The 56,291-nt window shown below is 61.7% G+C and carries 51 protein-coding genes and 1 pseudogene (2 of these 52 only partly in view); 33 read left to right on the top strand and 19 right to left on the bottom strand.

What is annotated here, in order from left to right; genetic code table 11:
• Both AC1RTQ_RS12025 and AC1RTQ_RS12020 read left to right on the top strand, forming a co-directional pair.
• Positions 1-597 carry the 3' portion of a YebC/PmpR family DNA-binding transcriptional regulator gene (locus AC1RTQ_RS12025; RefSeq protein WP_003053809.1) on the top strand. The gene continues 108 nt to the left of window position 1, outside the view, so 597 of the gene's 705 nt are visible here — the last part of the coding sequence; its start codon lies beyond the left edge, outside the window; the stop codon is at positions 595-597.
• A gap of 130 nt (positions 598-727) precedes the next feature.
• Positions 728-2,602 carry a hypothetical protein gene (locus AC1RTQ_RS12020; protein WP_492875979.1) on the top strand — a complete coding sequence of 625 codons (1,875 nt, stop codon included), beginning with the start codon at positions 728-730 and terminating at the stop codon, positions 2,600-2,602.
• Positions 2,603-2,620: 18 nt separating this feature from the next.
• Here the strand turns inward: AC1RTQ_RS12020 and AC1RTQ_RS12015 are convergent.
• Positions 2,621-3,375, bottom strand: a pseudogene (locus tag AC1RTQ_RS12015) (hypothetical protein).
• Positions 3,376-3,667: 292 nt separating this feature from the next.
• Between AC1RTQ_RS12015 and AC1RTQ_RS12010 the strand changes: the two are divergent.
• Both AC1RTQ_RS12010 and AC1RTQ_RS12005 read left to right on the top strand, forming a co-directional pair.
• Positions 3,668-4,468 carry a MetQ/NlpA family ABC transporter substrate-binding protein gene (locus tag AC1RTQ_RS12010; RefSeq protein ID WP_492875977.1) on the top strand — a complete coding sequence of 267 codons (801 nt, stop codon included), beginning with the start codon at positions 3,668-3,670 and terminating at the stop codon, positions 4,466-4,468.
• A 4-nt stretch (positions 4,469-4,472) separates the two neighbouring features.
• Complete coding sequence (locus AC1RTQ_RS12005) at positions 4,473-5,570, top strand: DUF6817 domain-containing protein (RefSeq protein ID WP_492875975.1); 1,098 nt, start codon at positions 4,473-4,475, stop codon at positions 5,568-5,570.
• A 124-nt stretch (positions 5,571-5,694) separates the two neighbouring features.
• Here AC1RTQ_RS12005 and upp read toward each other — a convergent pair whose 3' ends face one another.
• From upp to AC1RTQ_RS11980, 5 genes are all read right to left on the bottom strand, one after another.
• A complete protein-coding gene (gene upp / locus AC1RTQ_RS12000; RefSeq protein ID WP_003053872.1) occupies positions 5,695-6,327 on the bottom strand; it encodes a uracil phosphoribosyltransferase in 633 nt (210 codons plus the stop codon).
• A gap of 111 nt (positions 6,328-6,438) precedes the next feature.
• The gene (locus AC1RTQ_RS11995) at positions 6,439-7,413 is read right to left on the bottom strand and encodes a threo-3-hydroxy-L-aspartate ammonia-lyase (protein WP_492875973.1); all 975 of its coding nucleotides are present in this window, start codon (positions 7,411-7,413) and stop codon (positions 6,439-6,441) included.
• Positions 7,414-7,595: 182 nt separating this feature from the next.
• A complete protein-coding gene (locus AC1RTQ_RS11990; RefSeq protein ID WP_492875971.1) occupies positions 7,596-8,492 on the bottom strand; it encodes an enoyl-CoA hydratase-related protein in 897 nt (298 codons plus the stop codon).
• Between the two features lie 174 nt (positions 8,493-8,666).
• A complete protein-coding gene (locus AC1RTQ_RS11985; protein ID WP_302090189.1) occupies positions 8,667-10,241 on the bottom strand; it encodes a methyl-accepting chemotaxis protein in 1,575 nt (524 codons plus the stop codon).
• A gap of 258 nt (positions 10,242-10,499) precedes the next feature.
• On the bottom strand, positions 10,500-12,035 hold the full coding sequence (locus AC1RTQ_RS11980; RefSeq protein WP_492875969.1) for a helicase HerA-like C-terminal domain-containing protein: 1,536 nt from the start codon (positions 12,033-12,035) through the stop codon (positions 10,500-10,502).
• An 80-nt stretch (positions 12,036-12,115) separates the two neighbouring features.
• Here AC1RTQ_RS11980 and AC1RTQ_RS11975 point away from each other — a divergent pair, with 80 nt between their 5' ends.
• The 10 genes from AC1RTQ_RS11975 (at position 12,116) to AC1RTQ_RS11930 (ending at position 25,091) form a co-directional block, all read left to right on the top strand.
• Positions 12,116-12,835 (top strand): YebC/PmpR family DNA-binding transcriptional regulator, encoded by a 720-nt coding sequence (locus AC1RTQ_RS11975; RefSeq protein ID WP_492875967.1) that lies wholly within the window; start codon positions 12,116-12,118, stop codon positions 12,833-12,835.
• Positions 12,832-14,124 carry a phosphoribosylamine--glycine ligase gene (gene purD, locus AC1RTQ_RS11970; protein ID WP_304352229.1) on the top strand — a complete coding sequence of 431 codons (1,293 nt, stop codon included), beginning with the start codon at positions 12,832-12,834 and terminating at the stop codon, positions 14,122-14,124. The genes AC1RTQ_RS11975 and purD overlap by 4 nt, the downstream gene beginning before the upstream one ends.
• Positions 14,124-15,077 (top strand): oxygen-dependent coproporphyrinogen oxidase, encoded by a 954-nt coding sequence (hemF, locus tag AC1RTQ_RS11965; RefSeq protein WP_492875965.1) that lies wholly within the window; start codon positions 14,124-14,126, stop codon positions 15,075-15,077. Before purD ends, hemF begins: the two co-directional genes overlap by 1 nt.
• Before the next feature lie 229 nt (positions 15,078-15,306).
• The gene (gene rsfS / locus AC1RTQ_RS11960) at positions 15,307-15,984 is read left to right on the top strand and encodes a ribosome silencing factor (protein WP_304352227.1); all 678 of its coding nucleotides are present in this window, start codon (positions 15,307-15,309) and stop codon (positions 15,982-15,984) included.
• Positions 15,985-16,452 (top strand): 23S rRNA (pseudouridine(1915)-N(3))-methyltransferase RlmH, encoded by a 468-nt coding sequence (gene rlmH / locus AC1RTQ_RS11955; protein WP_003075623.1) that lies wholly within the window; start codon positions 15,985-15,987, stop codon positions 16,450-16,452.
• Positions 16,453-16,562: 110 nt separating this feature from the next.
• Positions 16,563-17,177, top strand: coding sequence for a Maf family protein (locus AC1RTQ_RS11950; protein WP_492875962.1), 615 nt, complete (start codon positions 16,563-16,565; stop codon positions 17,175-17,177).
• Positions 17,178-17,316: 139 nt separating this feature from the next.
• Positions 17,317-18,804, top strand: a complete 1,488-nt coding sequence (gene rng / locus AC1RTQ_RS11945) for a ribonuclease G (RefSeq protein ID WP_302090196.1) — start codon at positions 17,317-17,319, stop codon at positions 18,802-18,804.
• 251 nt (positions 18,805-19,055) lie between these two features.
• On the top strand, positions 19,056-21,656 hold the full coding sequence (hsdR, locus tag AC1RTQ_RS11940) for an EcoAI/FtnUII family type I restriction enzme subunit R (protein ID WP_492875960.1): 2,601 nt from the start codon (positions 19,056-19,058) through the stop codon (positions 21,654-21,656).
• Positions 21,657-21,824: 168 nt separating this feature from the next.
• Complete coding sequence (locus tag AC1RTQ_RS11935; protein WP_492875958.1) at positions 21,825-23,312, top strand: type I restriction-modification system subunit M; 1,488 nt, start codon at positions 21,825-21,827, stop codon at positions 23,310-23,312.
• A gap of 42 nt (positions 23,313-23,354) precedes the next feature.
• Positions 23,355-25,091: a restriction endonuclease subunit S gene (locus tag AC1RTQ_RS11930; protein WP_492875956.1), complete on the top strand. Its 1,737-nt coding sequence runs from the start codon at positions 23,355-23,357 to the stop codon at positions 25,089-25,091.
• A gap of 203 nt (positions 25,092-25,294) precedes the next feature.
• Here AC1RTQ_RS11930 and AC1RTQ_RS11925 read toward each other — a convergent pair whose 3' ends face one another.
• A complete protein-coding gene (locus tag AC1RTQ_RS11925; protein ID WP_492875954.1) occupies positions 25,295-27,085 on the bottom strand; it encodes an acyl-CoA dehydrogenase in 1,791 nt (596 codons plus the stop codon).
• A gap of 484 nt (positions 27,086-27,569) precedes the next feature.
• Here AC1RTQ_RS11925 and AC1RTQ_RS11920 point away from each other — a divergent pair, with 484 nt between their 5' ends.
• The 3 genes from AC1RTQ_RS11920 (at position 27,570) to AC1RTQ_RS11910 (ending at position 29,620) form a co-directional block, all read left to right on the top strand.
• On the top strand, positions 27,570-28,550 hold the full coding sequence (locus AC1RTQ_RS11920; RefSeq protein ID WP_492875952.1) for a quinone oxidoreductase family protein: 981 nt from the start codon (positions 27,570-27,572) through the stop codon (positions 28,548-28,550).
• Between the two features lie 91 nt (positions 28,551-28,641).
• A complete protein-coding gene (locus tag AC1RTQ_RS11915; protein WP_492875950.1) occupies positions 28,642-29,298 on the top strand; it encodes a DsbA family protein in 657 nt (218 codons plus the stop codon).
• Entirely contained in the window at positions 29,267-29,620 is a 354-nt protein-coding gene (locus AC1RTQ_RS11910) for a Rieske (2Fe-2S) protein (protein ID WP_492875948.1), read from the top strand. The genes AC1RTQ_RS11915 and AC1RTQ_RS11910 overlap by 32 nt, the downstream gene beginning before the upstream one ends.
• Before the next feature lie 138 nt (positions 29,621-29,758).
• Here the strand turns inward: AC1RTQ_RS11910 and AC1RTQ_RS11905 are convergent, their stop codons facing one another.
• The 4 genes from AC1RTQ_RS11905 to AC1RTQ_RS11890 form a co-directional block, all read right to left on the bottom strand.
• Positions 29,759-30,871: a porin gene (locus tag AC1RTQ_RS11905; protein ID WP_492875946.1), complete on the bottom strand. Its 1,113-nt coding sequence runs from the start codon at positions 30,869-30,871 to the stop codon at positions 29,759-29,761.
• Positions 30,872-31,127: 256 nt separating this feature from the next.
• Entirely contained in the window at positions 31,128-32,180 is a 1,053-nt protein-coding gene (locus AC1RTQ_RS11900; protein WP_492875944.1) for a Bug family tripartite tricarboxylate transporter substrate binding protein, read from the bottom strand.
• A gap of 99 nt (positions 32,181-32,279) precedes the next feature.
• Positions 32,280-32,882 (bottom strand): RBBP9/YdeN family alpha/beta hydrolase, encoded by a 603-nt coding sequence (locus AC1RTQ_RS11895; RefSeq protein ID WP_492875942.1) that lies wholly within the window; start codon positions 32,880-32,882, stop codon positions 32,280-32,282.
• 15 nt (positions 32,883-32,897) lie between these two features.
• Positions 32,898-33,809, bottom strand: coding sequence for a TauD/TfdA dioxygenase family protein (locus AC1RTQ_RS11890; RefSeq protein ID WP_409815972.1), 912 nt, complete (start codon positions 33,807-33,809; stop codon positions 32,898-32,900).
• A 121-nt stretch (positions 33,810-33,930) separates the two neighbouring features.
• On the opposite strand from AC1RTQ_RS11890, the gene AC1RTQ_RS11885 reads away from it, so the two are divergent.
• Positions 33,931-34,953 (top strand): AraC family transcriptional regulator, encoded by a 1,023-nt coding sequence (locus AC1RTQ_RS11885; RefSeq protein WP_492875939.1) that lies wholly within the window; start codon positions 33,931-33,933, stop codon positions 34,951-34,953.
• 79 nt (positions 34,954-35,032) lie between these two features.
• Here AC1RTQ_RS11885 and AC1RTQ_RS11880 read toward each other — a convergent pair whose 3' ends face one another.
• On the bottom strand, positions 35,033-36,085 hold the full coding sequence (locus AC1RTQ_RS11880) for a Bug family tripartite tricarboxylate transporter substrate binding protein (protein ID WP_492875937.1): 1,053 nt from the start codon (positions 36,083-36,085) through the stop codon (positions 35,033-35,035).
• Between the two features lie 420 nt (positions 36,086-36,505).
• Between AC1RTQ_RS11880 and AC1RTQ_RS11875 the strand changes: the two genes are divergently transcribed.
• A complete protein-coding gene (locus AC1RTQ_RS11875) occupies positions 36,506-37,576 on the top strand; it encodes a beta-keto acid cleavage family enzyme (RefSeq protein WP_492875935.1) in 1,071 nt (356 codons plus the stop codon).
• Between the two features lie 143 nt (positions 37,577-37,719).
• Here AC1RTQ_RS11875 and AC1RTQ_RS11870 read toward each other — a convergent pair whose 3' ends face one another.
• The gene (locus tag AC1RTQ_RS11870) at positions 37,720-38,658 is read right to left on the bottom strand and encodes an MBL fold metallo-hydrolase (protein ID WP_492875933.1); all 939 of its coding nucleotides are present in this window, start codon (positions 38,656-38,658) and stop codon (positions 37,720-37,722) included.
• Positions 38,659-38,754: 96 nt separating this feature from the next.
• Here AC1RTQ_RS11870 and AC1RTQ_RS11865 point away from each other — a divergent pair, with 96 nt between their 5' ends.
• Both AC1RTQ_RS11865 and AC1RTQ_RS11860 read left to right on the top strand, forming a co-directional pair.
• A complete protein-coding gene (locus tag AC1RTQ_RS11865; RefSeq protein ID WP_492875931.1) occupies positions 38,755-39,348 on the top strand; it encodes an NUDIX domain-containing protein in 594 nt (197 codons plus the stop codon).
• 234 nt (positions 39,349-39,582) lie between these two features.
• Positions 39,583-39,891: an ArsR/SmtB family transcription factor gene (locus AC1RTQ_RS11860; RefSeq protein ID WP_003053925.1), complete on the top strand. Its 309-nt coding sequence runs from the start codon at positions 39,583-39,585 to the stop codon at positions 39,889-39,891.
• Positions 39,892-39,953: 62 nt separating this feature from the next.
• Here the strand turns inward: AC1RTQ_RS11860 and AC1RTQ_RS11855 are convergent, their stop codons facing one another.
• Positions 39,954-40,367, bottom strand: coding sequence for a DsrE family protein (locus AC1RTQ_RS11855; protein WP_492875929.1), 414 nt, complete (start codon positions 40,365-40,367; stop codon positions 39,954-39,956).
• 171 nt (positions 40,368-40,538) lie between these two features.
• On the opposite strand from AC1RTQ_RS11855, the gene AC1RTQ_RS11850 reads away from it, so the two are divergent.
• The 11 genes from AC1RTQ_RS11850 (at position 40,539) to AC1RTQ_RS11800 (ending at position 50,489) form a co-directional block, all read left to right on the top strand.
• Positions 40,539-41,543, top strand: coding sequence for an MBL fold metallo-hydrolase (locus AC1RTQ_RS11850; RefSeq protein WP_492875927.1), 1,005 nt, complete (start codon positions 40,539-40,541; stop codon positions 41,541-41,543).
• Positions 41,544-41,548: 5 nt separating this feature from the next.
• Positions 41,549-42,037: a thioredoxin domain-containing protein gene (locus AC1RTQ_RS11845; protein WP_492876131.1), complete on the top strand. Its 489-nt coding sequence runs from the start codon at positions 41,549-41,551 to the stop codon at positions 42,035-42,037.
• Between the two features lie 114 nt (positions 42,038-42,151).
• Positions 42,152-42,472, top strand: coding sequence for a c-type cytochrome (locus AC1RTQ_RS11840; RefSeq protein ID WP_492875925.1), 321 nt, complete (start codon positions 42,152-42,154; stop codon positions 42,470-42,472).
• A 55-nt stretch (positions 42,473-42,527) separates the two neighbouring features.
• Positions 42,528-43,880 carry a sulfite dehydrogenase gene (gene soxC, locus AC1RTQ_RS11835; protein WP_492875923.1) on the top strand — a complete coding sequence of 451 codons (1,353 nt, stop codon included), beginning with the start codon at positions 42,528-42,530 and terminating at the stop codon, positions 43,878-43,880.
• A complete protein-coding gene (locus AC1RTQ_RS11830) occupies positions 43,864-44,937 on the top strand; it encodes a c-type cytochrome (RefSeq protein ID WP_492875921.1) in 1,074 nt (357 codons plus the stop codon). Before soxC ends, AC1RTQ_RS11830 begins: the two co-directional genes overlap by 17 nt.
• 47 nt (positions 44,938-44,984) lie before the next feature.
• The gene (gene soxY, locus AC1RTQ_RS11825) at positions 44,985-45,440 is read left to right on the top strand and encodes a thiosulfate oxidation carrier protein SoxY (protein ID WP_302090232.1); all 456 of its coding nucleotides are present in this window, start codon (positions 44,985-44,987) and stop codon (positions 45,438-45,440) included.
• Positions 45,441-45,472: 32 nt separating this feature from the next.
• A complete protein-coding gene (gene soxZ, locus AC1RTQ_RS11820; RefSeq protein ID WP_003053938.1) occupies positions 45,473-45,784 on the top strand; it encodes a thiosulfate oxidation carrier complex protein SoxZ in 312 nt (103 codons plus the stop codon).
• A 79-nt stretch (positions 45,785-45,863) separates the two neighbouring features.
• Positions 45,864-46,673 (top strand): sulfur oxidation c-type cytochrome SoxA, encoded by an 810-nt coding sequence (soxA, locus tag AC1RTQ_RS11815; RefSeq protein WP_492875918.1) that lies wholly within the window; start codon positions 45,864-45,866, stop codon positions 46,671-46,673.
• A gap of 9 nt (positions 46,674-46,682) precedes the next feature.
• On the top strand, positions 46,683-47,336 hold the full coding sequence (gene soxX, locus AC1RTQ_RS11810; protein WP_492875916.1) for a sulfur oxidation c-type cytochrome SoxX: 654 nt from the start codon (positions 46,683-46,685) through the stop codon (positions 47,334-47,336).
• A 213-nt stretch (positions 47,337-47,549) separates the two neighbouring features.
• Positions 47,550-49,283, top strand: a complete 1,734-nt coding sequence (soxB, locus tag AC1RTQ_RS11805; protein ID WP_492875914.1) for a thiosulfohydrolase SoxB — start codon at positions 47,550-47,552, stop codon at positions 49,281-49,283.
• A gap of 96 nt (positions 49,284-49,379) precedes the next feature.
• The gene (locus AC1RTQ_RS11800) at positions 49,380-50,489 is read left to right on the top strand and encodes a YeeE/YedE family protein (RefSeq protein ID WP_492875912.1); all 1,110 of its coding nucleotides are present in this window, start codon (positions 49,380-49,382) and stop codon (positions 50,487-50,489) included.
• A gap of 116 nt (positions 50,490-50,605) precedes the next feature.
• On the opposite strand, the gene AC1RTQ_RS11795 is transcribed toward AC1RTQ_RS11800, so the two are convergent.
• The 5 genes from AC1RTQ_RS11795 to lptF are packed head-to-tail and all read right to left on the bottom strand — an operon-like array spanning position 50,606 to position 55,454.
• The gene (locus tag AC1RTQ_RS11795) at positions 50,606-51,772 is read right to left on the bottom strand and encodes a pyridoxal phosphate-dependent aminotransferase (protein WP_492875910.1); all 1,167 of its coding nucleotides are present in this window, start codon (positions 51,770-51,772) and stop codon (positions 50,606-50,608) included.
• 40 nt (positions 51,773-51,812) lie between these two features.
• The gene (locus tag AC1RTQ_RS11790) at positions 51,813-52,754 is read right to left on the bottom strand and encodes a CysB family HTH-type transcriptional regulator (RefSeq protein ID WP_302090238.1); all 942 of its coding nucleotides are present in this window, start codon (positions 52,752-52,754) and stop codon (positions 51,813-51,815) included.
• A 58-nt stretch (positions 52,755-52,812) separates the two neighbouring features.
• Positions 52,813-53,241, bottom strand: coding sequence for a sirohydrochlorin chelatase (locus AC1RTQ_RS11785; RefSeq protein WP_492875908.1), 429 nt, complete (start codon positions 53,239-53,241; stop codon positions 52,813-52,815).
• A gap of 3 nt (positions 53,242-53,244) precedes the next feature.
• Positions 53,245-54,348, bottom strand: a complete 1,104-nt coding sequence (gene lptG / locus AC1RTQ_RS11780; RefSeq protein WP_492875906.1) for an LPS export ABC transporter permease LptG — start codon at positions 54,346-54,348, stop codon at positions 53,245-53,247.
• Complete coding sequence (gene lptF / locus AC1RTQ_RS11775; protein WP_492875904.1) at positions 54,345-55,454, bottom strand: LPS export ABC transporter permease LptF; 1,110 nt, start codon at positions 55,452-55,454, stop codon at positions 54,345-54,347. The genes lptG and lptF overlap by 4 nt, the downstream gene beginning before the upstream one ends.
• A 23-nt stretch (positions 55,455-55,477) precedes the next feature.
• On the opposite strand from lptF, the gene AC1RTQ_RS11770 reads away from it, so the two are divergent.
• A protein-coding gene (locus tag AC1RTQ_RS11770; protein WP_492875902.1) for a leucyl aminopeptidase crosses the window boundary here: on the top strand, positions 55,478-56,291 show its 5' portion. 731 nt of this gene lie beyond the right edge of the window; 814 of the gene's 1,545 nt are visible here — the first part of the coding sequence; it begins with the start codon at positions 55,478-55,480; its stop codon lies beyond the right edge, outside the window.

Here is a 56,291-nt window from a genome sequence, read left to right as displayed (position 1 = left end):
GGTGACCCTGCTGCCAACTCGCGCCTGCGCATGGCGGTGGAAGCGGCCCGCAAGGCCTCCATGCCCAAGGACACGCTGGATCGCGCCATCAAGAAGGGCGCCGGCGTTGGTGCCGACGCAGTGAACTATTCCAGCGTGCTGTTTGAGGGCTATGCCCCTCATCGTGTGCCCGTGATGGTGGAATGTCTGACCGACAATCCCAATCGCACGGCTCCCAATATGCGTGTCTGCTTCCGCAAGGGCCAGATGAGCGCCGTGGCCTGGGATTTTGACCATGTGGGCATGATCGAAGGCGAGCCTGAAAACGGTGCCGACGTCGAAATGGCCGCCATCGAAGCCGGCGCTCAAGACTTCGAAGCGGGTGAAGAAGAGGGCACCACCCTGTTCATCACCGATATTGCCGATCTGGACGCCGTGAGCAAGGCTTTGCCCGCGCAAGGCATCAAGGTGCTGTCGGTCAAGCTGGGCTACAAGGCCAAGAACCCCATCAGCATGAGCAGCCTGTCTGCCGAGCAGCAGGAAGAAGTGCAGGAATTCCTGGCCGGTCTGGAAAACGACGACGATGTGCAGCATGTCTACGCAGGTCTGGTGGACTGAAGTCATCGCTGCATGGCAAAACGAGCGGCCCCGGGGTCGCTCTTTTTTTGCCCCGAGTCGCCCCCGGTCGGCGGCCCGGCAGCCGCTTTCTATACTGCAAGCCTGCTGAACTGTCTTGTGGATCGACTTCATGGTTTTTTTACCTCGCATTCCCGCGCCTGTTTCCCTGACCGCTATGGCGGTGGCCTTGTTGCTGGCGGGCCCTGCGCCACAGGCGGCCGAGCCTGAAAGGCTGACGGGGGTTGCGCGACAGGCGGATTCGCCTGCCGAACAGGATTTGCCTTTTTTCAGGCTGCGCCGTGCCGTGGTCGAGGCCGCGCAGGCCAAACGCTGGGACGATGCCATCGCCCAGTCGCGCAAGCTGCTGGACATGACGCTGCCACGCGGCAATCCTTACGAGCAGCTCGATGCCTCCGGTTTGCTCTACACCTTGCTTTATCAGCAAGGGCAGTACGCGCAGGCCGTGTTGCAGACCGACCAGATGATGGCTCTGGCCGCAGCCGAGGGCTACGACCCGGTCAGCGGTCAGATGCAGGCGCTGATACAGCGGGGCCTGACGGCCGCCATGATGGCTGGCGATCAGGAGGCATTGGCTCGCTATCTGCAGGTGCTCCGGCAGGAGTCCAAGGCTTTTGCGCCGCTGTGGCAGTGGGATGCGGAACACAAGCAACTGCACTACCAGGCCGCGCAGCTCAGCGTGCCGCTGGTGCAGGGGCGCTGGGTACTGGTCCAGCTGGAGCCGGCCAGGGATCGCAACGACTCCGCGAACCTGGAGTACGTCTATCTGAAGCCCGATGGCAGGCGCTTGCGGGTCCGCATGCGGCTCGGTTATGACGAGGGTCTTAAAGACATGGACGCTGCAGCCAGGCAGAAGTCGTTGCAGCAGGAGCATGGCATTTTTGCACGCGAGCAGATGCCAGAGCCTGGGCTGAGGCTGCCGGCCTTGCCGTTCGCCGACGCTGTGCAAAGTCAGCAGGCCAGCCGCGAGAAAAGAGAAGAGGGGAGGCCCGATATCCTGCATCTGGATTGGGGGCTGGTGCGCGGCAACTGGAAATTGAGCCTGCACGCCGAGCAAATGGACAGCGAGCGTGATAGCGCGCTGCTGCAGCTACCCCAGCTGTGGCAGGCCATGCAATGGCCCAAAGCGCCCGAGCTGCCGCCAGAGCTACCGCGCCAGGAGCGCGAGGTGGCCAGTGCCTGGCGGGTCGATGAAGACTGGTCCAGGGCCGGTCAACTGGCCCGCGCGGCCTTGGTAGATGCCCAGTTCCCCGCCGAGCTGGCGCGCCTGAATACGGTGGCTGGCATCTCGGCCTTCAAGGCCGGTCAGCAAGCCGAGGCCAGCCGCTATCTGGATCGGGCTCTGCAGGCCTGGCCCTATGTCAGCCTGTTCAGGCTGGAGTCCGAGCTGGTGGACCAGGCTCAGCAATATGGGGCCGAGCTGGCGGCGCAGCAGGGCCGCGACGCCGATGCCGCTCGACTGATGCGCCAGTACCTGCGCAATGCAGGCGGGCTGCAGAACATCTGGGTGCAGACCCAGGACCCGCAGGTGGCCGATCTGGAAAATCGGCGCACCGGCATGGTGCTGCCCATGCGTGCAGCAGGCTTTCATCTGCAAGAGCCTAAGGATTCGCAGCGCATGATGTACCGGGATCTGATGACTGGGCAACTGCTGGGTCTGACCACGGGGCTGAAGATCCCCGAGTCCGACGAGGCGCAGGAAAAGCTGCTTCGCACCGCGCTGGAAAAGCAGTTTCGCTTGAAGGCAGAGAGCTTGAAGAAGCGCAGCTTCACTGCGCAGACGCGCTCCAGGGACCGCCGGCCTGAAGGTCGCGAATGGACGTTTGAAGTGAGCCCGCAGGAGAGCAGGCCGGGCGCAGCTCCCGTCAAGCGCGTCGTCTTCTGGATCGTTGATCAGGGCGCAAGCCGAGCCATCCTGCGCGCTTCGGTGGCGAGTCCGCGCGAGCAAACCCGGGCCGAGCAGCTGGCCCAGGCGCTGAGTTGGTAGCTTTTTAGCTATTGATTCTTATTTGATAGCTGCTTTCTCAGGCTGGGTAAGGGATGCCTGCTGATTTTGCTGAAATTCATTGGCAATCAGCGCCAGCCCCTGCCGGTAGCTGGTAACGGCAAACCCCGGAAATGCCTGCTTGAACTCTCTGAAGTCAAACAGATTGTCGTGGGCTTAGCGGGGCAGCAGCTCTCGCAGCTCTGCCACGGGCTTGGAGATCAGGCCGGCTGCGCTCAGTGTCCAGTGGGGCAGCAGGCGATGGCGGGAAAACCTGCAAGAGCGGCCAAAGCTCTGGCTGGCCCAGCAGATCAGCTGCCTGTGCTGGGACGCTCATCGTCGCACGGCAGATGCCAGGTCTGGCCGTAAGCATCAGGCGTCCAGATGAGGGTGCGCAGACGGTCGTCACGCACGGGGGCCAGAGGTGTCTTGCCGGCCTTGAGCCTGTCAATTATCACGGCATGGCCACCGGTGAAATCAATGGCATCAAAGTATTGCGCGTCCACGGCATCAGGGGCGACCGTGTTGGAGAGCAGGGCCATGCGCGCTGCATCCGCCAGCCATGACTTGGCCGTGGCATCCCGGTTTGGCCATTTCAGCGAGCGCGGCTCCAGCGGCGAGTGGCCGCCCGGCGGGCTGACCAGGTGCTGCGCGTAACCCCGCCGTGCAAAGACCTCCCAGGCATGGCTGAGCTCTGGCAGCCACAGACCGCTGGGCTCCGCAGGGTCATCGTAACGGGCGACGTTGCTGAGGACGTGAAGAATGCGACGAGGCACGGGGAGTCTCCTGTGGCTCCCAACTCAAGCTTGAAGTGCAGTTCAATGTCAAGCCTGCGATGTGCTTTAAGTATTCCTGTTTTGATAGCTATCATCTCTTGATAGGTAAGGGACTGAGCTGGTTTTATTGATATTTTCCGAGCCGCGCTGTCAGCCATCCCGCTTTGTGATGGGGGAGGGCCCCAGCCTGGCTGCTGAGGTTTGCTTTATGCGTTAAGTTTCAAGCTGCTGTCCCTGAGTGTGCTCATGCTCGGCGGACCTGAGTTTCCCGGATTTGTCTTGAAAGGTGCCCATGGTGCACAAACGTTCTCTCGTAAAAGCCCTGGCGGTTGCCGCCCTTGTACCTGCCGCATTGCTGGCCCAGGCCCAGGATCTGGCTGTGACCGTTGGCGTGACAGCCGGCCCCCACGCCCAGATTGCCGAAGTGGCCAAGCAGGTTGCAGCCAGGCAGGGCCTGAAGGTCAGGCTGGTGGAGTTTGGCGATTTCATCCAGCCCAATGCGGCGCTGTCCACCGGTGATCTCGACGCCAACATCTACCAGCACCAGCCCTTCCTCGATGCCCAGAACAAGGACCGTGGCTACAAGCTGGTGCCCGTGGCCAAGGCCGTGAACCAGCAAATGGGCGTGTACTCCAAGAAGGTCAGAAAGCTGGCCGATCTCAAGAGCGGCGCGCGCGTGGGCATTCCCAACGATCCCACCAATGGCTCGCGTGCTCTGATGGTGCTGGCCAAGCAGGGATTGATCACGCTCAAGGCCGATGCCGGTGCGCGCGCCTCGGTGCTGGACATCACGGCCAACCCCAGAAAGCTCAGGTTTGTCGAGCTCGAAGCCGCCCAGTTGGCCCGTGCCCTTGATGATCTGGATGCCGCGGCCGTCAACAGCAGCTATGCCGTGGCGGCCGGCCTGTCCCCTCAGGGCGACTCGCTGGCGCTGGAAGATGTGAACACGCCTTATGTGACCGTACTCATCGTCACGCGTGCCGGTCATGAAAACAGCAAAGGCCTGCAGGCGTTTGTGAAGGCCTACCAGTCACCTGAGGTCAAGGCCTTTGTGGACAAGACCTTCAAGGGTGCTTACACCACCGCATGGTGAGCGCATGAATCAGCCCTGGAATCAACTGGATGAGGCGCTGTTCGAGCGCGCCAAGACTTTGCTGGACGAGGAATGGCTGAGCCGTGACGCCGATCTGGCGTCGCTTCTGCCCGTGGTGCTGGAGCGCGGCGTAGGCCAGGATTGGCACAAGGCCGGCACTTTTCGCCACCATCTGGCAGGCGTGGCGCGCTCTCTGGCGCTATGGCAGCAACCCAGGGAGGTGCGCCAGCTGGGTCTGCTGCACAGTGTCTACGGCAATGCCTTTGTCGATCTGGTCAAGTTCGATGCCGGCAACGAGCGCGAGCAGCTCAAGTGCCTGGTCGGAGAGCAGGCCGAGCATCTGGTCTACCTGTTTTGCACCATGAGCCGTACCCAGTTCGTGCAAAAGCTGTTGGCTGGCGAGCTGGGAGCCGACGGCAGCCTGCAGATCGAGCGCAACGGCCCCGAGCCGCGCGAGACCCTCAGGCTCACGGCCTATGAAGTGGCTGTATTCGCGATCGTCAGCATGGCCGATAGCATGGAGCAGTGGTTTAGCTGGCAGGAAGACATCTATTCGCGTTTCCCGGCCGTGGACCACAGTCGTCAGCAGGCCGTGCACTGGGCGGCGTCGCTGTGGCCCGGCCCCATGCGCCCCAGCAGCCGCATGCTCAGCCAGATCAGCGGCCTGGGCCATGCGCTGCAGCATCCTGCGCTCAAGACCCAGCTGCCGCTGCCGCCCGTGTTTGCAAGCTGCAGCCAGTTGCTGAGCGCGGGCAACGAGGCTGCGGCGGTGGCGCTGTACTGGTCGGTGATTCAGCTCGATCAGCCGCTGGTCGATCTGGACGCTGCCACCGCCACGCTGGAGCAGGCTGTGACCCTCAACCCCTGGGTGGGCGAGCCGCAGATGGTGCTGGCCCAGCTATACCTGAGCGCGGGCCGCAGCGCCGAGGCCGCTCGGGCCGCCGAGAGCGCGCTGCAATGCTTTTGCACCTGGGGCAATGCCTGGGACAAGCGCGTGCAGTGGGATGCCTGGATTGCCTGGACGCGTATCTTGCTTCAGTCGGCCCGGCAGGGCAGCTGGCCTGCGCGGCTGGACAAGCTCAACAATATGGCGCTGCGCTAGCGCTGACCAGCCGAGGCTCAGGCGTCTGTTCGCCAGGCGCTGCTGCTATAGAGCAGGTTTCAGGCAAAGAAAACCCCCGGCAGTCTGGCGGCTGCCGGGGGTTTTCGATTGAGGCAGAAGCCGCTTACTTGGTGCCGAAGATACGGTCGCCCGCATCACCCAGGCCGGGCAGGATGTAGCCATGGCTGTCCAGCTCGCGGTCCACGGCGGCGGTGTAGATGTCCACATCGGGGTGGGCGGCCTGCATGGTCTTCACGCCTTCGGGTGCGGCCAGCAGGCACATGAACTTGATGGACTTGGGCGCGCTCTTGTCCTTGAGCTGCTGCACAGCGGCCACGGCCGAGTTGCCGGTGGCCAGCATGGGGTCGACCACGATCACGTCGCGCTCGCCCATGTTTTCGGGCATCTTGTAGTAGTACTCGACGGGCTTGAGTGTCTCGGGGTCACGGTACAGGCCGATGTGGCCGATACGGGCGCCGGGCACCACGTTGAGCATGCCGTCCAGGAAGCCGTTGCCTGCACGCAGGATGGAGACCAGGGCCAGCTTCTTGCCGTCGATGACTTTGCCCGTCATTTTTTCCATGGGCGTCTCGATCTCGATGTCCTGCAGCGGGAAGTCGCGCGTCAGCTCATAGGCCATCAAGGTGGACAGCTCGCCCAGCATGCGGCGAAAGCTGTTGGTGCTGGCTTCCTTGCGGCGCATCAGCGTCAGTTTGTGCTGGACCAGAGGGTGGTCGATCAAATGCAAAGTGCTCATGTTCTTGGTCTTTGTGGTGAAGGCAAGCAGGCCCGCTTGTGGCGGGCTCGTGCTTGCAAAATTGGGATCAGTTGGATGCGGGCCGGGCCGCAACAGACGCTATTTTCGCTGTCACTCGGACAGCAGGCTGGCAAAACGCTCTAAATCCACATTGCCACCACTGATCACGATGCCCGCGCGCTTGCCCTTGAGCGGCAGACCACCGCTGATGGCGGCCGCCAGCGAGAGTGCGCCCGTGGGTTCGACCACGATTTTCATGCGCTCGGCATAAAAGCGCATGGCCTGGACCAATTGCTCGTCGTTGACGGTCAGCACCTCGTTCACGCGCTGCTGGATGATGGCAAAGGTCAGATCGCCCGGTGCCTGGGTCTGGGCGCCGTCGGCAATGGTGCGCGGCGTATCGATCTTGACGATATGGCCGGCGCGTAGCGACTGCTGCACATCGTTGCCGGCTTCCGGCTCGACCCCGATCACCTTGCATTGCGGAGCCAGGGCGTTGGCGGCCAGCAGACTGCCCGAGAGCAGACCGCCGCCGCCGAGGCAGACAAACAGATAGTCCAGGTCCGGCACTTCCTCCAGCAGTTCCTTGACGGCCGTGCCCTGGCCGGCAATCACGTCGCGGTGGTTGTAAGGCGGGATCAGCGTCATGCCGCGCTCGGTCGCCAGCTTGTCGGCGATGGCTTCGCGGTCTTCGGTGAAACGGTTGTAGGTGACGACCTGGGCGCCATAGCCGCGCGTGGCCGCCATCTTGGAGGCTGGCGCATCCTCGGGCATGACGATCAGGGCCGGCATGTCCAGCAGTTGGGCCGCCTGGGCAATGGCCTGGGCATGGTTGCCGGAGGAAAAGGCCAGGGCGCCGCCCTTGCGCTGCTCGGGCGTGAACTGGGCCAGAGCGTTATAGGCACCGCGAAACTTGAAAGCGCCTATGCGCTGCAGGTTCTCGCATTTGAAAAACAGGCGCGCACCCAGTTGTTCGTCCATGGTGCGGCTGGTCAGCACCGGCGTGCGGTGGGCTACGCCCTGCAGGCGCTGGGCAGCGGCCACGACATCGTCAAAAGTGGGCAGGGGGGCGGTGTTTGTGCTCATGGCAGGACAGGCTGAGGTGGTGACTGAACCCATGATAACGGCGCATGGTCCACTCCGGCCCGAATCGCTGCGTTGCTGCTCAGCTACATGTCGATGGCGGCCAGCGGACCATCGAGAAGATAGAGAAATACGAGAAGAAAAGGCATGCAGCCCTTTATTGCGAAGGGCTGATAGCTATTCAATCAGGAGCGATCGCCCGCTGAAGGCGGTGTCGGTGCAAACGCCTGCAGCGGCTCCAGCGGGGGGAAGTCGCCGGCGCGCTTGGCCTGCATGGCACTCACGGCCTCCATGACATGGCGGTTGCTCCAGATGCCGCTCTGCACCCAGCCCATTTGCTGCAGCGAGTCGCTCACGCTGTGGTCGCGTGCGTAATTGATCACCTGCTTGCTGCCCCAGATGGCCACGGGCGGCTTGGCCGCAATCTCGCGCGCGCAGGCGAGAGCTGCGGTGACGGCGGCTTCGGGAGTCTCATAGACAGCATTGACCAGACCGTGGCTGGCGGCCTCCTGGGCAGTCATGCGGCGGCCGGTGTAGGCCAGCTCCTTGACGATACCGAGCGGCATCAGCTTGGGCAGGCGCTGCAGGCTGCCAAGGTCGGCGGTCATGCCGATATTGATCTCCTGCACGCAGAAAAAGGACTCGGCGCTGGCATAGCGTATGCAGGCAGCGGCCACCAGATCCAGCCCTCCACCCACGCAGGCTCCCTGAATGGCGCAGATCACCGGCATGCGCAGGGCTTCAATCTTGTTGAAGGTGGACTGCAACTGGGCCAGGGTGTCGATGATGGCGGCGCGGCCCTCTGGCGTGCGGTCATTGGGCGCAAAGTCGGGGTCGGCAAAGGTCTCAAGTGCCATGCCGGCGCAGAAATGCTTGCCCGTGCTGCTGATGACCAGGGCGCGCGACTGGCCGCTGCGCTGCAGCGTATCCAGCACCAGGTCCAGCTCCTGCCAGAATCTGGGGTTCAGGGTGTTGAAGGCATCGGGGCGGTTGAGCACCAGATGGGCGATATGGTCGACCAGGTCCAGGCGAAAGCTGCTCAGACCCGCGGTCAGCAAGGTGTCGTCAGAGATATGGGGCATGCCGGCATGGTGTCTTGCGGCATCGGCCGGGCCAGTCGCACTCGCGACTGCAGACAGAAGAATCGGGTTGGGTCAAACCCGCAGTGCCAGCCGTTCCTTTCTGGGTGCAATGGAGCGGCTGGCAGAGAAGCTGGTGAAGAGCCGGATGCTGTGTTCCCGCAACTTCGACCAGGATCAGGCAGTCAGGGCTGGCGCTCTGTCCGCAGTATGGACCTTGAACACGGCCACCATGCCGGTCAGGCGCTGGGCCTGGTCGCTCAAAGAGACAGCGGCAGCCGTGGATTCTTCAACCAGGGCAGCATTTTGCTGCGTCATCTGATCCAGGTTGGTCACGGCTTGGTTGACCTGGCTGATACCGTCATGCTGCTCCATGGCCGAAGCACTGATCTCGCCAATCATGTCCGAGACCTTGCTCACGCTGCTGACGATTTCCTCCATCACGCGGCCCGCCTGGGAGACCTGGCTGGCGCCTTCCTGGGCGGCGTCCACGGAAGTGGTGATGAGCGCCTTGATCTCCTTGGCGGCCTCGGCGCTTCGGTGGGCCAGGGCGCGTACCTCGCCGGCGACCACGGCAAATCCTCTGCCTTGCTCGCCGGCACGGGCGGCCTCGACAGCCGCGTTGAGGGCCAGGATATTGGTCTGGAAGGCAATCGAGTCGATCACGCCGATGATGTCGGAGATGCGGTGTGCGCTGTCGCTGATGCGCCCCATGCTGCTGACCACGGACTGCACCACATGGCCACCGCGCTGAGCCACCTGTGCGGCATTGCCTGCCAGGTGGTTGGCCTGACGGGCAGTGTCCGAGGCCTGGGCGACGGTGGCGGTCAGCTGCTCCATGCTGGCCGCAGTTTCCTCGAGATTGGCGGCAGTCTGCTCGGTGCGTGCGGACAGGTCGTGGTTGCCAGTGGCGATTTCGGACGAGGCGGTGCTGATGGAGTGCACGCTGGTGCGTACATCGCTCACCAGGCTGCGTAGCTGGGCCGCCATGGTCGAGACCGAGCTGAGCAGGTGGCCGAACTCGTCATGGCGGTCGTTGCCGGCGGTCACCGTGAGATCGCCCTGCGCAATGGCCTGGGTCAACTCCACGGCTTCGTTCAGAGGCTGGGTGATGGAGCGGGTGAGGGCCAGCGCCAGGCCCAGAGCAGCCGTCAGCACAAGAGCCTGTACTGCCCATGAAAGCCAGATCGCTTTTTGGTGGTCTTGCTGAAGCTGAAGGCTGGCGGCGTCGCGCTGCTGCTCCTGCAGCTTCACAAAGCTCTGCAGCGAATCGACATAACGGGCAATGGCACCCAGATATTGCAGGCGGATGAAGTCGCGCATGGCTTCGATATCGCCGGTCAGCTTGATCTCTCGCGCCTGCTTGTTCAGCGCCAGAACCTCGGCGCGCACGGCTGCAATTTTTTGCAGAGCGGCCTTGTCGGCGTCGCTTTGAGCCAGTTTGATGACCTGCGCCTGCAGTGCCCCGTTGACGGCCACGCCTTCGCTGACCCGCTCGTCCATGCGCTGGGTCAGCGCCTCGTCGGTGGTCATATTGCTGGTGAGCACGCGCTCGCCCGTGGTCTCGGTCGCACCTTTCCACTGCAGGGCGAGGTTGATGCGATTGTCATAGTCGGCCAGGGTCTGCATGCCGATTTGCAGGGCCTTGGTGGACGAGTGCTGGTTCCACAGCGAGACGGCCAGCATCATGGTCAGAAGCCCGCCCAAAGTGCACCACAGCTTGGTGGATACACGCCATTGATTGAATTGCATTGGCTGAAAATTTGCAAAAGCACTGCCCGGCCGGAGCGAACTGGTGGTCTGCGGCAAGACCGGGCAGCGTGGTTAGCGTAGAGGAAGAAGCAACTGTGCCTGCAGGCAGCAGCACATGTCCAAGAGTCTGGCGGCAGGCACCAGGAGCTGGATTTATTATGTATCGACATAATGAGTGCAGCCTTGAGGATTTTCTCTGCTGCGACCATGAAAAAGGCCTGCTGACGCAGGCCCTTGGAGCGAGTGAGTGCGTTGGAATCAGCGCTTCTTGTTGCCCAGAATGCCGCCCAGCACGCCGCGCAGAATCTCCTTGCCCAGGCTGTTGCCCACGGTGCGCACCGTGGACTTGGCCATGGTCTGCACCAGACCGTCGTGCTGGCCGCCGCGCGGGCCGGTACGCCCGAACAGCAGCTCCTTGAGCCCGTCCATCATGGAGTCGGTGGCGCTGGCTTGCTGGGCTGAGCCTGCCGCTCCGGCAGCGACAGGGGCGTCGCCGGGCTTGACAGGCGTTGCGCTCGCTGTGCGGTCGCGCAATATCTCGAAGGCCGATTCGCGGTCCACGGCTTTTTCATAGACGCCAGCGACCAGGGAACCATCGATCAGGGCCTTGCGCTGTTCGGTCGTGATGGGGCCGAGCTGGCTGCCGGGCGGAATCACGAACACGCGCTCGGTCACGCTGGGGCGGCCTTTGTCGTCGAGGAAGCTGACCAGGGCCTCGCCCACGGCCAGCTCGGTGATGGCGGCGGCAATATCCAGGCCCGGGTTGGGGCGCATGGTGGAGGCGGCCGAGGCCACGGCCTTCTGGTCGCGTGGGGTGAACGCGCGCAAGGCATGCTGCACGCGGTTGCCCAGCTGCCCAAGCACGCTGTCAGGAACGTCCAGCGGGTTCTGGGTGACGAAGTACACGCCCACGCCCTTGGAGCGAACCAGGCGCACGACCAGCTCGATGCGCTCGATCAGCACCTTGGGCGCATCGTTGAACAGCAGGTGGGCCTCGTCAAAGAAAAACACCAGCTTGGGCTTCTCGGGGTCGCCGATCTCCGGCAACTGCTCGAACAGCTCGGACAGAAGCCAGAGTAAAAAAGTCGAGTACAGGCGCGGCGCGTTCATCAGCTTGTCCGCCGCCAGCACATTGATCACGCCCATGCCGTTGGCGTCGGTCTGCATCAGATCGCTGATGTCGAGCATGGGCTCGCCAAAGAACTTGTCGCCGCCTTGGCTTTCAATGCCCAGCAGTCCGCGCTGTATGGCGCCCACACTGGCCGAGCTGATGTTGCCGTACTGGGTGGTGAACTGCTTGGCGTTGTCGCCCACAAAGTTCAGCATGGCGCGCAGATCCTTGAGATCCAGCAGCAGCATGCCGTTGTCGTCGGCAATCTTGAACACCAGATTGAGCACGCCCATCTGGGTTTCGTTCAGATTCAGCATGCGGCCGATCAGCAGCGGGCCCATGTCCGAGATGGTGGCGCGCACGGGATGGCCCTGCTCGCCGAACACATCCCACAGCGTGGCGGGGCAGGCCAGGGGCTGGGGCAGGTCCAGGCCGCGATCCTTGAGCGATGCTGCCAGCTTGCCTTCGATCTTGCCGGCCTGGCTGATGCCGCTCAGATCTCCTTTGACGTCGGCCATGAAGACCGGCACGCCGATTTGCGAGAAGCTTTCGGCCAGTTTTTGTAGCGTGACGGTCTTGCCGGTGCCGGTGGCGCCGGTGATCAGGCCATGCCGATTGGCCAGTCCGGGCAGCAGGACACATTCTGTGGCAGAGTGCTGGGCAATCAAAAGGGGTGAAGCCATTTCGGGTTTCCTCTGGGGGGGCATGCAGTCAAAAGTAAAATCGCTCCCGCTAGGTTAAATCAAATATCAAAGGATTCCCTGTGGCAGGACACAGCAAATGGGCCAACATCCAGCACCGCAAGGGTCGCCAGGATGAAAAACGTGGCCGCATCTGGACGCGCATCATTCGTGAAATCATGGTTGCCGCCCGCCAAGGCGGCGGCGATCTGAGTGCCAATCCACGTCTGCGTCTGGCAGTGGACAAGGCCAAGGCCGCCAATATGCCGGCCGACAATATCAAGCGCAATATCGACAAGGCCACGGGCAACCTCGACGGCGTGACCTATGAGGAAATCCGTTACGAAGGCTATGGCATCGGCGGCGCGGCCATCATTGTGGACACAATGACGGACAATCGCGTACGTACGGTGGCCGATGTTCGCCATGCATTCAGCAAGTACGGTGGCAATATGGGCACCGAAGGCTCGGTGGCCTTCCAGTTCAAGCACGTGGGTCAGATCATGTTCGCCCCCGGCACGGACGAAGAAAAAGTCATGGAGATCGCTCTGGAGGCTGGCGCCGACGATGTGATCACCGATGACGAAGGTGGCATCGAGGTGCTGACGGCCCCCGGCGACTTTGAAGCCGTGCGTGATGTACTGCAGGCCGCCGGCTTTACCGCCGACATGGCCGAGGTGACCATGCGCCCCGAAAATACAATCGCTCTCGAAGGCGATGATGCAGTTCGCATGCAGAAGCTGCTGGACATGATTGAAGACTTGGATGACGTTCAGGACGTCTACCACAACGCAGAACTATGAAAATTCTTGTGATTGGCGGCGGTGGCCGTGAGCACGCTCTGGCGTGGAAGTTGGCCGAATCGCCCAAGGCGACCAAGGTCTATGTGGCTCCCGGTAACGGTGGCACTGCCCTGGCTGGCGGCAAGCTGGAGAACCTCAACATCACCGATGTGAAGGCTCTGCGCGAATGGGCCCAGGCCGAAAAAATTGTCGTGACCGTGGTTGGGCCCGAGGCTCCGCTGGCATCCGGCGTGGTCGATGAGTTCCGTGCCCACGGACTCAAGGTCTTTGGCCCGACCAAGGCTGCAGCGCAGCTGGAGTCCTCAAAGGCCTTCTCCAAGGACTTCATGGCGCGCCACAGTATCCCCACGGCGCAATATGAAACCTTCACCGACGCCGTCGCGGCCCACGCCTATGTGGATCGCCTGGGCGCTCCCATCGTCATCAAGGCCGACGGCCTGGCTGCCGGCAAGGGGGTGGTGGTGGCCATGTCGCTGCAGGAAGCCCACGATGCCGTGGACTTCATGCTGGTGGACAACAAGTACGGTGTCCAGCACAACGAAGGCGGTGCACGCGTCGTGATCGAGGAGTTCCTCGAAGGCGAGGAAGCCAGCTTCATCGTGCTGTGCGACGGCAAGAACGTGCTGGCGCTGGCGACCAGCCAGGATCACAAGCGTCTCAAGGATGGCGACCAGGGCCCCAATACCGGCGGCATGGGCGCTTATTCGCCTGCGCCCGTGGTGACGGCCGATGTGCATGCCCGCGCCATGCGCGAGATCATCCTGCCCACCATCCGCGGCATGGAAAAAGACGGCGTGCCCTACACCGGCTTCCTGTATGCAGGTCTGATGATCGACAAGGCCGGGCATCTCAAGACGCTGGAGTTCAACTGCCGCATGGGCGATCCGGAAACCCAGCCCATCATGATGCGTCTGAAGAGTGATCTGGTGGACGTGATGGTGGCAGCCTGCGAAGGCAAGCTGGATCAGCTGGAGCTGCAGTGGGACCGTCGTACCGCACTGGGCGTGGTCATGGCTGCCGCCGGCTACCCCGAAAACCCGCGCAAGGGCGATGTCATCACGGGGCTGCCCGCCGCAGCCGACGATGCCATGGTCTTCCATGCCGGCACCCAGCTGGGCGATGACGGACAGCCCGTGACCAGCGGTGGTCGCGTGCTGTGTGTGACCGTGCTGGCCGACAGTGTCAAGCAGGCGCAGCAGAAGGTGTATGACGTGGCACGTGGCATCCATTTCGATGGAGCCCAGTATCGCCGCGACATCGGCTTCCGCGCCGTCAAGAAAGCCGACTGATGATCCAGGCATCCTCATCTTCTGTGGCTGATCAGTTGCCTGCGGCCGAGGTGCGTGAGTACCTGATGGGTCTGCAGACCCGTATCACCGAGGCGCTGGAAGCGATCGAAGGCGAGGGTGGTGCGCGTTTTCTGGCAGACGCCTGGCACAAGGAGCCGGGCGAAAAGCTGCAAGGCAACGGCGTCACCAAGATCATGGAGGGCGGGCGCGTGTTCGAGCGCGCAGGCTGCGGTTTCTCGCATGTGCGCGGGCCGCAGCTGCCGCCTTCGGCGACACAGCACCGGCCCGAGCTGGCGGGTGCGCCGTTCGAGGCCATGGGCGTGTCGCTGGTATTTCACCCGCGCAATCCCCTGGTACCCACGGTGCACATGAATGTGCGCATGATCTCGGCCGGCCATGAGGGGCAGCCCAAGACTTGCTGGTTTGGCGGCGGCATGGATTTGACGCCAGTCTATGGCTTTGAAGAAGATGCCGTGCATTTCCATCAGGCCTGCCACGATGCGCTGGCACCATTTGGCGAGCTGCTCTACCCGCGTTTCAAGCAATGGTGTGACGAGTACTTCTTTCTCAAGCATCGCAACGAGCAGCGCGGCATCGGCGGTATCTTCTTCGATGATTTCAGTGAATTGGGTCAGCAGCAGAGCTTTGCCATGCTGCGCTCGGTGGGCGATGCCTTTCTGAAGGCCTATCTGCCCATCGTGGAGCGACGCAAGAATTTGCCTTACACCCAGCAGCAGGTGGACTTTCAGCGATACCGCCGTGGGCGCTATGTGGAGTTCAATCTGGTCTGGGACCGCGGCACGCATTTCGGCCTGCAGTCCGGCGGCCGTACCGAATCCATTTTGCTGTCCATGCCGCCCCATGCGGACTGGAGCTATCAGCGCGAGGATGCACCGGGTACCCCTGAGCGTGATTTGCTGGATAAATTCCTGATTCGCCGCGACTGGCTGTAATCAGTCTGTTTCCTTGCCGGCAGCGCATAAAGCCCTGTCAGCAAGGAAATTTTTTGAAAACTATAATTTCCATAGCTGGATGCGCGCTATCGACTGGCGCGTCAACCTTTTTCAATGCGTGAAGAGCACAGGTCTTAGGGGCCTGAACGCAGACGCTAACCCAGCCCTGATACGGGTGTGGCGCAGCACACGCTATATTGATCCCATCATTTACTGATTCCATCGCCTGATGACCACCTCCACCAAATCGGATTCCGCAGCCAAGCGCGACGTCACCAAACTCCAGCGAGCCATTGTTGACGGCCTCGAAGACGTCAAGGCCCACGACATCCAGGTGTTCAACACCGAAGCACTGTCGCCGCTGTTCGAGCGCGTGATCGTAGCCTCGGGTACTTCCAACCGCCAGACCAAGGCACTTGCCTCCAGCGTGCGTGAAGCCGTCAAGGAAGCAGGGTTTCCCGTGCCCCGCCAGGAAGGTGAGCAAAACGGTGAATGGATCATCGTGGACTGCGGCTCGGTGGTCTGCCACATCATGCAGCCGGCCATCCGCCAGTACTACCGCCTGGAAGAAATCTGGGGCGAGACACCGGTGCGCATGAAGATCGGTGCCGCCAAGCCCAAGCCCGCCGAAGTGGCCGCCAAGAAGCTGGCTGCCAAGCTGGCCGTGGAAAAGGCTGCTGCAGAAAACACCGTTGTCGCGAAAAAGCCTGCCGCCAAGAAGGCTGCGGCCAAGAAGCCTGCCACCAAAACGGCAGCCGGTGCCAAGCCTGCAGCCAAGAAGCCTGCTGCCAAGTCCGCCGCTGCCAAGACGGTCAAGACCGTGATCGTCAAGCCCAGCACGCCCCGTACTGCCAAGCCGGTTGCGGCCAAACCCGCAGCCAAGCGTGCTCCCCGCGCCAAGGCCTAAATGAAGTTGACCATCGTGGCTGTAGGCCTGCATGTGCCCGATTGGGCGCAGACGGCCTACGACGATTACGCCAAGCGCTTTCCACCCGAACTCAAGGTCGAACTCAAGGCCGTCAAGACCGAGCCGCGCGGCTCCAAGACGCTGGAGACCTTGTATGCGGCAGAGCGCAAGCGTATCGAAGCCGCCATTCCCAGAGGCACCCGCATCGTGGTCCTCGACGAGCGCGGAACCAATCTGACCACCAAGGCGCTGGCCCAGCGCCTCAAGGGCTGGCAGCTAGAGAGCGATGATGTGGCCCTGGTCATCGGCGGACCCGACGGGCTGGACCCCGAGTTCAAGGCCTCGGCACATGAGCGCATCCGTCTCTCCGACCTGACCCTGCCGCATGCCATGGTGCGCGTGCTGCTGATCGAGCAGCTCTACCGCGCCTGGTCGGTCAATGCCGGCCATCCCTACCACCGCGAATAAGCGCTTGTGATCGGACTCTGCGTGCAATTTCGCGCAGTGCGTGATACTATGATTTTGATAGCCTGTTGCGCTTTATATATGGGCGCTAGAGTCCATTTTTAATCAAAATCATGGCGCCATTTCTCTATCTTGCATCCCAAAGTCCCCGCCGTCGTCAGCTGCTGGAGCAGCTGGGCGTAGCGCATGAGTTGCTGCTGCCCAATGCAGCCGGCGATATCGCCGAGGATGCCGAGGCCATAGAGGCCGAGCTGGCCGGGGAAGATCCCCATGACTATGTGCAGCGCGTGACGGCCGGCAAGCTCGATGCGGCCGTGGCTCGCCATGCGCGGCGCGGTCTGCCGGCAGCGCCCATTCTGTGCTCAGACACCACCGTGGCACTGGGCAAGCAGATTCTGGGCAAGCCCGCCGATGCCGAAGACGCGCGACGCATCCTGCGTCTGCTCTCCGGGGCCGAACATGAGGTGCTGACCGCCGTGGCGCTGCAAAGCGGCGGGCGGCGTCTGCAGGCGCTGTCGGTGTCCACCGTGCGCTTCGCGCCCATGACCGAGGCACAGATCGATGCCTATGTGGTCACGGGCGAGCCCATGGGCAAGGCCGGTGCCTATGGCATACAGGGCAGGGCTGCCGCGCATATTGCGCAGATTCGCGGCAGCTATTCAGCCATCATGGGCCTGCCCGTTTACGAAACTGCCGAGCTTTTGCGCCAGCTGGGCTGGCCGCTCTGAATCTTTGGCGCAATCGACACTCTGTTCTTGAGGCTTGCCCAAGGGAAGGTCTGCATGGCAGCTGTCTTGCGCCAGCCATGCGCGCGTCGCACACTGGGCGCAGCAAAAGCCAAGACATATCAAGAAAGAACGACAGTCAATGCAGCAAGATATTCTGATCAACTGGTCGCCGCAGGAAACGCGGGTGGCGATTGTCGAGAATGGTGCCGTGCAGGAGCTGCACATGGAGCGCCCGCTGGAGCGGGGGCTCGTCGGCAACATCTATCTGGGCAAGGTCTCGCGCGTGCTGCCCGGCATGCAGTCCGCCTTCATCGATATCGGTCTGGAGCGTGCGGCCTTTTTGCACGTGGCCGATGTCTGGCAGCGCCAGGAAAGTGGCGAAGCCCCGATGTTCGCGCGCAAGGACCAGCCGCTGACACCCATCGAAAAGCAGGTGTTCGAAGGCCAGTCCATCATGGTGCAGGTCATCAAGGACCCCATAGGCACCAAGGGCGCGCGTCTGTCCACGCAGATCAGCATCGCTGGGCGCCTGCTGGTGTTTCTGCCGCAGGACGACCATATCGGCATCTCCCAGAAAATCCCCCAGAACGAGCGCGACGCCTTGCGGGCCCGTCTGCAGGAGCTGGTCGGCACCAAGGACGGCGGCGGGGGCGGCGGATTCATTCTGCGCACCAATGGCGAGGAATCCAGCGATGCCGAGCTGGCCGATGACATCCGCTATCTGCGCAAGACCTGGGCGCGCATCAAGGATGCCGCGCAGAAGCTGCCCGTGATGTCGGTGCTGCATCAGGACCTGAACCTGCTGCAGCGTGTGCTGCGGGATCTGGTCGGCGAGAACACCCAGAGCATCCGCATCGATTCGCGCGAGCAGTTTGCGCTGCTCAAGAGCTTTGGCCAGGAATACATGCCGGCGGCAGTGCCCAAGCTGGCGCTGTACAAGGGCGAGCGGCCGATTTTCGACCTCTACAACATTGACGAGGAAATCGCGCGTGCGCTGGGGCGGCGTGTGGATCTGAAGTCGGGCGGCTATCTGATCGTCGATCAGACCGAAGCCCTGACCACCATCGATGTCAACACGGGTGGCTATGTCGGCGCGCGCAATTTTGACGACACCATCTTCAAGACCAACCTGGAAGCGGCGCACGCCATTGCGCGTCAGTTGCGGCTGCGCAATCTGGGTGGCATCGTCATCGTGGACTTCATCGACATGGTGCGCGAGGAGCATCAGGGCGAGGTGCTCTCCGAATTCCGCCGCCAGCTGGCACGCGACCGCGTCAAGACCATGGCCGGCGGCTTCTCGCAGCTGGGCCTGCTGGAGATGACGCGCAAGCGTACTCGCGAGTCGCTGGCCCATATGCTGTGCGAGCCCTGTGCGGCCTGCTCCGGCAAGGGCAACGTCAAGACCGCGCGCAGCATCTGCTACGAGGTTCTGCGTGAAATCCTGCGCGAAGCGCGCCAGTTCAATCCCCATGAGTTCCGCATCGTGGCATCCCCCAAGGTGGTGGAGATGTTCCTCGACGAGGAAAGCCAGCATCTGGCCAGCCTCTCCGACTTCATCGGCAAGCCGATCTCCCTGCAGGCCGAGACTGCGATGGCGCAGGAGCAATATGACATTGTTCTGCTTTGAGTGAGAGTGCATTCAGCGTCATTTGATTTGGAAATCATTTTCCAAATTTAGACAATGCTCAAAGTAATTTGTTGCTCAACTTCTTCAAGCTGATTTACTTGCATTTGGCATTTATAAGTAGAAGCAGTGTGGCGAGGTTGGCGACGCCTACGGATTAAATGGAAAATTCCTGCGAATCCAGATGACCACGAGGTCCGACTGAGGGGCTGTACATCCGCGTCATAATCCCGGTGAAAAGCAATGAGGATGGCATGGACAAGAAGCAGCTTAGCGAAGCCGACATTTGTGCGAAATTCATCAGCCCGGCTGTGCTGAATGCTGGTTGGAGCGAGTTGGATCAGATCTACCGTGAGTACACCATTGCTCCAGGGCGTATTGTGGTCAGAGGGCAGAAGGCACAGCGCAATCTGCAGTCAGTTTTGCGTGCAGATTACTTGCTATGCCATCAGTATGGTCAGCCTTTGGCCGTTATTGAGGCCAAAGACAACTGCCATGCCGTTGGCGCGGGCATGCAACAAGCCGCTGAATATGCCGAGCGCATGGGGGTGCCTTTTGCATTTGCCAGCAACGGCGACGGTTTTGTATTCAGGGATGCCAGCTTGCTTTTTAACGGGCAGTTGTTGACCGACCTCCAAATGGACGAGTTCCCATCGCCTGCGCGGCTTTGGGCGCTATTTCAGCAATGGAAAGGCTGGTCAGCTGAACAGACCCGTGTGAATGGCTTCGCCTACCACCAAGGCGACAATGGCCGTGTTCCGCGTTATTACCAGTTGCACGCCATCAACCGCACGTTGGAGGCGGTAGCCGCGGGGCAAAACCGTGTCTTGCTAGTCATGGCCACAGGCACCGGCAAAACTTATACCGCCTTCCAGATCATCTGGCGCCTGCTCAAAAGCGGGGCCAAAAAGCGGGTGTTGTTCCTTGCCGACCGAAACATCCTGGTGGACCAGACCATGGTGGGTGACTTCAAGCCCTTCAAGGGGGGCATGGCCAAGCTCAGCCCCAACGCCAAGGGCATTGAGCGTGTGGATGCCAATGGAGTCACCACAGTGGATGAGCTGAAGCTGGCAGTCACCAAAGGCAAGAAAAGCACAGGTGGCAAGCAAGTCAATAAAGCCTATGAGGTGTATCTGGGCCTGTACCAGGCCGTCACCGGCAAGAGCGGTGCGGATGATGTGTACAAACAGTTCAGCCCCGACTTTTTTGACCTCATCGTCATTGACGAATGCCACCGTGGCAGCGCCAATGAAGATTCGGCATGGCGCGAGATTCTGGACTACTTCAGCAGTGCTACGCAGGTGGGGCTGACGGCTACACCCAAAGAAACCGAAGATGCCTCCAACATCAACTACTTTGGCGAGCCCGTCTACACCTACACCCTCAAGGAAGGCATTGAAGACGGCTTTCTGGCCCCGTACAAAGTCGTGCGCGTCGATCTGGATCGTGACACCTTCGGCTGGCGGCCCCCCAAGGGCATGCTGGACGACAACGGACACCCCATTGAAGACCGCATCTACAACGCGGCCGACATGAACCGCAATCTGGTGTTGGGCCTGCGCGACCGCGTGGTGGCGGGCAAAATTACCGAATACCTCAAGGGCACAGACCGCAACGCCAAAACCATTGTCTTCTGCGAAGACGTGGACCACGCCCAGCGCATGACAGCCGCGCTGGCGCAGGCCAACAAAGACATCTGCGCCAGCCGCCACAAATACGTGATGCAGATCACTGGCGACAACGAAGTGGGCAAGCGCGAGCTGGACAACTTCATCGACCCTGACAGCCCAGACCCCGTGATTGCCGTCACCAGCAAGCTGATGAGCACTGGTGTGGATGCCCAGACCTGCAAGCTCGTAGTTCTGGATCAGAACATCAAGTCCATGACGCTGTTCAAGCAAATCATTGGGCGTGGCACGCGGTTGAACGAAGAGCATGGCAAGCAGTTCTTCACGATTTTGGATTTCAAGCGCGCCACGGAGCTGTTTGCAGACAAGGACTTTGACGGTGAGCCCGTGCAGATCTACCAGCCCACGGGTGATGACGATGTGGTGCCACCACCACCGCCGCCCGCGGACGATGAAAGCACCGTGATCGACGGCGACAGCTGGTTGCCAGACGCGGATGGCGATGGCCAGGGTGACAGCAGCTCCGTGCCGACCGGCAACACCAAGGACCCGGCAGGCGTCTATGGCGACGGGACTGGTGGTAGCGCTGGCGCGGCAGGCGCCACGGACAAGCCCCGCAAATACCAGATCGGCAATCGCGTCACCGTGGCCATTGCCCGTGAGCGCGTGCAATACCTGGACGCCAACGGCAAGCTGGTCACGGAAAGCCTGCGTGACTTCACCCGCATCAACCTGGCCAAAAAATACGAATCGCTGGACGCCTTTATGCAGGCCTGGAGCAGTGCCGACCGCAAGCAAGCCTTGATCGAGGAGCTGCAGCACCATGGCGTGCTGCTTGATGTGCTGACCGAAGAGTTGTCACTGGAAAAGGGCGACGGCAGCAGCCTGCAAGGGGCTGACCCGTTCGACGTGCTGCTGCACGTCGCCTACGACCAGCCCATACTCACCCGCAGTGAACGGGCCAAACGGGCCAGGAAGAAGCTGCAGGACGATGGCATCTATGCCAAGTACGGTGAAACCGCCCGCAAGGTGCTGGACGCTTTGATCGACAAGTACGCAGACGAGGGCATTGCTGCCATTGAAAATACCGATGTGCTCAAGGTCCAGCCCTTGAGCCAGATGGGCTCGCCAGTGGAGTTGATCAAGAGCTTTGGCGGCTCCAAGCTCAATTACCAGGCTGCCATCGCCCATCTGGGCCAAGCCATCTACCAGCCAGGCCATCCATAAGCTTGCAAAATGCATAGCTGCCCACGCTTTTCTGAAAAGCGTGGGCAGCATTTTTTACACGACTTGCGCAAACGGGTTCGGGCAAGGCGACTGCCTCAGGAGGCAGCCCTTGTTGCATTCTTGTTTGCGTAAGTCCCGTTTTTGTTTAGATATCCAGAAGTTCGCAGCATGTCCAATCTGTCATCCATCATCAAATCCATCCAAGACACCATGCGCCAGGACAGCGGGGTGGATGGAGATGCCCAGCGGCTGTCCCAATTGACCTGGCTGCTGTTCTTGAAGGTGTTTGATGCCCTGGAAGAAGAGCTGGAGTTGACCCGAGACAACTACCAGAGCCCTATCCCCGAAGCACTGCGCTGGCGCAACTGGGCGGCTGACGAAGAAGGCATGACGGGCGAGGCCTTGCTGGACTTTGTGGACAACCAGCTCATCCCCACGCTCGCCAGTCTGCCCGGTAGCATTGAGCAAAACCCGCACGCCTATGTGCTGCGCAGCGTGTTCGACGACACCTACAACTACATGAAAAGCGGCCACCTGCTGCGTCAGGTCATCAACAAGCTGGCCGTCATTGACTTCAATCGCCAGGCCGAGCGCCATCAGTTCAACGACCTGTACGAAAAGCTGCTCAAAGACCTGCAGGCCGCAGGTAACGCGGGCGAGTTCTACACGCCCCGCGCCGTCACCCAGTTCATGACCGATATCGTCAACCCCCAGCTGGGCGAAACCGTCATGGACCCCGCCACCGGCACCGGCGGCTTTCTGGTCTGCGCCATCGAGCATTTGCGCCAGCAAGCCCAGACACCCGAGCAGCAAGCCCTTCTGCAAACTGCCGTGCGCGGCGTGGAAAAGAAACCGCTGCCCCATAGCCTGTGCGTCACCAACCTCATGCTGCACGGCATTGAAGTGCCCAGCCAGATCAAGAATGACAACACCTTGAGCCGCCCGCTGCGCGACTACGGCCGGGCTGACCAGGTGGACGTCATCCTCACCAACCCGCCCTTTGGCGGAACGGAAGAGCCCGGCATTGAAGACGGCTTTCCCGCTGACCTGCGCAGCCGCGAAACGGCCGATCTGTTCATGATTCTCATCATGAAGCTGCTCAAAGACGGTGGCCGCGCCGCCGTGGTGCTGCCCGACGGCTTTTTGTTTGGCGAAGGCAGCAAAAGCCGTATCAAGGAAAAGCTGCTCACCGAGTGCAATCTGCACACCATCGTGCGGCTGCCCAATGGCGTGTTCAACCCCTACACCGGCATCAAGACCAATATCCTGTTTTTCACCAAGGGCCAGCCCACGCAAGACGTCTGGTACTACGAGCACCCATACCCCGTGGGCGTGAAGAACTACAACAAAACCAAGCCGATCAACATCAAGGAGTTTGATGCCGAGAAAACTTGGTGGGGCAGCGCCGCAGACGGCTATGCCAGCCGCCAGCAAACCGAGCTGGCATGGAAGGTGAGCCTCGACACCCTGCGCGCCGCGAACTGGAACCTGGACCAGAAAAACCCCCATGTGGGCGAACAAGTCAGCCATGACCCGGATGAACTGCTGGCGCAATACACCCAGTTGCAGGCCGATGCGCAGGCACTGCGCAGCCAGTTGCAAGCCATGCTGGCTCAGTCTCTGGCCGGTGGCGGCCATGGCGCAGAAAACAATTGATAGCTGCTAGCGCTTGATAGATAAGGATTTCAAGGTCAAAACATGCTGAATACCAGTAATGACCAGCGCAAGCTGCTACCAAACTTTGATCAACTATTTGCCACCACTGCCCAGGCCCCCGGCGGCGTGGCGCGCCTGCGCGAGCTGATCTTGACTCTGGCCGTGCAAGGCAAGCTGGTGCCGCAGGATGCGAATGATGAACCTGCGAGTGAGTTGCTGAAGAAAATTCGGGCGGAAAAAGACCGGCTGATTGCGGTAGGCAAGATTAAAAGGGACAAGCCGCTGGCGGCAATTACGGAAGAGGAAAAGCCGTTTGAATTGCCGGTGGGGTGGGAGTGGGTTCGTGTCGGTAGTGCTGGTGTAACTCAAACTGGAGGAACGCCATCGACAAATAAATCTGAGAATTTCGATGGGGATTTCCCATTTATTGGGCCTGGACAGATAACACTTCAGGGAGATATTTTTTCTGCGGATAAATATATTTCTCAGATAGGGTGTTTAGAGTCTGCAATAGCAGAGCCTAATGATATTGTTATGGTTTGCATTGGCGGATCTATTGGAAAGTGCGCAGCAGTTTCAAATTCCATTGCATTCAATCAGCAGATTAATTCTATTCGTCCGATTTTTTTGATAAGTAAATTCGTGCTTTATGCAATGAGATCGTGTTATTTTAAGAATTCTGTCAAATCTGCTGCAACAGGATCTGCCACCCCTATTATTAGTAGAGGTAAATGGGATTTTATTCCCTTACCAATTCCACCCCTCGAAGAACAATCCCGCATTGTCGCCCGCGTCGAAGAACTGATGCGTCTGTGTGATGCACTGGAGGAAAAAGGCCGGCTGGAGCACACCCAGCACCAGCAACTGCTGCAAGCCTTGCTGGATAGCTTGACCCGAACCCAAAGCGCGGAAGAGCTGGCGCGCCACTGGCAGCGGCTGACGCAGCACTTTGACCTGCTCATCGACCGCCCCGAAGCCGTGGACGCGCTGGAGCAAACCATCCTCCAACTCGCAGTGCGCGGCCTGCTGGTGGAGCAGGATGTGAGCGATGAGCATGCGAGTGAGCTGCTCAAAAAGGTGCGTGCGGAAAAGGATAGGTTGATTGCAGAGGGGAAAATTAAAAAAGAAAAGCCGCTGTCTGAAATTGCCGAGAAGGAAAAGCTATTTGAATTGCCTATAGGCTGGCATACCGAAAGGCTTGGTAATCTGTTGAATATAAGTAGCGGTATAACTTTAGGAAGAAAAACAGCCCTAAACAAACCTATTGAAATACCTTATTTACGTGTGGCAAATGTTCAAAGATGGATGCTTGAATTGAATTCAATGAAAAGCATCATGATTGACGAATCTGAAGTCGATAGATATAAGCTGGTGAAAGACGATCTACTGATTACCGAAGGCGGTGATTGGGATAAGGTTGGACGCACTGCAATATGGAGTGATGAGCTGCCAGGTTGTGCGCATCAGAATCATGTGTTTAAGGCGCGTAAGGTAATACCTGAGTGGAATGTGGTTTGGTCTGAGCTTTTTTTGAATTCAGATATTGCTCGAAAATATTTCGCTTCTTCTGCGAAGCAAACAACTAATTTAGCTTCAATCAATATGACGCAGTTGAAAAACTGTCTCTTTCCAATTCCTCCATTGCCAGAACAATCCCGCATCGTCGCCCGCGTCACCGAGCTGCGCGCCCTGTGCCAGCAATTGCGCGACAAACTCACTCAAGCGCGCAGTACCCAAACCCAGCTGGCGCAGGCCTGGGTAGTGCAGGCTGCAAGGTAATCACGACTTACACAGAACGGGTTCAGGCAGGATGACGGCCGCAGGAGGCAGGCCGTTGTTGCATGCTTGTTTGCCAAGTCCTGGCAGGTGTGTTTCAAGGATTCAAAAAATAGCGGCCAGCGCTTTATCCATAAGCACCAGCCGCTATTTCCATGCATTTCACGATGGGGCGAGGCATTGCCGCCCCGCCGTCAGGTGCACGATCAGAACAGATCCATGGGCAATGCCATCACGCTGGTGGCGCCGTTGATCACAGCATCGGCCTGGCCGGGCACGCGGGTCAGGATATGTTCGGCATAGAACTGTGCTGTGGCCAGCTTGGCCTGCATGAAGGCCGTGTCCTGGCCCTTGGCCAGCAGGTCCTGCGCGGCCAACACCGAGCGGCCCAACTGCCAGCCTGCGACCAGATTGCCGGTGAGCATCAGATAGGGGACGCTGCCGGCATAGGCAGCATTGGGGTCGGCCTTGGCCTTGGCCACGATGAAGTCCACCACCTGCACAAAGGCCTCGCGGGCCTGGGCCAGATTCCTGGCAACGGCCTTGGCCGCATCGGTGCCGCTGGCAATGAGAGCTGCTTCGGTCTTCTCGATCTGGGCGGCAATCGCCTTGGCGGTCAGGCCGCCATCACGCGCGCTCTTGCGGCCGACCAGGTCATTGGCCTGAATGGCGGTCGTGCCCTCATAGATGGTCAGGATCTTGGCGTCGCGGTAGTACTGGGCCGCACCGGTTTCCTCGATGAAGCCCATGCCGCCATGCACCTGCACGCCCAGGCTGGTGACTTCCAGGCTCATCTCGGTGCTGTAGCCCTTGACCAGGGGCACCATGAATTCATAGAAGGTCTGGTTGGCCTGGCGCACTTCGGCGTCCGGGTGGTGGTGGGCGGCATCGTACGCGGCGGCGGCGGCGGTTGCCATGGCGCGGCAGCCTTCGTTGCTGGCACGCATGGTCATCAGCATGCGGCGCACATCGGGGTGGTGGATGATGGTGGCGCTGGCCTTGACCGAGCCGTCGACGGGGCGGCTTTGCACGCGCTCCTTGGCATAGGCCACGGCGTGCTGGTAGGCCCGCTCGGCCACGGCCAGGCCCTGCAGGCCCACGGCATAGCGCGCGGCGTTCATCATGATGAACATGTATTCGAGGCCGCGGTTTTCCTCGCCCACGAGGTAGCCGATGGCTCCCCCGTTGTCGCCAAATTGCAGCACGGCCGTGGGCGAGGCCTTGATGCCCATCTTGTGCTCAATGCTGACGCAGTGCACATCGTTGCGCTTGCCCAAGGAGCCGTCCTGGTTCACGAGGAACTTGGGCACGACAAACAGGCTGATTCCCTTGACGCCTTCGGGAGCGCCGGACACGCGGGCCAGCACCAGGTGGACGATGTTGTCCGCCATATCGTGCTCGCCATAGGTGATGAAGATCTTGGTGCCGAAGACCTTGTAGCTGCCGTCGCCCTGAGGCTCGGCCCTGGTGCGTACCAGGGCCAGGTCGGAGCCGGCCTGGGGCTCGGTCAGGTTCATGGTGCCGGTCCACTCGCCGGTGACCAGCTTTTCCAGATAGGTGGACTTGAGCTCGTCGCTGCCCGCAGTCAGCAGTGCCTCGATGGCGCCGTCGGTCAGCAGCGGGCACAGAGCAAAGCTCAGGTTGGCGCTGTTGAGCATCTCGATGCAGGCCGCGCCAATGGTCTTGGGCAGGCCCTGGCCGCCGAAGTCGGCAGGATGCTGCAGACCCTGCCAGCCGCCTTCGGCGTACTGCTTGAAGGCATCGGCGAAGCCGGGAGTCGTCGTGACCACACCATCCTTGAAGGAAGAGGGGTTGAGGTCGCCGGGAACATTCAGGGGAGCGACCACGCCTTCGCAAAGCTTGGCGCATTCTTCGAGAACGGCCTGTGCAGTTTCCAGCCCCGCATCTTCAAAGCCGGGAATCTGGGCGACCTGCTCGATCTGGGCCAGATGCTCCATGTCGAACAGCATGTCTTTGATGGGCGCTTTGTAAGTCATCGTCTCTGTTTCCTTGAATGCTGGCCCGGCTGGCAGCCAGACCTGGGTTGTGCCTTGGATTGTTGGGGATGTTGCCTGCCACAGACGGCAGGGGCTTCCCTCGACTTCATGTCTGGCGCCTGGCAAGAATGACAGGCCCTCGCATTGGTTTGACGTTTACGTAAACGGAATGATTCTAGAGGCTGGGACGGGTTTGTCGCAGTCGCAGACGCGCAATATGGTGGCCAACGCTTGCGGCAAGCTTTCAATCAAAGAGAAACTTTGAAGTTAACTTTTTATACCTGGTATTTACCCGTAATGTCGCGTAAAGACAAGAGAGCGGCGCTCTCGGGAAATGTCCTGGAGACGAACTCCCATAAATTCAGTCCAGTCTGAATGGAGGAATACCGGGGATATGGCTTAAGTCATTGATTCGTATTGATTCTGTTCGAGGTGAGGGCGTGTGCCGTATCACCTTTCGATTGGTATCTGACTGGGAGTTTGTATGGCTAAAGTAATCCGTTATAACGAAGTGGGCGGCCCCGAGGTGTTGCGACAGGAAGAAATTGAAGTCGGTCAACCCGGTCCAGGTCAGGTCCGCCTCAAGCAAGGCGCTGTGGCCTTGAACTTTGCCGATACCTATTTCCGCTCCGGTCTGTATCCCGCTCCTTTGCCTGCAGGCGTGGGCAGCGAGGCTTGCGGCACGATCACGGCCGTGGGCGACGGCGTGGCGGATTTCAAGGTCGGCGACCGCGTGACCTATACCGGCGCACTGAACACCATCGGCGCTTACGCCACGGAGCGCCTGATTTCTGCGGCTCCCCTGATCCGTCTGCCTGACAACATCAGCTTTGAAACCGCAGCAGCCATCACCATGCGTGGACTGACGGCGGCTTACCTGATGCGTCGCATCTGGGACTTCAAGAAGGGCGACACCATCTTGCTGCATGCTGCAGCCGGTGGCGTGGGCCTGCTGGTGTCGCAGTGGGCCAAGCTGGAAGGCCTGAACGTGATCGGCACCGTCTCCAGCGATGCCAAGGCCGAAGTGGCCAAGGCCCACGGCTGTGTTCACACCATCAACTACAGCCATGAAGATGTGGCCAAGCGCGTGCGTGAGCTGACGGACGGCGTGGGTGTGAATGCCGTTTTCGACAGCGTAGGCAAGGACACGTTCGAGGGCTCGCTCAACAGCCTGAAGGTGCGCGGGCTGATGGTCTGCCTGGGTACGGCTTCGGGCTCCATTGCGCCATTCAACCCGCAGATGCTGGCCGGCAAAGGCTCGCTCTTCCTGACCCGGCCGGCATCGGCGCATTACATCGCCGACCCCACGGAGCGTGCAGAGCTGGCCAACGAGCTGTTCGCCCATGTGGCCGAAGGTCGTATCAAGGTGGATATCAGCAAGCGCTATGCGCTGGAAGACGCCGTGCAGGCTCACCGCGATCTGGAGGCCCGCAAGATTGTGGGATCGGCCATCTTCACGCTCTGAGATACCGAAGGCAGCACTTCGGAATGAAAAGGGCTGAGCCATTCAGCCCTTTTTGCATCAACCCTGGCGATTGCCCACAGAAATAAATGCCATGACTCAAAGCTCTGCTGCAACGACATTGCAGGTCGACTTTTCGCTGGACCTGATCTGCCCCTGGTGCTGGATCGGTCTGCGCAATCTGCTGGCTGCCCGTGAGATGCTGCTGGCCACCTATCCCGACCAGCAGCTTGCAATCCAATGGCATGCAGACACTCTGCTGCCCCATATCCCGGAGCATGGAGTGCCTTACCAGGCCTTCTATGAAGCCCGGCTGGGCGGCCCCAGGGCCGTGGAGGTTCGCCGTGCCCAGGTGCGCTCGGCGGCCCATGCGGCGGGCCTGCAGATCAATCATGCGCTGATTGAAACCTTCCCCAGCACGCGCCTGGTCTGTGCGTTGGTCAACTACGCCCAGACCCAGCTCTATGGCGAATCCATGATCCGCTTTGTGGAGTCGATCTTTGCCGCCTACTTTGTACAAGGCCGCGATATAGGCTCGGTCATGGTGCTGCAGCAGCTGGCGCACTCGGCAGCACTGGACTGGAATCCTTCCCGCTTTGATGCGCTGCGCTACCAAAGCGAGGCGGGCCATGCCGGTGGCGTGCCGCATATGGTGTTCAACCAGCGCCTGCAGGTGACGGGCGCTGTGGCGCCCGCAGAGCTGCTGCGGGCCATGGAGCATGCCCGTGTTGCCGACAGCATCTTCGCCTGATACCGCCTTGCTGGCCGCCGGCGCAGTGCGGAATTTGCCGCCGGGCGGGCGAAAGCTGGTCTTCACGCCTGGTGGCCAGAGCCTCTTGCTGCTGAATATCGAAGGCGAGTTCTATGCCTTGGAGAACAGTTGCCCGCATGCGGGTGCCTCCATGGCCGGCGGCAATTGTGATGCCCATGTGCTGAGCTGCCCCGCGCATGGACTCAGGTTCGATATCCGCAGTGGCAGGTGCACGGCATCGCCGCAGATGACGATTCCTCTCTACGAAGTCCTTGTCAGAGAGGGGCTGCTCTGGCTCAAACTGCCTGGCAACTGCTGCTGAAACATCGAGCGCTGATGTGCGATGAAGAAGGCCCGCGGATTATCTCTGCGGGCCTTCTTCTATGGCTTCAGGATGGATGTCCTCTGGCCGGCAACCGGCAACCGGCAACCAGCAGGTGCCGGTTGCCATGGACCGGGCTCAGAACGTGTGGCGAATGCCGATGTCAAAGCCCGAAGCATTGCCGCCTGCGACCGGAATCGGGCCTTGCAGCGCGCCCGTGGCCACGGGCAGGTTGATGCTGCCGCGGTTGTCCACGTAGGCATAGGTGCCGTAGAGGGCGGTGCGCCTGGAGAGGTTGTGCACATAACCCACGGCGTACTTGTTGGAGCTGCTGGAGCTGTTGTCATTGCGGCTCAGGCGCATGAAGCTCATGGGAATGCTGCCGTTGCCGACCTTCCAGATGGCACCCAGCTGCCAGTAGCGTACATGGTTGGCATTGTCCAGAGCTGCCAGGCGGTTGCCGGTGCGGTGATCGGCAGCCAGAACCATGAGGCGGTGGCCCTCCCATAGGTAGGAGGCGGCGGCATTGATCTGCCTGTAATCGTCGGCGGCACGGTTCTTGGTGGTCGTAATGGCGACGGCGGCATCCCAGTGATCGCCTCCATAGCCCAGGCGTGCACCATAGACGCGGCCGTCCTGACGGTTGGGGCCGGCATCGTTTTCGCCGAATGCCGTCATCAATTGATAGAACAGTCCCTTGCAGCTGGAGCTGGAGCAGCCGGGCGAGAGGTAGCCAATGCTGTTCGACGCCCGAAAGCCCGTCACCGTCGTGCCGTGCAGCACATGCAGGCTCATGCCCACGCCGAGGCGGAAGGGGTCGTAGTTGAACATGTTCCAGAAGGCGGGCACATAGTCGCGGCCCAGACGTACCTCGCCCCATTGCTTGCTCTGAAGATAGACCAGGGACTTGCGGTTGAAGCTCAGGCCGTTGCCGCTGCCGGCCCCCGAAGGCTGGTTGTTGGTGTTGGAGGCCTGGCCGGTGCCGCTGTCGGTGTTGAGTCCCGCTTCCAGATCAAAGCCTGCGGCCAGGCCGCTGCCGAGATCTTCACGGCCCCGAAAGCCCAGGCGGCTGGCCTGATTGCCGCTGGAGGTCAGCATCTGACGCGAGCCTGCGCCCGCGCCGCGGTAATTGGATACGGCCATATCCACCACGCCGTAGACCTGCACAGACGATTGTGCCGAGGCCGCCAGCGGCGCCAGCGTGCATGCCAGAGCGCCCAGCGCATTGAAAGCCATTTTTTTTGTAGTCATTCATGTCTCCTTGAACCGTTGAAAAAAGATGCCTGATGGCAAACCGACGAAACACACAGCAGGGCAAAGCCGGACCCGAACCCGAGCCCGGGCCTGGGGAAGGGGTGAAGGCGCAGGCAAGCCCCGGCTCGAATCCGCAAAAGGGCTTGAGCCGGGTGCAGCTGCCCACGGTGCCAAGGGGGGAAGCACCGGGCAGAGGTCTTGAATCAGATAGGGGATGGAGCCGCGTGAGAGCCACTGCTCAAGGGCCCGGGGCTCAGTTTTCGGGCTTGTAGCCTATGGACTTGAGCAGGGCTGCCTGCTTGCGGCTGGCCTCTTTGAGCTCGGCCGTCAGTTCTGCGGTGGTAAGGGGCTGGCCCGGCTCCATGCCCAGCGCAGCGAGCTGTTTGAGCACGGACTCCTTGCGGAAATGGGCCAGCGCCACATCTCGGAGTTTTTGCTGGATGACGGCCGGGGTTTGCGGGTGGGACCACACGGCAAACCAGCCGGGCTTGGACAGCTGGGGGTAGCCCAGCTCCGTGAACGTCGGCACGTCGGGCAGGGCCTGCAGGCGGCTCGGGTAGACGGCGGCCAGCGCCTTGATCTTGCCGCTGCGAATCAGGGGTAGCGAAGTCGTGACGCCATCGAACATCACCGGGACATGGCCGCCCATGAGGTCCACCAGAGCAGGGGGCGAGCCCTTGTAGCCCACATGGCGCATATTGATCTTGGCCAACTGGCCCAGCAGCATGCCCGAGGTGTGACCCTTCAGGCCCGTGGCGTAGGAGGCAAAGTCCACGCCGTCGCGTTGCTGTCTGGCGTAGCTGATGAATTCGGGCAGGTTCTGGAACGGCAGATCCTTGTTGGCGACCATGACCAGGCCGGTGCGTGTGAGCTGGGCCAGCGGAGTCAGGTCCTTGAACGGGTCGAAACTGACTCTCTGGGCCAGGGGCGCCTCGCTCAGTGCTCCGTCCTGAATCACCAAAAAGGTGTAGCCGCTTTTGCCATGGGACTTGAGGTCCTGGATGCCGATAGCCCCCGATGCACCGGCCTTGGATTCCACGATCACGGGCTGCTTGAGCTCTTGCTGAATGCCCTCTGCCAGCAGACGGGCCAGGGTGTCGGCCGTGCCGCCGGCAGGCCCGGTGACGATCAGGCGTATGGGCTTGGCCGGCCAGTCTGCGCTTTGCTCGGCCTGCGCGGGCAGGGTCAGGCAGGCGGCCACGGCCATGACGGCAAGGCCTAATTTGCGGCGCAGTGCGCTGGCTGTCGCGGTGCGAGAGTCTGCCGTGTCCACGGAACTGCGCGAGGCGGGTGTCGTTGCCTTCATTGCTTGTCTCCTTCAACGGGGAGATCTGGCTCCCCATCTGCGCGCACCTACTACATATTGCGGGGGGCTGCGCATTCATCGTGATGGTCGTCGGGCGGCTCAGGCCGTTGGCTCGGGCTGTCGGGCTTCGATCCGAGCCTGCAAATCCTCGATCAGCTGTTTTGCCTGCGGCCAGGGGCCATGGCCCGAGGCCGGGTTCAGGTGGCCCTGCGGGCCCAGCTCCACCAGCTCGCTTCCCCAGTCGCGCGCAAAGCCGCGCGCCCGCTCCAACGAGGTCAGCGGGTCGTTGCTGCTGGCTGCCAGCAGTGTGGGAAACGGCAGGGGTTGGCGTGGGATGGGCGTCCAGCCGTGGGCTGCCAGCACATCTTTGGAGGGGTAGCCGGCAGGCATCTGGGTTTGCACATCGGCGGGGGCCGCAAGCAAGGCTCCGAGAACGGGACGGGCTCGACGCAGCGCCCAGTGCGCGACCATCATGCAGCCGGCGCTGTGCGCCACGATGATGACGGGGCCGTCGATGCTCTCCAGTGCACGGTCGATTGCGTCCAGGCGGGCCTGGCAGCTGAGCTTGTCCTGCTCCAGCGGTGGCACGGTGGTGCAGGGGATGGACTGCGCAGTCAGCTCCTTGGCCAGCAGCGTCTGCCAGTGCTCCTCCACATGGTCGCGCAGGCCGGGGATGATGAGAATCGTGTGCTTCAAGGTCATCTTCTGTCTCCTGGCTCAGTCCGTGGGGCCGCCGATGATGGCGGTGCGTTCCATCTTGCGGTGGCAGGGCTGGTAGTCCATCACTGCGTAGTGCTGGGTGGAGCGGTTGTCCCAGAAGGCTACGCTGTTCCTGCTCCATTTGAAGCGCACCTGGTACTCGGGAATCATGGCCTGGCTGGTGAGGTAGTTGAGCAGTTGCGAGGAGCCGGGCGATTTGTCCAGGCCGAAGCGCACATTGGCGGGTGTGTTGTAGTTGGTGAAATGGGTGGTGAAGCTGCTGTTGACGAACAGAATCTTCTCGCCGGTTTCGGGGTGGATGCGCACCACGGGGTGCTCGGCGTCGGGGTATTGGGCCTTGAGTGCCAGGCGCTTTTCGATAGGCATGACGGCACCAAAGCTCGCTTCGATGCTGTGGCGGGCACGCAGGTGCTCGATCTTGACCTTGATGTCGGCTGGCAGGTTCTCGTAGGCCATCACCATGTTCACCCACATGGTGTCGCCGCCCACGGGCGGGCATTCAACGCAGCGCAGCACGCAGCCCATGGGGGGCTGCTCGCGCCAGGTGGCATCGGTGTGCCAGGAGTTCTCGTTGCGGTCCACAGGGCTGTCGGGGGTCTTGTAGATCTGCACCAGGCCAGGGTGCTCGGGGTGGCTGCCCACCACCGGGTGGTCTTCCAGTTCGCCAAACTTGCGTGCAAACGCCACATGCTCGGCGCGTGTGATGTCCTGGTCGCGGAAAAAGATCACGCGGTGCCTGAGCAGCGCCTGGCGGATCTCGGCCATCAGGCCTTCGTCCTCGGCGGCCGCACCCAGATGAACGTTGGACAGCTCCGCACCGATGGAGCAGGTCAGAGGATTGACTTCCACAGAGCGGGTCAAAGAGCTGGAGCGGATAAGGGCGGGTGCTGCGCCAACCTCGTTTTTCATGGGGAAGTCTCCTTATAGAATCAATGTCGCCAGTGTGAAAACTCCCCTCGATCGGCGCTTGTCATTACATGACTGGTGCTTTGCAATTAGTGCCAAATTAGTGCCAAGTTAGTGAAACCCCATGGCCTCTCTCGTTCGCGCAGCCTGCTTGACCAATTACGCCGAAGTCGCCCAGGCTTCGGGGCTGAATGGCACGCGCATGCTGCTCGATGCTGGTCTCAGCCCCGGTGTGCTCGACGAGCCGGATCTGATGATCCCGGTGGACAAGGTGGGGCGTTTGCTGCAGGCCTCGGCCACGCAGTCGGGCAATGAGAGCTTTGGTCTGTGCATGGCGCGCTCGCGCCTGCTCTCCAATATGGGGCCGGTGGGCCTGCTGATTCGCGATCAGGCCACGCTGCGCGATTCGCTGAACCTGCTGGTGCGTCACCTGGCGCTGCTCAATGGCGCGATGACGCTGGAGCTCGATGAGCAGGCCGATACCGTGCTGATCCGCGAGCTTTTGCTGGCCGGCCGTGCCCATGAGCCTACGCGCCAGCGCGTGGAGCTGGCGCTGGGCGTGATGGTGCGCGCCATTCGGCAGCTCATCGGGCGTGACTGGCAGCCTCGCATGGTGTGTTTCGAGCATGCCGCGCCCAAGGACCTGAGCATGCATCACCTGATGTTCGGCCCGCGCGTGCAGTTCAATCAGGAGTTCAACTGCATTGTTTGCGCCAAGGCCGATCTCGATACGCGCAACGAGTTTGCCGACCCTGCCATGGTGCGCTATGCCCAGAAGCTGCTGGAGGCAGTGGCGCCCATGGGCGAGGAAGCGGTGCTGGACGATATGCGCCGCACCATCTTGCTGCTGTTGCCCAGCGGTCGCTGCAGCATTGACAAGGTCAGCGAGCACCTGGGTGTGGTGCCACGCACCATTCAGCGCCGGCTGACGGAAAAGGGTCAGAGCTTTTCCTCGCTGATGAACGATATCCGCAAGGAGCTGGCCGTGCGCTATGTGTTCGAGAGCAACCGCTCTCTGACCGAAGTGGCCGAGCTGCTGGGCTTTACGGCCCCCAGCAGTTTTTCGCGCTGGTATCAGAGCCAGTTTGGCTGCAGCGCCAAGGACAGCCGTGCCAAGGCACAGACCGAAGGCACAGGCGGCGCATAAAAAAGCGGGCCGCAGGGGCCCGCCAAACACACTACCAAAGTGCCGCCCCCCGGGGAGAGGGCGGCTACGCCAGCGTCCTTCAGTTGCTGGTGATTCTGAGCTTGCTCAGAATTTTGCGGTTCTGCTCCACCGTGTTCAGCATTTTTTGTTGCAGCTCCGTCATCGTGCCGGGCTGGGGTGCGTCAAAGCCCTGGGTTTTGAGCTGCGCCTGGAACTTGGCGGATTGAGTCACCTTGTCCATTTCCTGGCGCACCTTCTGGATCAGGGCCGGGGGAGTGCTGCTGAGCACGAACAGTCCCACGCTGGCATCGGGCAGCACAAAGTCGGGCATGTTCTGCTCGGCAAAGCTGGGCACATCGGGCAGCAGGCGCGAGCGGTTGGGCGAGACCACGCCCAGGGCCTTGACCTTGCCGGCCTTGACCAGAGGGGCTGCATTGCTCACCACTTCAAAGGTCAGCTGTACCTGGTTGCCGATCAGATCAACGATGGCAGGGGCGGAGCCCTTGTAGGGTATGGCGGTGATCCTGCCGCCGCTTTTCTCGCTCAGCAGCTCGCCCAGCATGTCGGAGCGAGTGCCGGGGCTCAGGTTGGCGATGTTGATCGGGCCGGAGCTCTTTTTTGCATAGTCCAGCACCTCCTGAATCCTGGTGGGGGGGAAGCTGTTGTTGGCCACCAGCATATGCACCATGGAGGCCACATCCGAGACATAGGTGAAGGTCTTGTGCACGTCAAACGGCGTCTTCACGGTGAGTGGAAAGTCGGTCCAGATGCTGGAGGGCGCAATCATCAGCGTGTGCCAGTCGGCGGGTGCATTCATCACGGCGCGCTCGGCAATCACAGCCGATCCGCCGGGTTTGTTGTCGACGACCACGGGCTGGCCCAGATTGCTCTGCAGATGATCGGCCACCAGGCGCGCCACACCATCGGTGATGCCACCTGGAGGCGCAGGAACGACGAGGCGGATGGGTTTGACGGGCCAGGCGGGTGTTGGGGTCTGGGCCTGTGCGGCGGTGGCGGCCAGCAGGCCTGTACAAAGCACGGCGGCGCAGCAGCGCAGGCTTTGAGTCATGCTGCGCCTATGTTGCTTGCGTGATGGCGTGGCGGGTTCTGCGAAATTCACGGCGCTTGTCATGGAGGTCTCCTGTCGTTTTGTCATGGGTCTGGCATGTCCTTGCGTGCAGGTGCCCGGGTGGAGGAATGCAGCCATTCATGATGGTTGGCGGCCAGTCGCCGGACTTGACGTTTCATGCCTGCGACTTCGCATTTGATGACTGCCGTACCCCGCACTTACCCGATGCGGGCGATGTCGTTCGCAGGCTGCGGCAGCTTGAGTCTGCGGCCTGCAAAGCTCTTGGCGCAGCTTTGCTGCCTGTCTCGCTTTCAGGAGTGGCTTGCCGGCCCTGTCGCGTTTGAGAAAGCGCGTGTCCTGAAATGCAAAGTGGCATCTCGCACGGCATTTGATACTGGCCTCACGCATCGGCAAGGGACTGAAATGCCCTGTTGCCGCTGGTCCAGACACTGATTTCTCTCACTCAAACCGGAGACAACAACCATGAACTTTCTCGACGGTCACCTGTATCCCGAAAACCAGCAGCCGCTGATCATCACGGCGGCTCCCTACGCTCCGGGCTGGATTCCCTCGGACTTCCCCGAGGACATCCCCATCACCATGGAAGAGCAGATTCAGAAGGCCGTGGACTGCTATGAGGCCGGTGCCACCGTGTTGCACCTGCATGTGCGGGAAGACGATGGCAAGGGCAGCAAGCGTCTGTCCAAGTTCAACGAACTTATCGCCGGTGTGCGCGAGCGTGTGCCCGAGATGATCATTCAGGTGGGCGGCTCCATCAGCTTTGCGCCCGAAGGCCCGGATGGCCAAGCCAAGTGGCTCTCCGACGATACCCGCCATATGCTGGCCGAGCTGACACCCGTGCCCGATCAGGTGACGGTGACCGTCAACACCACGCAGATGAACGTGACCGAGCATGCCGGCGAAGACGACTTCCGCGGTGTCTCGCGCGGCTTCCCGCATCTGCACAAGACCTACAAGGACATGATTGTTCCTTCGAACCCCAGCTTTGTCGAAGAACACATCCGCCGTCTGTCCGAAAAGGGCATCCAGAGCGCCTTCCAGGTTTACAACATCAACAGTTTCGAGACCATCGAGCGCATGATTCGCCGCGGCGTCTACAAGGGCCCGCTGGTCATGAACTGGGTCGCCATCAGCGGCGGCATGGACCAGGCCAATATCTACAACCTGGCCAATATGCTGCGCGCCGTGCCCGACAACGCCATCGTGACGGTGGAGAGCTCGGTGCTGAACGTGCTGCCCATCAACATGATCGGCATGGCACTGGGTCTGCATGTGCGCTGCGGTATCGAAGACGTGCTGTGGAACCAGACCCGCACCGGCAAGATGAGCACTGTGGAGCAGATCAGGCAGCTGGTGCGCATTGCGGGCGAGTTTGGTCGCCCGATTGCCACCGCCCAGCAGGCCCGCGAGATCAAGCAGATCGGCGTGTTCTACGAAACCGCCGACGAAACCCTGGCCAGGAACGGCTTCGCGCCCAACCGCAAGGGCGCCAACCAGGGCTTTCTGCGCAAGCCCATGGACGCTATGGCCTGAGTCTCAAAGCCCGGATGACTGGGCCCGGCTCATCAGCCAAGGGCTAGCCGCTGTGCGCTTGTCACGCTTGCCTGGTGGATGCGTGGCCAGGCGCCTGGCCCCGCCGACTTCCTTGAGAAGTCGGCTTTTTTATTTTTCTGAATTCAAGCCCGCAGATAAAGGTCTTCGCCGCGCACGTTGCGCTCCTGCAGGATTTCTCCGGCCGCCTGCAGCTCATCCAGATGCTGGGAGATGCTGCGCGTCTCGGCCCCCTGTACCCAGGGAGCATCAAAGCCTTGCGGGTAGAGCAGGCGCTGCTCCACCATCTGCGAGAGCGTCAGGGGGCGCTGCGCCAGCCATTCGAGAATGCGTGCACCGCGCTCGTCAATGACCGCAGCAAAGCGCTTGAGGTCTCGTACAAACGTCTCGCGCTCGGTGTAAATGCCTTTGTGGTGAGAAGTCACCCAGACCCTGGCATCGATCTCCGGCAGCCGTGCCAGGCTGCGGCGAAAGTCCGCCAGACAGGAGCAGGCGTCGCCGTAATAGGGCCCGAAGCCCGTCAGGTCGATATCTCCGATAAAGGCAACCCCCTCGGGCTCGATCAGCAGCACGCTGTGGCCCGCCGTATGGCCCGGCATATGAATGGCGCGAATCTGCGACTGGCCCAGCTCCCAGACGGCCCCGTCTTCGTAGCCCCTGGCATCGGGTCTGGGGGTGTAGAAGAATTCGCTCTCCAGCTTGCTGCGCATGATGTCGGCCTGCTCCGAATCGGCCCAGCCAAAGGTGGCAACCAGGCCCTCCCAGCTTTGCAAGGCCGCCAGATCGCCCACGTGAGCAAAGACCTGTGCGTCTGGCAGGCGGTGCAGGCCAGCCATATGGTCCTCATGCACATGACCCATCACCACCAGCTCGGTGTTATCGAACTCGGCCCCGATATGATTGGCAACAACAGGCGTATCCAGCGCTGCCTGCGTATCGCTGCCGCAAATCATGATCTGGTTGCCGTCCGGATACTTGCCTCCCTTGGCGCCGCGAAACACCGTCACGCGGCCAAACTGGTGGCGCTGTATGTCTGTCTGGGCTGTGTCGATGGGATGCGTCATGGTCTGGGTAGAGGAAAGTGAAGCCGGCTTCTGCGAAGATTAAGACCTTGGATGTATTTGCGCTGTCACCACAGCGCTTTGAAAGACGAGTCGCAGATGACCCAACAAGACAAACAGGCTCAGGAAAGCCATCTGATCGAGCACCCCATCAAAAGCGAGCTGGTGCATCAGGGCAGTTTTCTGCAAGTAAAGCTTGATACCGTGCGCCTGCCCCATGGAGGTCAGGCCACGCGCGAGTATGTGGTGCACCCCGGTGCGGTGGTGGTGATCGGCCTGCTCGACGATGGCCGCGTGCTGCTGGAGCGGCAGTTTCGCTACCCCGTGGGCCGGGTCATGACGGAGTTTCCGGCTGGCAAGCTCGATGCGGGCGAGCGGCCGCTGATCTGCGCCCAGCGCGAGCTGCTGGAGGAGACCGGCTACAGCGCGCGCGAATGGGCCTACGCCGGCCCCATGCATCTGGCGATCGGCTACTCCGACGAAGTCATTCACATCTTCTTCGCGCGCGGCCTGACTGCGGGCGAGCGCCAGCTCGATGCCGACGAGTTTCTCGATGTCTGCAGCATGACACCTGCCGAGTTGCTGGACGGCGTGCGTAGCGGCCAGGTCACCGATGCCAAGACCTTGAGCTGTTGCCTGTGGCTGCAGAATGTGCAAAGCGGTGCCTGGTCTCTGGAGTGGAAGCCGGCCTGATTTTTTTGATAGCTGCTTGCGCACGTAAAATATGGTTTTCAGCTATAAAAGTGCCTGAAATTCATGTCAAACTGGTGCTGGCTGCTTCTTTTTTAGGATTGCCTGATGCCCATCAGTGTTTGTCGCCGGATGATGACAGGCGCTGCATGGCCTTCCTATAAACTGGTGCCATGCACCATGGCGCACCACCTCTATTGGAAGGTTGCGGTCTGAAGCGGTGTTCAGGAGTGTTTCATGGAATCGTCAGAGCTTGAGGATGACAGCGTTTTCGAGAGTGCGGCCGAGCTGTTCAAAGCCATGGCTGCCCCCATGCGGCTGAAGATCATCAGCGCGCTGTGCAACGGAGAGAAAAACGTCTCCGAGCTGCTCGCTTCCATAGACACGACCCAGCCCAATATGTCTCAGCACCTGAACACGCTGTACCAGTCCGGCATTCTGGGCCGCAGGCGTGAAGGGGTCAGCATCTACTACTTCATCGCCAACGAGAAGGTCGTCCATATGTGCCGCACCATCTGCGTGCAGATTGCCATCGAACAGAACTGATGGCTTGAGTCCCAAAAGAAGAAAAGGCGCACCAGGCGCCTTTTTTCATGGCCGTATGCGCTTCAGGGCTTGAGGTAGACAAAGCCCTCTTTGGCCTGCAGGCGTGCGACTTCGGCCACACCGGAGGGGACGACCGAGGCTTCCATCAGTAGGTTTGAGGTATCGAGCTTGCGCGTTTGCAGCGTGTTGTTGCAGACCTTGAACTCCACGCCGCGCCCCACCAGTGCACTGACCTGGCCGCTGAACTCGCGGCCCTTGCTGTCCTTGGCATTGCTGAGCAAAAAGTCTATGCCGGGCCCATGGGTGACCACCACGATCTTGTCCGTGGGCGAGGCATTGAGTTCGTTGTTGATATTGGCGAGTATGGCGGCCGCCGTTTCCACGCCGGTGTTGACGTGATAGACCACTTTCACATCCTGAGCGGCGGCAATCGCCGTACACAGGGCAAAGCTCAGGGCAACAAGTTGGCGCTTCATCGAAGGTCTCCTGTGGGGTCTGTAGGCATCAGGGAAGATGCTGCTGGTTAAATATTGCCACTTGCTTATATTAACGATGACGCAAACATTCAAAAATAGGGCAAGCGCTAGTGGCGACATTAGTGGCGGCATTCATGCATGACGCGCTGCCCATGCAAGGGAGACAAAGCCATGACAAGCTGGGCAGGAGCTGCGCTGAGGAGCTTTGCAGGAATGGCAATCGCAGCGGCCATCGCAGCGCTAGGTACAGCGGCAGCGCATGATGCAGCCCCGAGGTCGTTCATTCCGCAAGCGGCCAGTGCCCCCGTGATGGAGCTGCAGCAGGTGGCGGCCAATGTGTTTTTTGTGCAGGGCGTATCGGCGCTGGGCAGTGCGGCCAATCGCAACTTCATCTCCAATGCGGGCTTTGTCATCACCCATGACAGCGTGGTCGTGATCGATGCGCTGGGCTCACCCGCACTGGCCGAGGAGCTGGTGCAGAAAATCCGGACGCTGACGCCCAAGCCCATCAGCCATGTGCTGCTGACCCACTATCACGCCGACCACATCTATGGCCTGCAGGTGTTCGAGGCCCTGGGCGCAAGAATCGTGGCCCATGCCCAGGCGCGTGAATATATCAATTCAGAAACCGCACATCTGCGGCTTGAGGCTTCGCGCAAGGATCTGGCGCCCTGGGTCGACCGGAGCACGCGCCTGGTGCCGGCGAGTCAATGGGTGGCAGGCGACAGCTCCACGCTGAAGATAGGGGGCGTGGACTTTGTGCTGCAGCACATGGGGCCCTCGCACACGCCGGAGGATACGGCCATCTTCCTGCCGCAAAGCGGTGTGCTGTTCATTGGCGATGTGGTGTTTCGCAACCGCATTCCCTATGTGGGCCAGGCCGACAGCCGCCACTGGATTGCGGCGCTGGACGAGTTGCTCAAGCTGCCCGTGAAGGTCATGGTGCCGGGCCACGGCCCGGCCTCCGAGCAGCCGCGCCAGGACATGCAGCTGACGCGTGACTATCTGCACTATCTGCGCGAGGCCATGGGCAAGGCCGCAGCCAATCTCGACCCGTTTGACGAGGCCTACCAGGCGACGGACTGGTCCAGGTTCTCGGCCTACCCGCTGTTCAAGGAAGCCAATCGCATGAATGCCTACAACACCTTCTTGCTGATGGAGCAGGAAAAGCCGTGACGGCCATGGCCCGCTTCTTTGATGTCCGCAGAAGACTGTGCTTGTTGCAGTTGCTGCTGGCGGGCGCGGCACCGGCGTGGGCGGCGCTCGATGCCTCGGAGCGCCTGCTGCCCACCAGCCAGAGCCTGCAGCATGACCTGGCCTTGGCGCTGGCCCGCAAGCAGCCGCTGGTGGTGATGGCCAGCCTGCATGGCTGCCCGTATTGCAAGATCGTGCGCGAGCATCATCTGCTGCCGTTGCAACAGTCTGGGGCCTTGGTGACCCAGATTCATTTTCTGTCGCCCGAGCCTTTGCGGGACTGGGATGGCGCGGCGACCACGCATGGCGGCATGGTCAGGCAACTGAGCATCGAGGTCGCGCCGACCGTGCTCTTCTATGGAGCTGCTCACAAGGAGGTGGCCGAGCGCTTGAGCGGCAGCTCCATCCCCGATTTCTATGGCGCTTATCTGGATGAGCGCATGAGGACGGCGCGTGCAGCGGTGCAGGGGCGTTGAGCTCGTTGTTCCTGATCGGGAATAACGAGGGTTAGCGCGGGATTTCAAATTGGGCATCCTGTCCGATACTTTAAATAACAACATGCTTATATATAAATATAAGGAGACCAAGCGATGAAGACTTCATCCTGGCTGGGCGGCTTGACGGCGCTGCTGGGGCTGGCGGCTCCTGCACTGGCGCAGGCGGATCAGGCGCTGGCGCAGAAGAACGCCTGCATGGCCTGCCATGCAGCAGACAAGAAACTGGTAGGCCCGGCATTCCAGGACGTGGCCAGGAAATATGCGGCCCAGGCCAATGCACAGGCCTATCTGGTCAAAAGCATCAAGGCCGGCGGCTTTGGCAAATGGGGGCCGGTGCCCATGCCCGCCCAGCCCGCTCTCAGCGATGCCGACACCCAGACACTGGCGGCCTGGATTCTCAAGGGTTCCCAATGAAACAGGCGCCTCACGCTTTCCCGGTAAGCGCCAGCAGCGATCAAAGAGAGAGCTTATGCAAAGCCAGTTGATGGGCAAGGTGCGCAAGGCACCCGAGAACTTTGTGCGGGCGCACGATGTAGGTACCGTGTTTGCCGAAGCCAGGGCAGGCCGGCGTGACTTCATTCGCGGGGCTTTCGCAGCCGCAGCGGCCGGCGCTTCAGCCGTCCATGCGCAGGGCCGGCAGGCCGCGAGCGGCGAGGGAGACCCGAGTATTCTGGAGCTGCCCGCGCACAGCAAGGGCCTGGGCCAGCCGGTGGTCACCGACGGCTACGGCAAGCCTTCCAGATACGAGGCCAATGTGCAGCGTCGCCAGAGCCCGGGGCTGACCCAGACCAAGCAGGCTTCGGTATCGTTTGCGCCGCTGCAGTCGCTGTTCGGCATCGTCACGCCCAGCGGTCTGCATTTCGAGCGCCACCACCAGGGCTGGTGGGACATCGACCCCTCCAAGCACAGGCTGATGATCAATGGTCTGGTGAAGAATCCCAAGGTCTTCACCATGGACGAGATCATGCGTCTGCCTTCGGTGTCGCGTTTTCACTTCATAGAGTGCGGCGCCAACACCGGCATGGAGTGGGGTAATGTGGCCGTGCCCACGGTGCAGTACACCCACGGCATGCTGTCGTGCAGCGAGTTCACGGGCGTGCCCCTGATCACCTTGCTGGAGATGGCCGGTGCCGATCTGAAAAAGGGCCGCTTCATCCTGGCCGAAGGGGCGGACGGCTCGTCGATGACGCGCACCATTCCCGTGGAGCTGATCACTTCCGGCGAGGTGCTGGTCGCCTATGGCCAGAACGGCGAGATGCTGCGGCCCGAGCAGGGCTATCCGCTGCGCCTGGTGGTGCCGGGCGTGCAGGGCGTGAGCTGGGTGAAATACCTGCGCCGCATCGAAGTGGGCGACATGCCTTATGCGGCCAAGGACGAGGCCATCCACTATGTGGACCTGATGCCCGACGGACAGCACCGTCAGTACTCCAGCATTCAGGAGTGCAAGAGCGTGGTCACCACGCCGTCCGGCGGGCAGATGCTGCTGGACAAGGGCTTCTACAGCATCACGGGTCTGGCCTGGTCGGGGCGCGGCAAGGTCAGGCGCGTGGATGTGAGCGTGGACGGCGGTCGCAACTGGCGTGCAGCCCGGCTCGAAGGGCCGGTGATGGACAAGTGCCTGACGCGCTTTCATCTGGACTGGGTCTGGAATGGCGAGGAATGCATCATCCAGAGCCGCGCCATGGATGAGACGGGCTATGTGCAGCCCAGCTACCAGCAGCTGCGTGCCGCGCGCGGCACGCGCTCCATCTATCACAACAACTCCATCCAGTCCTGGGCGGTACGAGCCAACGGGGAGGTCGCCAATGTTCAGCTTGCGTAAACCGTTGGCGCTGCTGGCGCTGCTGCTGGTCATGGGCGTGACTGCCGGGCCCGCTGCGGCGCAGGGCAAGTCTGCCGAAGAGCGCTATCCCGGCGTGGGCCGCAATGCCACGGGCAAGGAGGTTCTGGCATGGGATATCGATGTGCGCCCGGATTTCAAGGGGCTGCCTCCAGGCTCGGGGTCCGTGCAAAAAGGCATGGATGTGTGGGAGGCCAAGTGCGCGTCCTGCCACGGGGTGTTCGGCGAATCCAACGAGGTGTTCAGCCCGCTGATCGGCGGCACCACGGCCGAGGACATCAGGACCGGCCATGTGGCGCGGCTCAAGGACCCGGCCTTTCCGGGGCGCACGACCCTGATGAAGGTGGCCACGGTCTCGACGCTGTGGGATTACATCAACCGGGCCATGCCCTGGAATGCGCCCAAGTCGCTGTCCACCGAAGAGGTGTATGCCGTCACCGCCTATCTGCTCAACCTCGGCGGCGTGGTGCCCGAGAGCTTCACGCTCAGCGATGCGAACATTGCCGAGGTGCAGCGCAAGCTGCCCAACCGCAATGGCATGACGACCCGGCATGCTCTGTGGCCCGGCAATGAGTTCGGCAAGAGCGCCAGGCCCGATGTGCTGGCCACTGCCTGCATGAGCAACTGCGGTCCCGAGCCCAGGCTGCGCTCGGCCTTGCCCGAGCATGCCAGCAACAACCACGGCAATCTGGCCCAGCAGAACCGGCTGGTCGGTGCCCAGCGCGGCATTGCCACCGATGGCGGCACCAGCAAGGCCGCGCCGCCCGCAGGCACCGGGAAATCGGGCGGTGCGGCACCGATAGCCTTGCTGGAGAAGAACGCCTGCATGGCCTGCCATGGCATGACGCAAAAACTCGTTGGCCCGGCCTTCAGTGACATTGCCAGCAAGCATGGCGGCCAGCCGGACTATCTGGCCGGCAAGGTCAAGTCAGGAGGATCCGGCGTCTGGGGATCAACACCCATGCCGCCTCAGCCCAATCTCAGCGATGCTGATGCCAGGGTGATTGCCCAGTGGCTGGCGGCGGGCGCCAAGCCCTGATGCAGCTTGTGTCGTGCGACAGTGAAGTGAATGAAAAGGAGACAAAGATGAAACGTAGAGACGCCCTCAAGAACAGCGCGGCCGTGCTCGGCATGCTGATGGCCGCCGGCCTGCTGCCGCAGGCCGCGCAGGCGGCCTATAACAAGACCGCCTTCGACGCCAAGACCGTGGCCGATGTGCTCAAGGCCATGGGAGCGTCGGCACCTGCCGAGAGCAAGGACGTGACGCTGACGGCGCCCGACATCGCCGAAAACGGTGCCGTCGTGCCCCTGGGGGCCGCGACCACCCTGCCCAATGTGAAGCAGATGCTGGTGCTGGTGGAAAAGAACCCCAACACGCTGGTGGCGGCCTTCACCGTCAACGAGGCGCTGGACGCCAATTTTCTGACCCGCGCCAAGCTGGGACAGTCCTCGGATGTGTATGCCGTGGCCATCACCAATGACGGCAAGGCTTTCTATGCCAAGAAGGAAGTCAAGGTCACCCTCGGTGGCTGCGGCGGTTGATGGCAAGCAATCATCTGAAACAGGAGAAGAACATGGCTGATCCAATGCGTATTCGTGCCCAGGCTGCGGGTGACAAGACCACCGTGCGCGTGCTGATGTCCCATGAGATGGAGACCGGCCAGCGCAAGGATGCGGAAGGCAAGACCGTGCCCGCCTGGTTTATCCAGGAGGTGACGGCCGCGCACAACGGCAAGCAGGTGCTCCAAGCTGAGTGGGGTCCTGCGGTTTCCAAGAACCCGTTTTTGCAGTTCGTGGTCAAGGGTGCCAAGGCGGGAGACAAGATCTCGGTGAGCTGGAAGGACAACAAGGGCGAGACCCGCACGGATGAAGCGACCGTGAGCTGAGCACGGCGCAGACAGCGGCTGGCTGGCGGCCAGCCTTCACCCTGGACCAGAATCAATCAAAAAAGCAGAGAGGTGCCCCATGAGACATTCCTCCCCGGGCCAGATGGCTGCCGCCGTGCTGGCCTTGTGCATGGCCGCGCCGGTGCTGGCGCAAAAGTCCACGGCCGACGGCATTGCCGAGTACCGCGAGATGCTGCAGGACGGCAACCCCGCCGAGCTGTTCGAGATGAAGGGCGAGGAGCTGTGGAAGCAAAAGCGAGGCCCCCGCAAGGCGTCCCTGGAGCAGTGCGATCTGGGCCAGGGGCCAGGCGTGGTCAAGGGCGCATTTGTAGAGCTGCCGCGCTATTTTGCCGACACGGGCAAGGTGCAGGATCTGGAGTCGCGCCTGCTGACCTGCATGGACAGGCTGCAGGGGCTGGACGCCCAGAAGATTGCGGCAACACCGTTCGGCAAGGACGAGCAAAAGAACATGGAAGGGCTGGTGGCATGGATTTCATCGCAGTCCAAAGGCATGAAGTTCAACCTGCCCCAGAGCCATGCGCAGGAAAGACAGATGTATGAGGCGGGCAAGCGCCTGTTCTATATGCGCGGCGGCCCGCATGACTTTGCCTGTGCCTCCTGCCATGGTGCGGATGGCAAGCGCATCCGCATGCAGGATCTGCCCAATCTGACCAAAAACCCAGGCGCTGCGGAAGGCTTTGGCGCCTGGCCCGCCTATCGCGTCTCGTCGGGCGAGCTGTGGAGCATGCAGCGCCGCCTCAACGACTGCTTCCGTCAGCAGCGCTTTCCCTATCCCGGTTACGCCAGCGACGTGACGGTGGCGCTGGGTGTGTTCATGGGCGTCAACGGCAAGGGCGGAGCGTCGAGCGCACCGGCCATCAAACGATAAGGAGGCCCTATGCGCAAGCCAAAATACATGCCGTACCTGGCCGTGGCCGCATCGTTGCTGGTGCTCGGCTGTGCCTCCGTCGACGGGGCAGCGGACATCGATGCCTTGACGACCAAGATGGTGCAGACCTCTTTTCGCGATCAGGGCATCGCCAAAGTCGATCGCCTGCAGCAGGACGAATCGAATGCGGCCTGCAGCGCTGCCGATGCCTCCGGCAAGCCGCTGGCGCCTGAGCGTGCGCAAGCCATCGAAGCTGCCAATCTCAAGACCGTCAAATGGCCTCAGGATGGCAAGCTGCTCGGCGACTGGAAGGAGGGCGAAAAGATCGCCCAGAACGGCCGGGGCATGACCTGGAGCGACAAGGCAGGCAGCGCCAATGGCGGCAACTGCTACAACTGCCACCAGATCAGCAAGGAAGAAATCTCCTTTGGCACGCTGGGCCCCAGTCTCTACAACTATGGAAAGATTCGCGGCATCAAGGATCCGGCCAGCCCCGAATCCAGAGCCATCGTCGAGTACACCTGGGGCAAGATCTGGAACGCCAAGGCCTACAACGCCTGCTCGGGCATGCCGCGCTTCGGTCACTCCGGCATCCTCAGCGAAGCGCAGACACGGGATCTTGTCGCCTTGCTGGTCGATCCGGCCTCTCCCGTCAACAGATAGCTTGCTCTGAGCGGCCATGCCGCTTGCCCCCTCTCTCGCGTTGCTTCGCAATTCGAGAGGGGATGACCCTTCGCTATGGAGTGCCCTGTCTGGCGTTTGCCAAGCAGTTGCGGCGCGCAGCATTACGGACACAGCTTGTGCAAATTCGGATCAGGCAGGGTAGAAATGCCCGTGCTTGATTCCTGGCTTGCACAGGCACCAACGGATATCAGCATGAGTCTTTCCAAACGCGAATTTCTGCAAGTGCTGGCGGCAGCCAGTGTCTCGGGCATGGGCTTGCAGCGCTATGCCTACGCCGATCAGTCGCTGGCCGACAAGGCCTTGTATGAGGTGGCACCGTTCGGCAATGTGTCCCTGCTGCATATGACGGACTGTCATGCCCAGCTCAATCCGGTGCACTTTCGCGAGCCCAGCGTCAATCTCGGCATCGCTGCGATGAAGAACCAGCGCCCGCATCTGGTGGGCGAGCATCTGCTGCGCTCCGTGGGCATCAAGCCCGGCACGGCTTCGGCCCATGCATTCAGCTATCTGGACTTCGAGGCTGCGGCCAGGCGCTACGGCAAGGTGGGCGGGTTTGCCCATCTGTCCACGCTGGTCAAGCGCATGCGCGCCTCGCGCCCGGGTGCGCTGCTGCTGGACGGCGGCGATACCTGGCAGGGCTCGGCCACTTCGCTGTGGACCAATGCCCAGGACATGGTGGATGCCTGCAAGCTGCTGGGCGTGGACGTGATGACGGGCCACTGGGAGTTCACCTACGGCATGCAGCGCGTGCAGGAGATCATCGACAAGGACTTCGGCACGCAGCTCGACTTTGTGGCGCAAAACGTCAAGACGGCCGATTTCGGCGATCCGGTGTTCAAGCCCTATGTGATTCGCGAGATCAACGGCGTGCCCGTGGCCATCATCGGCCAGGCCTTTCCGTACACACCGATCGCCAATCCGCGATACATGGTGGCGGACTGGAGCTTCGGCATCCAGGACGACAATCTACAGAAGATGGTGGACGAGGTGCGCGCCAAGGGGGCCAAGGTGGTGGTCGTGCTCTCGCACAACGGCATGGACGTGGACCTCAAGATGGCCGGCCGCGTGCGCGGCATAGATGCCATTTTGGGCGGGCACACGCATGACGGCATGCCTGTTCCCACGCTGGTGCAGAACGCGGGGGGCAAGACCATTGTCACCAACGCGGGCTCCAACGGCAAGTTTCTCGGAGTGCTGGACTTCGATGTCAGGGACGGCCAGGTGCGCGGCTTCCAGTACCGCCTGCTGCCGGTGTTCGCCAACATCCTCCCCGCCGATACCCAGATGCAGGCGCTGATCACGCGGGTGCGTGCGCCCTATGAAAGCCGGCTGGGCGAAGTGCTGGCGCGCACCGATGGCACGCTGTACCGCCGAGGCAACTTCAACGGCACAGGCGACCAGTTGCTGCTGGACGCCATGATGGAGGTGCAGAATGCGCCGATTGCCTTCTCGCCGGGCTTTCGCTGGGGGACAACGCTGCTGGCCGGGCAGGACATCACGCGCGAATGGCTGATGGACATGACGGCCACCACCTATTCCTACGCCACGGTGACCGAGATGACGGGCGCCACGATCAAGACGGTGCTCGAAGACGTGGCCGACAACCTCTTCAACCCCGATCCCTACTACCAGCAGGGCGGCGACATGGTGCGCGTGGGCGGCCTGCAATACCAGTGCGACCCGGTGGCCGGCGCGGGCCGGCGCATCAGCGATATGCGCCTGAACGGCCAGTTGCTGGATGCGGACAAGAAATACAAGGTGGCCGGCTGGGCTCCCGTGGCCGAAGATGCCAAGAGCGCAGGCCACAAACAGATCTGGGAGGTGGTCGAGCCCTGGCTCAAGGACCGCAAGACGTTGGGGCCGCGCCGGCTCGACGAGCCCCGACTGATCAATGTCGGCGGCAATCAGGGGCTGGCTAGGGCCTGATGAAAGTCGATGGGAAAGCCGATTAAGACAGCGTTAGCGCGCGGGCTGGGGTATATGCCATTGCCTTGAAGCCGGGCCGCGCCGTCCAATGCCCGCATGAGTCTTGCCGAGTTTGATTCCCTGACGGCCACCGTTCTGGTGGCCATTTTGTTGCTGGCCGCCATGCTGGGCTTCGTGATGCGCGAGACCCGCTTTTGCACCGTGGGCGCCATCAGCGATGTGGTCTATCTGCAGGACTGGGGGCGGGCGCGCCAGTGGTGCATGGCCATCGCCGTGAGCATGCTGGGCTTCACGGCGCTGGCGCTGTGGGGCCAGTTGCAGGTGGGCGATGCCCTGTATGCCAGCCGCCGCTTGCTGTGGCTGTCGGCCCTGGCCGGAGGGTTGCTGTTTGGCGCAGGCATGGTGCTGGCATCGGGTTGCGGGGCCAGGAATCTGACCCGGCTGGGCAGCGGCAGCCTCAAGGCGCTGGTGGTGCTGCTGGTCATGGGCGTGGCCGCCTTTGCCACGCTCAAGGGCATCACCGCCGTGGCGCGGGTGCGCTGGCTGGACAGCGTGCATCTTGAATTCGCGGGCCCGGCCCTGTTGCCCGAGTGGCTGGCCGGCCATATGGCCTGGCCCTTGACGCTGCTGCGCGGCGTGCTGGGTCTGGGCCTGGGGGCCTTGCTGCTGCTGCTGGCCTTCGATCCCCGGCCCGGTGCCGAGCGCAGCCGGCTCGTGCTGCTGGGCGGGCTGCTGGTGGGCCTGTGCGTGACGGCGGCCTGGTGGCTCAGCGGCCATCTGGCGCTGGTGGCCGAGCACCCCGAGACGCTGGAGCAGGTCTATGCCGCGACCTACAGCGGCCGTATCGAGGCCTTCAGCTTTGTCACGCCGGTGGCGCACACGCTGGACTGGCTGATGTTCTTCAGCGATCGCAACAAGGTGCTGAGCTGGGGCATTGCCTCGGTGGCAGGCGTGGTCCTGGGCAGCTTTGTCCATGCGCTGTGGCGCAGGGACTTCCAGTGGCAGGGCTTTGCCGACCGCCGGGACCTGGCCCGTCACTTGCTGGGCGGGCTGCTGATGGGCGTGGGCGGGGTGACGGCCATGGGCTGCACCGTGGGCCAGGGCATCAGCGCGATCTCCATGCTCAGCCTGGGCAGCTTTGTGGCGCTGGCCGGCATTGTGCTGGGGGCGGTGCTGATGCTGCGCCATCTGGCAGAGACGGCATGAAGCCCTGTAAATTTGATAGCTGCTTGCGCTTGTTAATAAACAGATTCAGCATGAAAACATGCTGAGAACGAGAAAAGGAGCGCGGTAGGCGCTCCTTTTTTATCGGTTGCAGCGTGTCAGAGCTTGCGCAGACGCGCGGCTGCTTCGATCAGGGTTTCGTCCTTCTTGGCAAAGCAAAAACGCACCACACGCTGATCGAAGCCGTCGCCGTAGAAGGCCGACAGCGGAATCGCGGCCACGCCGATTTCCCGGACCAGCCACTGGCAGAACTCGGCCTCGTCGAGATCCGAGACCGAGGAGATGTCGGCGCAGAGGAAATACGTGCCGGCCGTGGGCAGCAGCTTCAGGCGCGAGCCCTGCAGGCCGCCGAGGAACAGATCGCGCTTGGCCTGGTAGAAGGCAGACAGCTCCAGATAGGGCGCGGGGTCCTGCATGTACTGCGCCAGGCCCGCCTGCATGGGCGTGTTCACGGTGAACACATTGAACTGGTGCACCTTGCGGAATTCGGCGCTGAGGGCGGCGGGCGCGGCCACGGTGCCCACCTTCCAGCCCGTGACATGGTAGGTCTTGCCAAAGCTGGAGACGATGAAGGCGCGCTCGGCCAGGCCCGGGTAGCGGGCGCTGCTCAGATGCTGGGCGCCGTCGAAGACCATGTGCTCATAGACCTCGTCGCTGATCAGCAGCACATTGGTGGGTGCCAGCAGGGCTTCGAGCTGGCGCATTTCCGCATCGCTCCAGATGGTGGCGCTGGGGTTGTGCGGGCTGTTGATGATCAGCAGGCGCGTGCGCGGCGTGATGGCGGCCGCAATCGCGGCAAAGTCGGGGCGGAAGCTGCCGGGCGTCAGCGGCACCCGCACGGCCACGCCGCCGGCCATCTCGATATTGGGCACATAGCTGTCGTAGCAGGGGTCGAGCACGATGACTTCGTCGCCCGCATGCACGGTGGCCAGGATGGCGGTGAGAATGGCCTGAGTGGCGCCGGCGGTGATGGTGATCTCGCTGCCCGCGTCATAGCGGCGACCGTGCAGCGTTTCGATCTTGGCCGCCACGGCTTCGCGCAGCGCGGGCCAGCCCGCCATGGGCGGGTACTGGTTGTGACCGGCGCGCATGGCGTCGTTGACAGCGTCGAGCAGCTTTGGGTCGCAACCGAAGTCGGGGAAGCCCTGGCCCAGATTGACGGCCTTGTGCTCGGCGGCCAGCGCCGACATGACGGTGAAAATGGTGGTGCCCACATTGGGCAGCTTGCTGGGGAAGTGGGGAGTCACAATAGTCATGCAATGCATGGGCCGGGTGCGCAGGCACCAGCCCTTAGGGCGGGCCGGATCAGAGCCCGAAGTCGTCCACGCTGCCGTTCATGGCGCGCATGATGAGGTCGCGCGAGAGTCGGTCGCTGAGCAACTCGGCAAACCGGTAGACGAAGTTGCGCAAGTATGCGCCGCGCTTGATGGCCACACGGGCCACGCTGGCGCCGAACAGATGGCCGACGGGGCGCACCACCAGGTCATTGACGGGGTCGTCGCGCATGGCCATCTCGGCCACGATGCCAATGCCCAGGCCCAGGCGCACATAGGTCTTGATCACGTCGGCATCGATGGCCTCCAGCACGATATGCGGGTGCAGGCGACGCATCTCGAAGGCATGGTCGATCTTGCCGCGTCCGGTAAAGGACGGGTGGTAGGTGATCAGGGCCTCCTGGGCGATGTCCTCCAGCGTGATGCGCTCTTTCTGCGCCAGCGGGTGGCCCGTGGGAATGACCAGCACATGCTGCCATTCGTAGCAGGGCAGGGTCACCAGATCAGGGTAGTCAGCCAGCGATTCGGTGGCCATGCCGATCTCGGCCACTTCATCGATCACCATGCGCGCAACTTCGGCAGGCGTGGCCTGGTGCAGGCTGATGGTGACTTTGGGGTAGAGCTCGCGCAGGCGTGCCACGGCGGGCGGCAGCACATAGCGGGCCTGGGTGTGGGTGGTGGCGATGCTCAGCGTGCCGCTGTCCTGGGCGCTGTATTGCTCGCCGATGCGCTTGAGGTTGCCCACCTCGCGCATGATCAGCTCTATGCTCTTGAGGACTTCCTGGCCCGGCTCGGTGATGCGCTTGAGGCGCTTGCCGTGGCGTGCAAAGATATCGATGCCCAGCTCTTCCTCAAGCTCGATGATGGCTTTGGAGACTCCAGGCTGGGAGGTGTGCAGGGCCTTGGCCGCCTCGGTGAGGTTGAGATTGCGGCGGGCGGCTTCCTGAACGAAGCGGAATTGATGCAGGTTCATGACGGCATGGACTAAGAACTCGCATCATTATGCTTCAAATATCTAAAGAAGCTATTTTTTATTTGAAATCTGTATGTTTGAACGCTTCGGTGCCGGCTGCCGCCTCTAGCGCCAGCTGCGCCAGCAGGGACGTGACGCGCGGATTCTCACCGGCCGCAGTCTGCAGATCGAACCGGCAGTCGGGATGCTGCTGGCGCAATTCGTCCAGCAGGCGCGGAATGTCCTCGCGTGCATGTTTGCCGGTACCGAGGAACAGCGGCAGCACGATCAGATGTTTGACGCCTTGGGCAATCAGGGTCTGAGTGGCGGCAGGCAGATCCGGGGCGCAGGCGTCCAGATAGGCGCAGATGCAGGGCAGGCTGGGCTGCATGGCCTGAACCGTTTGATGCACGGCCTCTATGGGCTGGCGCCAGAGCGCGTCTCTGGAGCCATGGGCCAGCAGGATCAGGCCGGATGGGGCAGGAAAATTAGCTTGTTTGTCGTTCATGGTCTAGCGCCTCAGTACCAGCCAGGCAAAGGCCGAGAGCGATAGCGCGGTGTAGAGCAGGCCCGGCGCTGCGGCGGCCAGCCAGGGCCACCAGGATTGCAGGGTGCCGATATAGCCGAACACGTTGTTGAGCAGGAAAAAGCTGATGCCTGCCATCACCCCGCCAAACACATAGGCCGTGATACCGCCCGAGCGGAAATGCAGATAGGCAAAAGGCAGAGCGAGAACCACCATCACCAGGCAGCTCAGCGGGTAGAAGACCTTGCGCCAGAACTCGATTTCGTACTTCTGCGCCGCCTGGCCGTTGTCCTGCAGATGGCGTATGAACTGGAAAAGTGCAATCGTGGTCATGCGATCGGGCTTGAGCAGCGCGCCCGAGACCATGGCCGCAGTGACCTTGGTGGGCCAGTTCATGCTGGCTTCCCTGATTGGGCTGAGCTTGGTGACATCGCCGTCTTGAGCGACCTTGCTGCCTTGCACGCCATTCAACGTCCACTGTTCCTGGTCTTCATCGACCTGGGCTGATTGAGCGTTGATCTGCGCGGCGATGCGGCCCTTGCTGTCGAACTCGAAGATGCGCACATTGACGAAATCGCCAGGGCTTTTGACGGCCCCGACATTGATGGCCACAGAGTGATCGCCCTGCTTTTCCTTGAGCCAGGCGCCGGTGGCGCCCAGGGAGATCTGGCCCTTGCTGATTACGCGCAGTTTCTGGCTGAAGCTGTCGGCAGCAGGGGCAATATAGTCACCCACCAGCACGGTGAGCAGCACAAAGCTCATGCCCAGAATCAGCAGCGTGCGCAATGCCAGCCAGGGGCCCATGCCGCTGGTGCGCATGATGGTGAACTCCGAGCTCTGGGCGAACTTGGCCATCACGAAGATGGCGCCGATCAGCACGGCAATCGGCATCAGCTCGTAGAGGTGGCCCGGAATGGACAGGGCCACAAACAGCAGGGCACGCGTAGCGGTGTAGCCGGCATTGCCGCTGCCCACCCAGCGCATTTCATCGACCAGGTCAAAGAAGAAGAACAGCGCCAGAAAGGCCAGCGAGACATACAGGACGGCCTGTATGACTTCGCGATAGATCAGGTTGCGCAGGACTTTCATCGTGCGGCCTCCTTGCGGACACCCGAGCGCTGCAGCAGATCGCGCGGCGACCAGCGGAAGTGGCGCGCCAGCAGCACCAGCACGCTGACCGTGAGGATGCTGCCGTGCAGCAGGCCCAGCAGACCCCACATGCCTATCTTGTTGGCGCTGACCCAGCTCTCGCCCAGGGTCATGAGGTTGTAGTAAACGATAAAGGCGAAGAGGGCGATCATCAGGCTGCTGCTATTGCCCGCACGCGGGTTCACGCTGGAGATGGCCAGGCCCAGAATGACAAAATTCAGCGCGGCAAAGGGCAGGCCCAGACGCCATGCCAGCACGGAGCGGGCAATCGGCTCATCCATGCCGATCAAGTCCTTGGTGGGCATGCTGCGCGCCGCCATCTCCTCCATGGTCACGGGGTTGTCGTTGTCGATCTGCACACCGTATTCCTTGAACTCGGTGATGCGCACCGAGCCGTCTTCGCTGCGTGTCTCCATGCGCTGGCCGTCCTCCAGAATCACCATGCGCTGGCCCTTGATGACGGCCAGATGCGCGCCCTTGGCCGAGGTCACGGACTCCTTGCCCGGGTCACGCGAGACCACGAAGACGTTGCTGGCAGCCATATCCGAAGGGGAATCCTTGTCGACGAAGAACACGCGTGTGCCGCCCGCCGATTCCTGGAACTCGCCGGGGGCGATGCGATCCAAGTCGCTGCGCTGCTGGAACTGGGTCTTGATCTGCTCGATTTGCTGATAGGACCAGGGCAGCACGCCCAGAGCCAGGACTGCCGTGATGAGAATCACCGGCCAGGCAAAGCGCAGCAGAGGCTTGAGCAGGCTGGCCAGACCCTGGCCGGCCGCAAACCAGATGACCATCTCGCTGTCGCGGTACATGCGGGAAAGAGATCCCACAATGGCGACAAACAGACTCAGGCCCAGAATGGTCGGGAGTTGTCCGAGCACGGTGAAACCCATGACCAGCATCACGTCGGAAGGGCTGACACTGCCCTTGTAAGCTTGACCCAGGGTGCGGATCAGCATCATGGTCATCACCACAGTGATCAGAACCACGGCCGTTGCACCAAAGCTGCGGGCCAGCTCTTTGCGTATGGATGAATCGAATAACATTGGCTAAAAGGAAAACACCGATTATGAACTTTGAACTGAAGGCTCTGACCGCTGCCGCTGCAGCGCGTGAAAAATGTGATCTGCTGTTGGTGCTGGTTTCTGAACAGGCCGCATCGGGCACATTCGGCAGCGACGCCATCGGAGCCATGGTGGCTCATGCGGTGAAGCAGGGTGATTTTGCCCTGTCTTGCGGCAAGCAATTGCCTTTGTACCAAGTGCCCGCCATTGCCGCACGCCGTGTGGTGCTGCTGGGCGTGGGTGCGGGTACTGCCAAGGATGTGCGCAATGCCTTGGCCGGCTGCGGCGCGGTGCTCAAGACCGAAGGCATTGCCAAGGCCGTGGTGAGCTTCGCCTTTGATGCCGATGTCCAGGCTGTAGCGGCTGCCGTGCAGGCAGTGGCCGATGCAACCTACCTCTATACCCACACCAAATCCCAGGCCAAGCCCATTGCGCTGACCAAGCTCGTGCTGGGCGTATCGTCCAAGACGGCTGCTGTTACCGCTGCTTTCAATACTGCCGTCGCGCAGCAGGAGGGCGTGAACACGGCCCGCGAATGGGCCAACCGCCCGGCCAACCATGCAACGCCCACCTTGCTGGCCAATGCTGCCAAGAGCATTGCCAAGGCTGCACGCATGAGCTGCAAGATCCACGGCCCTGCCGAGGTGGCCAAGCTGGGCATGGGCGCCTTCATGGCGGTGGCCCAGGGCTCGCGCGAGCCCCTGCGCTTCATCGAACTGCACTACAACGGTGCGGCCAAGAATGTGGCCCCCATCGTGCTGGTGGGCAAGGGCATCACTTTTGACACCGGCGGCATCTCGCTCAAGCCTGCAGCCGAGA

It is taken from the genome of Comamonas sp. GW821-FHT11H03, assembly GCF_058807955.1.
The sequence above is the reverse complement of the archived record's forward strand: the minus strand, read 5'-3'. Positions and strand labels throughout refer to the sequence as shown.

Coding starts and splice junctions, on each gene's coding strand:
- AC1RTQ_RS12020 (WP_492875979.1), top strand. CDS start 728: ATGGTTTTTTTACCTCGCATTCCCGCGCCTGTTTCCCTGACCGCTATG.
- AC1RTQ_RS12010 (WP_492875977.1), top strand. CDS start 3,668: ATGGTGCACAAACGTTCTCTCGTAAAAGCCCTGGCGGTTGCCGCCCTT.
- AC1RTQ_RS12005 (WP_492875975.1), top strand. CDS start 4,473: ATGAATCAGCCCTGGAATCAACTGGATGAGGCGCTGTTCGAGCGCGCC.
- upp (WP_003053872.1), bottom strand. CDS start 6,327: ATGAGCACTTTGCATTTGATCGACCACCCTCTGGTCCAGCACAAACTG.
- AC1RTQ_RS11995 (WP_492875973.1), bottom strand. CDS start 7,413: ATGAGCACAAACACCGCCCCCCTGCCCACTTTTGACGATGTCGTGGCC.
- AC1RTQ_RS11990 (WP_492875971.1), bottom strand. CDS start 8,492: ATGCCCCATATCTCTGACGACACCTTGCTGACCGCGGGTCTGAGCAGC.
- AC1RTQ_RS11985 (WP_302090189.1), bottom strand. CDS start 10,241: ATGCAATTCAATCAATGGCGTGTATCCACCAAGCTGTGGTGCACTTTG.
- AC1RTQ_RS11980 (WP_492875969.1), bottom strand. CDS start 12,035: ATGGCTTCACCCCTTTTGATTGCCCAGCACTCTGCCACAGAATGTGTC.
- purD (WP_304352229.1), top strand. CDS start 12,832: ATGAAAATTCTTGTGATTGGCGGCGGTGGCCGTGAGCACGCTCTGGCG.
- hemF (WP_492875965.1), top strand. CDS start 14,124: ATGATCCAGGCATCCTCATCTTCTGTGGCTGATCAGTTGCCTGCGGCC.
- rsfS (WP_304352227.1), top strand. CDS start 15,307: ATGACCACCTCCACCAAATCGGATTCCGCAGCCAAGCGCGACGTCACC.
- rlmH (WP_003075623.1), top strand. CDS start 15,985: ATGAAGTTGACCATCGTGGCTGTAGGCCTGCATGTGCCCGATTGGGCG.
- AC1RTQ_RS11950 (WP_492875962.1), top strand. CDS start 16,563: ATGGCGCCATTTCTCTATCTTGCATCCCAAAGTCCCCGCCGTCGTCAG.
- rng (WP_302090196.1), top strand. CDS start 17,317: ATGCAGCAAGATATTCTGATCAACTGGTCGCCGCAGGAAACGCGGGTG.
- hsdR (WP_492875960.1), top strand. CDS start 19,056: ATGGACAAGAAGCAGCTTAGCGAAGCCGACATTTGTGCGAAATTCATC.
- AC1RTQ_RS11935 (WP_492875958.1), top strand. CDS start 21,825: ATGTCCAATCTGTCATCCATCATCAAATCCATCCAAGACACCATGCGC.
- AC1RTQ_RS11930 (WP_492875956.1), top strand. CDS start 23,355: ATGCTGAATACCAGTAATGACCAGCGCAAGCTGCTACCAAACTTTGAT.
- AC1RTQ_RS11925 (WP_492875954.1), bottom strand. CDS start 27,085: ATGACTTACAAAGCGCCCATCAAAGACATGCTGTTCGACATGGAGCAT.
- AC1RTQ_RS11920 (WP_492875952.1), top strand. CDS start 27,570: ATGGCTAAAGTAATCCGTTATAACGAAGTGGGCGGCCCCGAGGTGTTG.
- AC1RTQ_RS11915 (WP_492875950.1), top strand. CDS start 28,642: ATGACTCAAAGCTCTGCTGCAACGACATTGCAGGTCGACTTTTCGCTG.
- AC1RTQ_RS11910 (WP_492875948.1), top strand. CDS start 29,267: ATGCCCGTGTTGCCGACAGCATCTTCGCCTGATACCGCCTTGCTGGCC.
- AC1RTQ_RS11905 (WP_492875946.1), bottom strand. CDS start 30,871: ATGACTACAAAAAAAATGGCTTTCAATGCGCTGGGCGCTCTGGCATGC.
- AC1RTQ_RS11900 (WP_492875944.1), bottom strand. CDS start 32,180: ATGAAGGCAACGACACCCGCCTCGCGCAGTTCCGTGGACACGGCAGAC.
- AC1RTQ_RS11895 (WP_492875942.1), bottom strand. CDS start 32,882: ATGACCTTGAAGCACACGATTCTCATCATCCCCGGCCTGCGCGACCAT.
- AC1RTQ_RS11890 (WP_409815972.1), bottom strand. CDS start 33,809: ATGAAAAACGAGGTTGGCGCAGCACCCGCCCTTATCCGCTCCAGCTCT.
- AC1RTQ_RS11885 (WP_492875939.1), top strand. CDS start 33,931: ATGGCCTCTCTCGTTCGCGCAGCCTGCTTGACCAATTACGCCGAAGTC.
- AC1RTQ_RS11880 (WP_492875937.1), bottom strand. CDS start 36,085: ATGACAAGCGCCGTGAATTTCGCAGAACCCGCCACGCCATCACGCAAG.
- AC1RTQ_RS11875 (WP_492875935.1), top strand. CDS start 36,506: ATGAACTTTCTCGACGGTCACCTGTATCCCGAAAACCAGCAGCCGCTG.
- AC1RTQ_RS11870 (WP_492875933.1), bottom strand. CDS start 38,658: ATGACGCATCCCATCGACACAGCCCAGACAGACATACAGCGCCACCAG.
- AC1RTQ_RS11865 (WP_492875931.1), top strand. CDS start 38,755: ATGACCCAACAAGACAAACAGGCTCAGGAAAGCCATCTGATCGAGCAC.
- AC1RTQ_RS11860 (WP_003053925.1), top strand. CDS start 39,583: ATGGAATCGTCAGAGCTTGAGGATGACAGCGTTTTCGAGAGTGCGGCC.
- AC1RTQ_RS11855 (WP_492875929.1), bottom strand. CDS start 40,367: ATGAAGCGCCAACTTGTTGCCCTGAGCTTTGCCCTGTGTACGGCGATT.
- AC1RTQ_RS11850 (WP_492875927.1), top strand. CDS start 40,539: ATGACAAGCTGGGCAGGAGCTGCGCTGAGGAGCTTTGCAGGAATGGCA.
- AC1RTQ_RS11845 (WP_492876131.1), top strand. CDS start 41,549: ATGGCCCGCTTCTTTGATGTCCGCAGAAGACTGTGCTTGTTGCAGTTG.
- AC1RTQ_RS11840 (WP_492875925.1), top strand. CDS start 42,152: ATGAAGACTTCATCCTGGCTGGGCGGCTTGACGGCGCTGCTGGGGCTG.
- soxC (WP_492875923.1), top strand. CDS start 42,528: ATGCAAAGCCAGTTGATGGGCAAGGTGCGCAAGGCACCCGAGAACTTT.
- AC1RTQ_RS11830 (WP_492875921.1), top strand. CDS start 43,864: ATGTTCAGCTTGCGTAAACCGTTGGCGCTGCTGGCGCTGCTGCTGGTC.
- soxY (WP_302090232.1), top strand. CDS start 44,985: ATGAAACGTAGAGACGCCCTCAAGAACAGCGCGGCCGTGCTCGGCATG.
- soxZ (WP_003053938.1), top strand. CDS start 45,473: ATGGCTGATCCAATGCGTATTCGTGCCCAGGCTGCGGGTGACAAGACC.
- soxA (WP_492875918.1), top strand. CDS start 45,864: ATGAGACATTCCTCCCCGGGCCAGATGGCTGCCGCCGTGCTGGCCTTG.
- soxX (WP_492875916.1), top strand. CDS start 46,683: ATGCGCAAGCCAAAATACATGCCGTACCTGGCCGTGGCCGCATCGTTG.
- soxB (WP_492875914.1), top strand. CDS start 47,550: ATGAGTCTTTCCAAACGCGAATTTCTGCAAGTGCTGGCGGCAGCCAGT.
- AC1RTQ_RS11800 (WP_492875912.1), top strand. CDS start 49,380: ATGAGTCTTGCCGAGTTTGATTCCCTGACGGCCACCGTTCTGGTGGCC.
- AC1RTQ_RS11795 (WP_492875910.1), bottom strand. CDS start 51,772: ATGCATTGCATGACTATTGTGACTCCCCACTTCCCCAGCAAGCTGCCC.
- AC1RTQ_RS11790 (WP_302090238.1), bottom strand. CDS start 52,754: ATGAACCTGCATCAATTCCGCTTCGTTCAGGAAGCCGCCCGCCGCAAT.
- AC1RTQ_RS11785 (WP_492875908.1), bottom strand. CDS start 53,241: ATGAACGACAAACAAGCTAATTTTCCTGCCCCATCCGGCCTGATCCTG.
- lptG (WP_492875906.1), bottom strand. CDS start 54,348: ATGAAAGTCCTGCGCAACCTGATCTATCGCGAAGTCATACAGGCCGTC.
- lptF (WP_492875904.1), bottom strand. CDS start 55,454: ATGTTATTCGATTCATCCATACGCAAAGAGCTGGCCCGCAGCTTTGGT.